This is a genomic window from Stenotrophomonas sp., from assembly GCF_059505245.1.
Genome location: NZ_JCACKF010000008.1, coordinates 1 through 48,572 on the forward strand (window position 1 = coordinate 1; position 48,572 = coordinate 48,572).

Annotated in this window: 46 protein-coding genes and 2 riboswitches; of the genes, 26 read left to right on the forward strand and 20 right to left on the reverse strand. The window is 68.2% G+C overall.

Going from position 1 to position 48,572, the window contains the following annotated elements:
- Window positions 1-134: 134 nt before the first annotated feature.
- The 4 genes from AC5JLE_RS02210 to AC5JLE_RS02225 all read right to left on the reverse strand — a co-directional run bounded on the left by AC5JLE_RS02210 (window position 135) and on the right by AC5JLE_RS02225 (window position 5,270).
- Window positions 135-698: a TlpA family protein disulfide reductase gene (locus AC5JLE_RS02210; RefSeq protein WP_053494578.1), complete on the reverse strand. Its 564-nt coding sequence runs from the start codon at window positions 696-698 to the stop codon at window positions 135-137.
- A complete protein-coding gene (locus tag AC5JLE_RS02215; protein WP_241884803.1) occupies window positions 695-3,076 on the reverse strand; it encodes a protein-disulfide reductase DsbD domain-containing protein in 2,382 nt (793 codons plus the stop codon). The genes AC5JLE_RS02210 and AC5JLE_RS02215 overlap by 4 nt, the downstream gene beginning before the upstream one ends.
- Window positions 3,073-3,411 carry a divalent-cation tolerance protein CutA gene (gene cutA, locus AC5JLE_RS02220; RefSeq protein WP_014648595.1) on the reverse strand — a complete coding sequence of 113 codons (339 nt, stop codon included), beginning with the start codon at window positions 3,409-3,411 and terminating at the stop codon, window positions 3,073-3,075. Before cutA ends, AC5JLE_RS02215 begins: the two co-directional genes overlap by 4 nt.
- Before the next feature lie 68 nt (window positions 3,412-3,479).
- Entirely contained in the window at window positions 3,480-5,270 is a 1,791-nt protein-coding gene (locus AC5JLE_RS02225) for an endonuclease (RefSeq protein ID WP_241884802.1), read from the reverse strand.
- Window positions 5,271-5,581: 311 nt separating this feature from the next.
- Between AC5JLE_RS02225 and AC5JLE_RS02230 the strand changes: the two genes are divergently transcribed.
- The 3 genes from AC5JLE_RS02230 to AC5JLE_RS02240 all read left to right on the forward strand — a co-directional run bounded on the left by AC5JLE_RS02230 (window position 5,582) and on the right by AC5JLE_RS02240 (window position 8,344).
- Window positions 5,582-5,869 carry a co-chaperone GroES gene (locus AC5JLE_RS02230; RefSeq protein ID WP_005411227.1) on the forward strand — a complete coding sequence of 96 codons (288 nt, stop codon included), beginning with the start codon at window positions 5,582-5,584 and terminating at the stop codon, window positions 5,867-5,869.
- An 81-nt stretch (window positions 5,870-5,950) separates the two neighbouring features.
- Complete coding sequence (gene groL / locus AC5JLE_RS02235) at window positions 5,951-7,600, forward strand: chaperonin GroEL (RefSeq protein WP_005411226.1); 1,650 nt, start codon at window positions 5,951-5,953, stop codon at window positions 7,598-7,600.
- Window positions 7,601-7,732: 132 nt separating this feature from the next.
- Window positions 7,733-8,344: a DUF6445 family protein gene (locus AC5JLE_RS02240; RefSeq protein ID WP_032958237.1), complete on the forward strand. Its 612-nt coding sequence runs from the start codon at window positions 7,733-7,735 to the stop codon at window positions 8,342-8,344.
- A 92-nt stretch (window positions 8,345-8,436) separates the two neighbouring features.
- On the opposite strand, the gene AC5JLE_RS02245 is transcribed toward AC5JLE_RS02240, so the two are convergent.
- A complete protein-coding gene (locus AC5JLE_RS02245) occupies window positions 8,437-9,600 on the reverse strand; it encodes a serine hydrolase domain-containing protein (RefSeq protein ID WP_241884801.1) in 1,164 nt (387 codons plus the stop codon).
- A 67-nt stretch (window positions 9,601-9,667) separates the two neighbouring features.
- On the reverse strand, window positions 9,668-10,597 hold the full coding sequence (locus AC5JLE_RS02250) for a retropepsin-like aspartic protease (protein WP_046432775.1): 930 nt from the start codon (window positions 10,595-10,597) through the stop codon (window positions 9,668-9,670).
- A 106-nt stretch (window positions 10,598-10,703) separates the two neighbouring features.
- Between AC5JLE_RS02250 and AC5JLE_RS02255 the strand changes: the two genes are divergently transcribed.
- The 7 genes from AC5JLE_RS02255 (at window position 10,704) to AC5JLE_RS02285 (ending at window position 16,156) form a co-directional block, all read left to right on the forward strand.
- The gene (locus tag AC5JLE_RS02255; protein ID WP_014648590.1) at window positions 10,704-11,411 is read left to right on the forward strand and encodes a response regulator transcription factor; all 708 of its coding nucleotides are present in this window, start codon (window positions 10,704-10,706) and stop codon (window positions 11,409-11,411) included.
- 32 nt (window positions 11,412-11,443) lie between these two features.
- A complete protein-coding gene (locus AC5JLE_RS02260) occupies window positions 11,444-12,742 on the forward strand; it encodes a sensor histidine kinase (RefSeq protein WP_241884812.1) in 1,299 nt (432 codons plus the stop codon).
- Window positions 12,743-12,814: 72 nt separating this feature from the next.
- Window positions 12,815-13,315: a MarR family winged helix-turn-helix transcriptional regulator gene (locus tag AC5JLE_RS02265; protein ID WP_032958244.1), complete on the forward strand. Its 501-nt coding sequence runs from the start codon at window positions 12,815-12,817 to the stop codon at window positions 13,313-13,315.
- Window positions 13,312-14,052: a DNA alkylation repair protein gene (locus AC5JLE_RS02270; protein WP_241884800.1), complete on the forward strand. Its 741-nt coding sequence runs from the start codon at window positions 13,312-13,314 to the stop codon at window positions 14,050-14,052. Before AC5JLE_RS02265 ends, AC5JLE_RS02270 begins: the two co-directional genes overlap by 4 nt.
- 48 nt (window positions 14,053-14,100) lie before the next feature.
- Window positions 14,101-14,439, forward strand: coding sequence for a DUF6616 family protein (locus AC5JLE_RS02275; RefSeq protein WP_046432768.1), 339 nt, complete (start codon window positions 14,101-14,103; stop codon window positions 14,437-14,439).
- Window positions 14,440-14,529: 90 nt separating this feature from the next.
- Window positions 14,530-14,787, forward strand: a complete 258-nt coding sequence (locus AC5JLE_RS02280) for a hypothetical protein (protein ID WP_014038658.1) — start codon at window positions 14,530-14,532, stop codon at window positions 14,785-14,787.
- Between the two features lie 295 nt (window positions 14,788-15,082).
- Entirely contained in the window at window positions 15,083-16,156 is a 1,074-nt protein-coding gene (locus AC5JLE_RS02285) for a 3-deoxy-7-phosphoheptulonate synthase (protein ID WP_014038657.1), read from the forward strand.
- A gap of 262 nt (window positions 16,157-16,418) precedes the next feature.
- Here the strand turns inward: AC5JLE_RS02285 and AC5JLE_RS02290 are convergent, their stop codons facing one another.
- Entirely contained in the window at window positions 16,419-17,036 is a 618-nt protein-coding gene (locus AC5JLE_RS02290; protein ID WP_005411215.1) for a trimeric intracellular cation channel family protein, read from the reverse strand.
- Window positions 17,037-17,118: 82 nt separating this feature from the next.
- Window positions 17,119-17,224: riboswitch (glycine riboswitch) on the reverse strand.
- A 13-nt stretch (window positions 17,225-17,237) separates the two neighbouring features.
- Window positions 17,238-17,327, reverse strand: a riboswitch (glycine riboswitch).
- Between the two features lie 40 nt (window positions 17,328-17,367).
- Between AC5JLE_RS02290 and AC5JLE_RS02295 the strand changes: the two genes are divergently transcribed.
- The 3 genes from AC5JLE_RS02295 to AC5JLE_RS02305 all read left to right on the forward strand — a co-directional run bounded on the left by AC5JLE_RS02295 (window position 17,368) and on the right by AC5JLE_RS02305 (window position 18,639).
- Window positions 17,368-17,643, forward strand: a complete 276-nt coding sequence (locus AC5JLE_RS02295; protein ID WP_014648583.1) for a GIY-YIG nuclease family protein — start codon at window positions 17,368-17,370, stop codon at window positions 17,641-17,643.
- Between the two features lie 144 nt (window positions 17,644-17,787).
- Window positions 17,788-18,219, forward strand: coding sequence for a nuclear transport factor 2 family protein (locus tag AC5JLE_RS02300; RefSeq protein ID WP_049439281.1), 432 nt, complete (start codon window positions 17,788-17,790; stop codon window positions 18,217-18,219).
- Window positions 18,220-18,222: 3 nt separating this feature from the next.
- Window positions 18,223-18,639: a hypothetical protein gene (locus AC5JLE_RS02305; RefSeq protein WP_050483511.1), complete on the forward strand. Its 417-nt coding sequence runs from the start codon at window positions 18,223-18,225 to the stop codon at window positions 18,637-18,639.
- 86 nt (window positions 18,640-18,725) lie between these two features.
- Here the strand turns inward: AC5JLE_RS02305 and AC5JLE_RS02310 are convergent, their stop codons facing one another.
- Window positions 18,726-20,006: an NAD(P)/FAD-dependent oxidoreductase gene (locus AC5JLE_RS02310; protein ID WP_049408665.1), complete on the reverse strand. Its 1,281-nt coding sequence runs from the start codon at window positions 20,004-20,006 to the stop codon at window positions 18,726-18,728.
- Window positions 20,007-20,129: 123 nt separating this feature from the next.
- On the opposite strand from AC5JLE_RS02310, the gene AC5JLE_RS02315 reads away from it, so the two are divergent.
- Window positions 20,130-20,909, forward strand: coding sequence for an NYN domain-containing protein (locus AC5JLE_RS02315; protein ID WP_014648580.1), 780 nt, complete (start codon window positions 20,130-20,132; stop codon window positions 20,907-20,909).
- A gap of 133 nt (window positions 20,910-21,042) precedes the next feature.
- Window positions 21,043-21,663, forward strand: coding sequence for a glutathione S-transferase family protein (locus AC5JLE_RS02320; RefSeq protein WP_049408663.1), 621 nt, complete (start codon window positions 21,043-21,045; stop codon window positions 21,661-21,663).
- Window positions 21,664-21,759: 96 nt separating this feature from the next.
- Here the strand turns inward: AC5JLE_RS02320 and AC5JLE_RS02325 are convergent, their stop codons facing one another.
- Window positions 21,760-23,937, reverse strand: coding sequence for a primosomal protein N' (locus AC5JLE_RS02325; RefSeq protein WP_496065006.1), 2,178 nt, complete (start codon window positions 23,935-23,937; stop codon window positions 21,760-21,762).
- Between the two features lie 412 nt (window positions 23,938-24,349).
- Here AC5JLE_RS02325 and AC5JLE_RS02330 point away from each other — a divergent pair, with 412 nt between their 5' ends.
- The 4 genes from AC5JLE_RS02330 (at window position 24,350) to sppA (ending at window position 29,537) form a co-directional block, all read left to right on the forward strand.
- Window positions 24,350-25,354: a hypothetical protein gene (locus tag AC5JLE_RS02330; protein ID WP_180835836.1), complete on the forward strand. Its 1,005-nt coding sequence runs from the start codon at window positions 24,350-24,352 to the stop codon at window positions 25,352-25,354.
- Entirely contained in the window at window positions 25,347-25,928 is a 582-nt protein-coding gene (locus tag AC5JLE_RS02335) for a DUF3106 domain-containing protein (protein ID WP_049408659.1), read from the forward strand. The genes AC5JLE_RS02330 and AC5JLE_RS02335 overlap by 8 nt, the downstream gene beginning before the upstream one ends.
- Window positions 25,929-26,134: 206 nt before the next feature.
- Window positions 26,135-27,499 carry an MATE family efflux transporter gene (locus AC5JLE_RS02340; protein ID WP_032958262.1) on the forward strand — a complete coding sequence of 455 codons (1,365 nt, stop codon included), beginning with the start codon at window positions 26,135-26,137 and terminating at the stop codon, window positions 27,497-27,499.
- 115 nt (window positions 27,500-27,614) lie between these two features.
- Window positions 27,615-29,537, forward strand: a complete 1,923-nt coding sequence (gene sppA / locus AC5JLE_RS02345) for a signal peptide peptidase SppA (RefSeq protein WP_032958263.1) — start codon at window positions 27,615-27,617, stop codon at window positions 29,535-29,537.
- 98 nt (window positions 29,538-29,635) lie between these two features.
- Here sppA and AC5JLE_RS02350 read toward each other — a convergent pair whose 3' ends face one another.
- Window positions 29,636-29,848, reverse strand: a complete 213-nt coding sequence (locus AC5JLE_RS02350; RefSeq protein WP_496064982.1) for a hypothetical protein — start codon at window positions 29,846-29,848, stop codon at window positions 29,636-29,638.
- 112 nt (window positions 29,849-29,960) lie between these two features.
- Here AC5JLE_RS02350 and AC5JLE_RS02355 point away from each other — a divergent pair, with 112 nt between their 5' ends.
- A complete protein-coding gene (locus AC5JLE_RS02355; RefSeq protein WP_014038643.1) occupies window positions 29,961-30,737 on the forward strand; it encodes an SDR family oxidoreductase in 777 nt (258 codons plus the stop codon).
- A 94-nt stretch (window positions 30,738-30,831) separates the two neighbouring features.
- On the opposite strand, the gene AC5JLE_RS02360 is transcribed toward AC5JLE_RS02355, so the two are convergent.
- The 9 genes from AC5JLE_RS02360 to AC5JLE_RS02400 form a co-directional block, all read right to left on the reverse strand.
- A complete protein-coding gene (locus tag AC5JLE_RS02360; RefSeq protein ID WP_032958375.1) occupies window positions 30,832-31,545 on the reverse strand; it encodes a hypothetical protein in 714 nt (237 codons plus the stop codon).
- Between the two features lie 34 nt (window positions 31,546-31,579).
- Window positions 31,580-32,269 carry a DUF4124 domain-containing protein gene (locus tag AC5JLE_RS02365; protein ID WP_241884890.1) on the reverse strand — a complete coding sequence of 230 codons (690 nt, stop codon included), beginning with the start codon at window positions 32,267-32,269 and terminating at the stop codon, window positions 31,580-31,582.
- Between the two features lie 43 nt (window positions 32,270-32,312).
- Entirely contained in the window at window positions 32,313-32,903 is a 591-nt protein-coding gene (gene tsaC / locus AC5JLE_RS02370; protein ID WP_496064983.1) for an L-threonylcarbamoyladenylate synthase type 1 TsaC, read from the reverse strand.
- Between the two features lie 128 nt (window positions 32,904-33,031).
- Window positions 33,032-35,524: a DNA topoisomerase I gene (locus AC5JLE_RS02375; protein WP_014648569.1), complete on the reverse strand. Its 2,493-nt coding sequence runs from the start codon at window positions 35,522-35,524 to the stop codon at window positions 33,032-33,034.
- Between the two features lie 193 nt (window positions 35,525-35,717).
- Window positions 35,718-36,647, reverse strand: coding sequence for an RDD family protein (locus AC5JLE_RS02380; protein ID WP_049408647.1), 930 nt, complete (start codon window positions 36,645-36,647; stop codon window positions 35,718-35,720).
- Window positions 36,648-36,696: 49 nt separating this feature from the next.
- Window positions 36,697-37,458: a pilin gene (locus tag AC5JLE_RS02385; RefSeq protein WP_197562108.1), complete on the reverse strand. Its 762-nt coding sequence runs from the start codon at window positions 37,456-37,458 to the stop codon at window positions 36,697-36,699.
- A gap of 39 nt (window positions 37,459-37,497) precedes the next feature.
- The gene (locus AC5JLE_RS02390) at window positions 37,498-37,971 is read right to left on the reverse strand and encodes a DUF494 family protein (protein WP_005419622.1); all 474 of its coding nucleotides are present in this window, start codon (window positions 37,969-37,971) and stop codon (window positions 37,498-37,500) included.
- A 43-nt stretch (window positions 37,972-38,014) separates the two neighbouring features.
- The gene (gene dprA, locus AC5JLE_RS02395) at window positions 38,015-39,142 is read right to left on the reverse strand and encodes a DNA-processing protein DprA (RefSeq protein ID WP_401733143.1); all 1,128 of its coding nucleotides are present in this window, start codon (window positions 39,140-39,142) and stop codon (window positions 38,015-38,017) included.
- Window positions 39,143-39,271: 129 nt separating this feature from the next.
- Window positions 39,272-40,402, reverse strand: coding sequence for a LysM peptidoglycan-binding domain-containing protein (locus AC5JLE_RS02400; RefSeq protein ID WP_032958270.1), 1,131 nt, complete (start codon window positions 40,400-40,402; stop codon window positions 39,272-39,274).
- Between the two features lie 126 nt (window positions 40,403-40,528).
- On the opposite strand from AC5JLE_RS02400, the gene def reads away from it, so the two are divergent.
- The 5 genes from def (at window position 40,529) to AC5JLE_RS02425 (ending at window position 46,565) form a co-directional block, all read left to right on the forward strand.
- Complete coding sequence (gene def / locus AC5JLE_RS02405) at window positions 40,529-41,041, forward strand: peptide deformylase (protein ID WP_014648564.1); 513 nt, start codon at window positions 40,529-40,531, stop codon at window positions 41,039-41,041.
- 120 nt (window positions 41,042-41,161) lie between these two features.
- Window positions 41,162-42,085, forward strand: a complete 924-nt coding sequence (fmt, locus tag AC5JLE_RS02410) for a methionyl-tRNA formyltransferase (RefSeq protein ID WP_478439805.1) — start codon at window positions 41,162-41,164, stop codon at window positions 42,083-42,085.
- Between the two features lie 3 nt (window positions 42,086-42,088).
- Window positions 42,089-43,420, forward strand: a complete 1,332-nt coding sequence (gene rsmB / locus AC5JLE_RS02415) for a 16S rRNA (cytosine(967)-C(5))-methyltransferase RsmB (RefSeq protein WP_046432737.1) — start codon at window positions 42,089-42,091, stop codon at window positions 43,418-43,420.
- Between the two features lie 23 nt (window positions 43,421-43,443).
- Window positions 43,444-45,153: an ArnT family glycosyltransferase gene (locus tag AC5JLE_RS02420; RefSeq protein WP_496064984.1), complete on the forward strand. Its 1,710-nt coding sequence runs from the start codon at window positions 43,444-43,446 to the stop codon at window positions 45,151-45,153.
- Between the two features lie 152 nt (window positions 45,154-45,305).
- Complete coding sequence (locus AC5JLE_RS02425; protein ID WP_496065007.1) at window positions 45,306-46,565, forward strand: O-antigen ligase family protein; 1,260 nt, start codon at window positions 45,306-45,308, stop codon at window positions 46,563-46,565.
- Between the two features lie 30 nt (window positions 46,566-46,595).
- Here AC5JLE_RS02425 and AC5JLE_RS02430 read toward each other — a convergent pair whose 3' ends face one another.
- Window positions 46,596-47,402, reverse strand: coding sequence for a glycosyltransferase family 2 protein (locus AC5JLE_RS02430; RefSeq protein ID WP_496064985.1), 807 nt, complete (start codon window positions 47,400-47,402; stop codon window positions 46,596-46,598).
- Between AC5JLE_RS02430 and AC5JLE_RS02435 the strand changes: the two genes are divergently transcribed.
- Entirely contained in the window at window positions 47,401-48,459 is a 1,059-nt protein-coding gene (locus tag AC5JLE_RS02435) for a CDP-glycerol glycerophosphotransferase family protein (RefSeq protein ID WP_496064986.1), read from the forward strand. The genes AC5JLE_RS02430 and AC5JLE_RS02435 overlap by 2 nt on opposite strands.
- Window positions 48,460-48,572: the final 113 nt, after the last annotated feature.

Consider the following 48,572-nt stretch of genomic DNA (forward strand, 5'->3'; position numbering starts at 1 on the left):
AGGGACGTACTTGCAGCGTCCCCGCACTCCGACACCGCCCCGCCAACCCACGGAACGCCCGCTTTGGCTTTGGCTTTGGCTGTTGCCGTTGCATTGAGCAGGGTGCAGGGCTGCAAGCCCTGCAAAAAACACCCTCACTTCACCCAGCCGTCGATCTCGCCGTGGGCGAACGGCCCCAGCTTTGCCTTCACCAGCCGCCCCTGCGCATCGAACAGCACGCTGTAGGGCAGCAGGCCCTGGGTATTGCCCAGCTGCACGCTGGCATCGCGCGGCCCCGGGGTCTCGATCACGATCGGGTAGTCCACCGGCACCCGCAGCAGGAAAGCGCGCACGTCGTCCGGGGCATCCAGCGCAATGCCCAGCACCTGCACACCGTTGTCGCCCTGGGCTTCGGCGAAGCGGGCCAGTTCGGGCATCTCTTCCACGCAGGGCGCACACCAGCTGGCCCAGACATTGATCAGCAGCGGCCGGCCGGCGAAGCGGGCGCGCAGGTCCAGCAGCTGTTCCGCCAGGTCCGGCAGGATCAGCGCCGGCAAGGGATCACCCACCTGCAGGGTAGGCTTCACGGCCGTCGCTGTGGAAGCCGTCGTTGCCGCGGCCGGTGCAGACGGGCCGGGTGAGAATCGATGCCCGGCCCACAGGCCGAGGCCGGCGGCCAGCACCGCTGTCCACAGCAGCGCTGGCCGTTGCCACTTCATCGTGCGGTGCGCAGCAGCGCTTCCTCGACCACCGCCTGGGTCAACAGGGTCGGCAGCACGGTCGGCGGCGCACCCGGGCCGTACACCACGTACAGCGGCACGCCCACGGCCTTGTGCTCTTCAAGGAACGTGGTGATCTGCGGGTCGACGTTGGTGTAGTCACCGCGCATGTACACCGCGTTGGTGCGCTTGAGCAGTTCCTTGAACTCCGGCCGCGACAGCACGGCACGTTCATTGGCCTTGCAGCTCACGCACCAGTCGGCAGTCATGTTGACGAACACCACGCGGTTGTCCGCACGCAGGCGGTCCAGCAACTGCGGCGAATACTCCACCACGTTGTCGCTGGCGGCCTGTGCGGCGCGTGCCGGCGCTGCCAGCTGGGTCACGCCCCAGGCAGGAACCAGCGCGCCGATCGCCAGCAGCACGCCGAGCAGGGTCACCGCACGCGAGCCGGTCCAGCGATTGCGCTCGAACAGCCACAGGCCGAAGGCGAACAGCAGCAGGCCACCCAGCACCAGTGCCATGCCGTCCACGCCGCGCTGTTTGCCCAGCACCCACAGCAGCCACAGCGCGGTGGCATACATCGGGAAGGCCAGCACGTGCTTGAGCGTTTCCATCCACGGGCCGGGCTTGGGCAGGCGGCGTGCCAGCGCCGGCACGAAGCCGATCAGCAGGAACGGCAGCGCCAGGCCCAGGCCGAGGAACAGGAATACGGTCATCGCCTTCAGCGGCGGGGCAATGAAGGCATAGGCGATCGCCCCGCCCATGAACGGGCCGACGCAGGCGCTGCCGACCAGGCAGGCCAGCGCACCGGTGAAGAAATCGCCGGCCGGGCCGCTGCGGCTGGCCAGCGACTGGCCGAGGTTGCCGATGCCGCCGCCCAGGGTGAACACGCCGGACAGGCTCAGGCCCACCGCGAACATGATGTAGGCCAGCGCCGCCACCACGCCCGGGTGCTGCAGCTGGAAGCCGATGCCGACGGCGTTGCCGATCGCGCGCAGGCCCACCATCAGCGCGCCGATCACCGCGAACGCGACCAGCACGCCCAGCGTGTACCAGAGGGCATGGCTGCGTGCCCGCTCAGGGCTTTCGCCACTCTGCGCCAGGCTCAGCACCTTCAGCGACAGGATCGGCAGCACGCAGGGCATCAGGTTCAGCACCAGGCCACCGGCCAGCGCCAGCAGCAGCACCCAGACGAACGAACGGTCCGGGTTCGGGGTTGTCGCCGGTGGGCGCGTGCGCAGTGCGTTGCCATCGCGCGCGTCGGCGGCGAACTCATTGCGCGCGCCCTCACTGCCGCTGGCGGCGGGAGTGGCAATGCCGTCGTTGGGGACGGTCGGCAGCAGGCGCAACGGTGCGCCGTTGGCGGATTCACGTGGCACGCCGGCGGCGGGCAGCGGGCTGATCACCTCGTTGCGCGCTGGCGCCTGGTCAATGCTGGCGGACAGCTTGCCAGCGGGAATCGACAGCTTCACCCGGCGGGTCATCGGCGGGTAGCAGATGCCGTCGGTCTGGCAGCCCTGGAAGGTCACCACCAGGGTGCTGTCGACGGCATCAGTGACAGTGCGGCGCAGCGGCAGCGGCACTTCCACCTGGTTGAAGTAGACCGAGACATCGCCGAAGTGCTCGTCGCGATGCGATTGCGCGGCTGGCCAGCGCGGCTTGCCGGCCAGCACGCCGGCGCTGCCTTCCAGCTTCAGCGAGGTGCGGTCGCGATACAGGTAATAGCCGGGCGCTGGGCTGAAGCGCAGCAGCAGGGTGTTGCCGTCACTGGCGATGGCATCGAAGCCGAACGCCTGTTCCGACGGCAGCGGCAGGGCCTGGCTGTTGTTGGCCGCGCCCGGCAGGCGCAGGCCACCGCTGTTGCCGGCACCGGCCAGCGGGTTGTTGAACGGGCTGGCCGCACCGGCACGCGCGGCAGGCACCGCCGCCGCCGCACCGGCGCCCGGCAGGGTGACCTGCACCACGCGCTTCTGCGGCGGGTAGCAGACACCGGCATCGGCGCAGCCCTGGTAACGCACTTCCAGGCTGATGGTGCCGGCCGCCTCGGACGGCGTGCCGGGCAGGGTGGCCTGCAGGCGCTCGCGATAGGTCTCGACTTCGCCGAAGAAATCGTCGTGGTGCTTGTCGCCCTTGGGCATCTGCAGCGCGCCGGCATTGAAGGCCGGGTCGGCCTTGACGCTGGTGCGGTGGCGATAAAGGTAATAGCCCGGTGCGATCTTGAACTGCAGTTGCACCTGGCCCCGTTCGGGGGCAATGGCGGTCAGCGCGAACGCCTGGTCCACCGGCAGCAGGTCCTTCTCATCCAGCGCGAAGGCCGGCAGCGAGAGCCACAACAGGGCGCACAAGGTGGCGCCGCGCGCAAACAGAGTCTTCAATCAGTGTCCTCCCGGGTCTGTGCCCGGATCCAGTCCAGATACGCCGGCAGGCCGGCCCGGGTTTCGACCGCGATGCACTCCGGGAGTTCATACGGATGCAGTGCGACGATCCGGGCAATTGCGTCATCGACGCGGCTCGCGGTGGTTTTCACCAGCAGCTGCAGTTCGGCGTCGGTGGTCACCTCGCCCTGCCAGCGGTAGGTCGACTGCGCGCCATCGAGGCGGGTCACGCATGCCGCCAGGCGCTCGCCGACCAGCGCGTGCGCGATGCGCTCGGCACTGGCCCGGTCCGGGCAGGTGGTCAACAGCAGCAGGACGGGATCGACGGTCGACATGACCGCCGAGTATAGGGCCGCCGCCGGGTCAGGGCCCGGCGGCGGCCGTGGACCGCTGCGTTGCGCGGTCAGTTGGCCAGCTGGCAGGTGGCCGGCTTGGCCGAGGTGAACAGGGCCGGGGTTGCCCACTCGGGGTGGTCGATGAACGGGTTGCGGTTGCCCTGGAAGCTGTAGATCACGTCATTGCGCGCACGCTCGGCATCATCCGGCGGATCGGACAGGTGCCAGTCGATCAGCGTGGACAGCAGGCCCATGTAGGCCGGCGAACTGCTGGTCTTGACGATTTTGCTGCGGTCGTCGGTCAGCTCCAGGTCCGGCTCGGACTGGCCGGTGGCCGCATCCTTGCCGCCCTCGTAACGGATCGCCATGTACATCACCGCACGCGCCATGTCGCCCTTGCGCTTGCCCCACACCTCGAAGGTGCCGGTGTTGCCGTCCGGCGTGCGCACCCAGTTGGAGTTGCCCGGATAGCCGCCGCTGCCGCCGCCCTGGCCGTTGTTGGCCTCGGTGGCGCGCTCGCCGCAGTTGGCGTCGCACTTGCCGAACGGCTTGTTGCCACGGTCGGCGTTCCACTGCGCGTCGGTCAGGTACAGCATGTGGGTGTCGGTATACGGCGCGTACGGCAGGCCCTTGTCACCGGTGGTGGTGGCAAAGCCCAGCGAGTTCGGCCAGGTGTGCTCGCGGTTGTACTTCAGGCCACTGCCACTGCCGGCGCGATCGGTCACCTTGGCGTAGCTGTGGTTGCGATATGCATCGAGGATCCTGCCGGAATTGTTCGGATCCTCGTCGGCGATTTCCAGAATGGTCCAGGTACTGGTGCCCGAGCCGCTGTAAGGGTAGGCGGTGTGACCCTTGATGGTGGCATGCAGCGAGCAGCGCAGCTGGCTGGGGCTGCTGGTGTTGACCTTGGAGTAGTAGCCGGCCGGCACGCCCGGGTTGCCCGGGTCCGGATTGCCGCCGGTGCTGGCCACGGTGAAGGCGATGCGGCTGTCGGCGGCCGGGTGCGCGCCCTGCAGGTCGGTGATGCGCGCGGCGCGGATGTCGAAGCGGCAGGCCTCACCGGCCACCAGCGCAGTGTTGGTGGACAGCTTCACGCTGCGGCCGCTGGCCGGGAAGGTCAACGGCACGCTGCCGGAGGTGCCGCAGCTCAGGGCGAAGGCGCCACTGGCCAGGTTCACCGTCTCGCTGAACACCACTTCCAGGTCGGCGGCGGCCGGGAAGGTGCTGCTGCCCTGCGCCGGGGTGGTGGTGGAGACCGACGGCGGTGTGTTCGGGCCCGGCGTGCCGCCGCCACTGAACGTCTGGCCGTTGTTGCAGCTGCCGAAGGTCTGCCTGGCCGACTCGGCCCAGGTGAAGTGGGTGTACTGGCTGCCGCTGCCGGTCAGCTGCAGCGAGGTGCCCGGGGCCGTGCTGTTGGTCTCGGCCACCGGGATGTTCTGGCTGGTCATGCCGGCGGCAGGGCCACCGGAGGCGGTGATGGCGCCCTCGTAGCTGAGGAACTGGACCACCTTGCCGCTGGCATCGACCAGGGCGATGCCGTCGTTGGGGCCGTTCTGGATGCCGTTGGTCGGGTAGTTGACCACGGCGATGGTCGCGCTGCCGCAGCCGGCGGCGGTGCCGGCCGGGACCGGGTTGTTGACGTAGACCGCGGCCGCCGAAGGATTGCTGCCGTTGTAGAGGTAGAGGCGGTAGCCGGACAGGTCCTCGCCCGCGGTGGCGACCACCTCGATGGCTTCGCCGACGTCACCGGCGGCGGTGCTGTCGTCGTAGTGCAGTTCGTTGATGAAAACCTCGGCCTGGGCCGGCGCGGCGGCCAGTGCCAGCAGGCAGGCGGCGGCAAGCGGGGACAGCAATCGCATCGACTACTCCTTGTGATTGGGAATGCCTGACCGAGCCTAAGGCCGATCCAGTGACACTTTGTCGTAAATGAACGTCAGATATCTGACAGTGCGACGCTTGTCACCGAAATTGTCGAGGACCGACGCCTTGGCCGAGGCGCGCGGGCGGAAAAATTTTTTCATTCCGCCCTTGAAAGGGGGCGGCGGGGCTCCATCTCTGCCCTGCTCCCGACGTTGTCGGGTTTCTTCACGTGCGGTTCTGGCACTCGCCTGGGGTGAGTGCTAACATCGCCGGACTTTTTTAGACCAATCAATCACTTAAGAGGTCTCCTATGAGCATCAAGCCGCTGCACGACCGCGTTGTGGTCAAGCCGATCGAAGCCGACGAAATCTCCGCCGGTGGCATCGTCATCCCCGACTCGGCCAAGGAAAAGTCCACCAAGGGTGAGGTCGTGGCCGTCGGCCCGGGCAAGCCGCTGGACAACGGCAACGTGCGCGCGCCGTCGCTGAAGGTCGGCGACAAGGTCATCTACGGCCAGTACGCCGGCAGCTCGTACAAGAGCGAAGGCGTCGAATACAAGGTCCTGCGCGAAGACGACGTGCTCGCCGTCATCGGCTGAGCCCCGGCGCGACCTGTTTCAACCTGATCCCAAACTCCCAGCCGCCGGGCATCGTCCGGCGCTACCAATGAGGTAAATGCAATGGCTGCCAAGGATATTCGTTTCGGTGAAGACGCCCGTTCGCGCATGGTGCGCGGCGTCAACGTTCTCGCCAATGCCGTCAAGGCCACCCTGGGCCCGAAGGGCCGCAACGTCGTGCTGGAAAAGAGCTTCGGCGCGCCGACCATCACCAAGGACGGCGTCTCCGTCGCCAAGGAGATCGAACTGGCTGACAAGTTCGAGAACATGGGCGCGCAGATGGTGAAGGAAGTTGCTTCGCGCACCAACGACGATGCCGGCGACGGCACCACCACCGCCACCGTGCTGGCCCAGGCCCTGATCCGCGAAGGCGCCAAGGCCGTTGCCGCCGGCATGAACCCGATGGACCTCAAGCGCGGTATCGACAAGGCCGTCTCGGCCGCCGTCGCCGAGCTGAAGAACATCTCCAAGCCGACCGCCGACGACAAGGCGATCGCCCAGGTCGGTACCATCTCGGCCAACTCGGACGAATCGATCGGCCAGATCATCGCTGACGCGATGAAGGAAGTCGGCAAGGAAGGCGTCATCACCGTTGAAGAAGGCTCGGGCCTGGACAACGAGCTGGACGTGGTCAAGGGCATGCAGTTCGACCGCGGCTACCTGTCGCCGTACTTCATCAACAACCAGCAGTCGCAGACCGCTGACCTGGATGACCCGTTCATCCTGCTGCACGACAAGAAGATCTCCAACGTCCGTGACCTGCTGCCGGTGCTGGAAGGCGTCGCCAAGGCCGGCAAGCCGCTGCTGATCGTGGCCGAGGAAGTTGAAGGCGAAGCGCTGGCCACCCTGGTGGTCAACACCATCCGTGGCATCGTCAAGGTCGTGGCCGTCAAGGCCCCGGGCTTCGGCGACCGTCGCAAGGCGATGCTGGAAGACATGGCCGTGCTGACCGGCGGCACCGTGATCTCCGAAGAAGTCGGCCTGTCGCTGGAGAAGGCCACCATCAAGGACCTGGGCCGCGCCAAGAAGGTGCAGGTCTCCAAGGAGAACACCACCATCATCGACGGCGTCGGCGACAAGGCCAACGTTGATGCACGCGTGGCGCAGATCAAGACCCAGATCCAGGACACCTCCTCGGATTACGACCGCGAGAAGCTGCAGGAACGCGTGGCCAAGCTGGCCGGCGGTGTTGCCGTGATCAAGGTCGGCGCCTCGACCGAAATCGAAATGAAGGAAAAGAAGGATCGCGTCGACGACGCCCTGCACGCCACCCGTGCGGCCGTTGAAGAAGGCGTGGTTCCGGGCGGCGGCGTTGCCCTGGTCCGCGCGATCACCGCGCTGGCCGGCCTGAAGGGCGCCAACGAAGACCAGAACCACGGCATCCAGATCGCCCTGCGTGCGATGGAAGCCCCGCTGCGCGAGATCGTGGCCAACGCCGGCGACGAGCCGTCGGTCATCATCAACAAGGTCAAGGAAGGCACCGGCAGCTTCGGTTACAACGCCGCCACCGGCGAGTTCGGCGACATGCTGCAGTTCGGCATCCTGGACCCGACCAAGGTGACCCGTTCGGCGCTGCAGAACGCCGCTTCGATCGCTGGCCTGATGATCACCACCGAAGCCATGGTTGCCGAAGCTCCGAAGAAGGACGAGCCGGCCATGGGTGGCGCCGGTGGCATGGGCGGCATGGGTGGCATGGGCGGCATGGACTTCTAAGTCCACGTCCCCGGCGGTCGTTGCCGACCCTGGTCGGCACGCCCTCCCGATGCAAGGAAGAACCCCGCCGCAAGGCGGGGTTTTTCGTTGCCCGGTTGCCGCCGCAGCAGCGCATCGCTACGCTCGGTGGCCATGCCTACCTCGTTCATCGTCGTCGACGACTTCCTTTCTCCTGCCGATGCGCAGGGGCTGCGCCAGGCGGCGCTGGGCCTGACCTATCCGGTGCAGGAGGGCGCATTCCCCGGCCGCAATTCGCAGCAGCGGCTGGAACTGGACGGGCTGTCCGGCGCGGTCTCGCGGCTGGTCAACGAACCGCTGCGGCCGGTCAACCCACTGCAGTCGCACGGCAAGTTCCGCCTTACCCTGGCCGGTGACACCGGCCGCGCCAAGGTGCACGCCGATCACTCGCACTGGTCGGGCATCCTCTACCTGAGTGCACCGGAGCACTGCGAGGGCGGCACCGAGTTCTTCCGCCACCGCCGTACCGGCACCGAGCGCATGGCCCTGGATGCAGCGGAGCTGGCCGCATTGGGCTATGCCAACGGCGGCGACATGCATCGTGACATCATCGAGCGCGACAGCAACGACGACAGCCAGTGGGAAATGACCATGCGCATCCCGATGCGTTTCAACCGGCTGGTGCTGCTGCGGCCCTGGTTCTGGCATACCGCCGGGCCAGCGTTCGGCGACCGCCCGGAGAATGGCCGGCTGGTGTACCTGATGTTCTTCGAGCAGGCGCGCTGAGCGGAGCAGGTATCCACGCGTGAGGTGGATCCACACGCCATGCATGGTTGCTCCCATCCCTCCGCACTCCCCGCCCAGGGATCATCGCGCCTTCATTCGACGAAGGCCTTCGCCGCGCCGTACTCCCACTGCCATGGCACGCCGGTATCACCCAGCACGAACGCCACCAGTGCCGGGAAGGTGGCCTCGGCCCGTACATCGTTGCCCAGGATCACCACGCAGCGTTTGTGCCGCTCGATGCACACCAGAGTGTTGCCGACCGCATCGTCGTGGCCGCCCTTGTAGAAGCCTGCACCCTGGGGGCCACGGAAGGTCACCACGCCCAGGCCCGCGGCCAGATCCCGGTGCTGGTGCGCAACGGGCAGCTCCGGCTGCAGCGTTGGGAACTGGCTGGCGGTGGTGATCGGCAGCTGCGGCCGCACCAGTTCCCTGCGCATTGCCGCAGACAGCCCATCGCCGCGCACATAACCGGCGGCGAAGTGGGCCATGTCGGTGATGGTGGTATCCATCGATCCTGCCGCCCGCACACGGCTGCGTTGATCGTGCGGCTCTGTATTGCCTTCGACGGTCCAGCCATCGGCCAGGTTGCCGGCGAAATCCGCGCGCCACGACATGCTGGTGCGCGTCATGCCGAAGCGATCGAACACGCGCTGCTGCATCAACGCACCCACATCCTCGCCCATTCGCCCACGTTCGATCACGAACTGCAGCAGGATCAGGCCCTCGCCGGAATAGCCGTAGCGGCTGCCGGGCTCGAAGTGGAACTTCAACCGGCCATCCGGTTCGAGAAAGCCGAAGTTGGCAAAGCCGCTGGCGTGATTCAGCAGCTTTCGCGGCGTGAGCCGGCGCCAGCGTGCATCACTCGCCAGCACGCTGTAGTCGGCGTACTTTTTCGGTTCGGGCGGGTAGTCTGGCAGCGGCACGTCCAGAGCTGTGGCGATGCTGGCATCCAGATCGATCACCCCGTCCTGCGCCAGCTGTGCGACCAGGTGGCCGAAGGCCATCTTGGTGAGCGATGCGGCATACATCACGGTGTCGGTGCGCAGCGGCTCGCCTGCGGCGTTGCGTTCACCGTAGGCGGCCACATGCACCACCTTGCCGTCATCGATCACCGCCAGCGCCATCCCGCGCGCATGGGCCGCCTGCATCAGCCGCTGTGCTTCGGCATCGATGCGAGTGGGCGAGGGCACGGGTGGCGGCGCGGCCAGTACCGCCAGCGGGAGCAGCGTCAGCAACATCAGGGTGGCACGGCACATGCGTGGAACTCCTGGTGGGGCGCACGGTGATGCTACGCCGGGCTGCCGCTGGCGTCATCGCCAGTTGTCAGCCGGCCTGCGGCCGGCGCAGGCAGATCCGTGCTGCGCCGGCACCGATGTCCACCTGGCCGCCGCGCATTGCATCGGCACCGAGGATCAGCGCCGGCCGGCCCTCCAGGCCGATCGCCTTGAACACCGGCAGTTCGCTGATGCGGACCTCCATCGACGGGTGCTGCCAGCCGCCGCCGGTCATGCCGGGCAGGGTGTACAGCCAGGTTGCCTGCTTGCCGCCGCCCAGGCCTTCGGTGCCCTTTTCACGCACCCGCACCCGCGCGTCGCTGCCGTCGGTGCGCAGCCCCAGTGCGCGGGCGGCTTCGGCGTTGAGGACGGTCTGTGCGGCACCGGTGTCGACCACGGCGATGGCGTCCACCGCGGGCGCGCCCAGTGCAAGCGTGATGAAGCCGAACTGGCGCAGGCCGCCAGTGCGGCCGGGCAGCGCATTGGGCTGGCAACCCGGTCCTTCCAGGTTCAATCCGCCGGGTGTCCACAGCGCCAGTTGATTGCGGCCGAAGTCCCAACGGGTGTCCCAGCGCCCGGTCAGATCGTTGCCGATCAAGCCGTCGATGGCTGGATCATCATCCTTCGGCAACGATGACAGATCCACGTTCATGGCTTGGGCCTGCAGCTGCCAGCTGCCCAGCTGCCAGGACGTGCTGCGCATGCGCTGCAACCGCGCCGAAGCTGCACTCGCCCCTTGCGCCTGTGATACCTCTGCATCCGCATCCTCCAGGCCATAGCGCCGCACGACGCGGGCATCGACCAGCGTTGCCCCCGCGGCACTGTCGACCACGAAGCGCAGCGGTTCGGCGCGCCCGTCCAGCGAGACGGCCACCGCCGGATGACCGCCCTGCATCCACATCGGCAGGATGTGCGCGGCGGCGTTGGAGGCGAGCGCAGGCAAGGGAGCGGCGAACAGGGGCAACAGGAAGAGGCGCAAGGGAAGACTCCGCAGTGATCGTGGGTGACCATTGGCGCACGGCGGCGTATCGCCGGAATATCGGCGTTGATACCGTCCTGATACACAGGTGCTGGATACTGTCCGAATGAGTACTCCCATCCGTGTCATCGTCGTCGACGACGATGCCAGCATCCGCGACGCCATCGCCGACCACCTGCTGCTGCACGGCTACCAGGTACGCCTGGCGGCGGATGCGGCGGCACTGGACGTGCTGCTGCAGGCCGAACGACCGGACCTGATCATCCTCGACTGGATGATGCCCGGTGAGGATGGGCTGTCGGTCTGCCGCAGGCTGCAGGCGAGGGCGATCCCGATCCTGATGCTGTCGGCGATGGGGGCTGCACCGGACCGCGTGATCGGCCTGGAGATGGGCGCGGACGACTACCTGGCCAAACCCTTTGATCCGCGTGAACTGCTGGCGCGGGTACGCGCACTGCTGCGCCGTCAGGACAAGCTGCGCACGCAGGTGGCCAGCGAGCTGCGGTTTGATGGCTGGCGATTGCTGCCCGACCAGCGTCGCCTGTTCGCACCGGACGGTGCCGAGCTGGTGCTGAGTCGTGGTGAGTTTTCCCTGTTGCTGGCGCTGGCCGAACGTCCCGGGCGGGTGCTGGGGCGTGAGCAGCTGCTGCAGTTGAGTCGCGGAGAAGCCAGTGACAGCGTGGACCGTGCCATCGACCTCGCGATCAGCCGCCTGCGCCGCAAGCTCGGGCAGGCCGCGTCCGGGGCAGAAGCCCTCGTGCAGACACTGCGCGGGGAAGGGTATCGCTTCGACGCCGAGGTACAGGTGCTGTGAGCAGCCGGTGGTCGACCACACGCTGGATCGCGATGCTGGCGCTGGCCAGCCTGCTGCTGGCAACCCTGGTCAGCGTTGCCGTGGTGGGTTGGATGCCCCGGCCCGCGCCGCCACCGATGCGGCTGGACCATGCGATGCAGGTACTGCGTGGGGAACAGGCGCCGGCGTCACTGGGATTGCGCAGGGCGACGCAGGACGCGCCCCCCCAAGGTAGCGCCAGCGACTGGCTCGCGCAGCTGGCGGCCGCGCAGATGGGCATGCCGGCCGAGGATGTACGCCTGGCATGGACGGGGCAGGGCAGGGCGCCCGATGTGCAGGTCATCGAGGGTGGCGCGGTACTGGACGCCTCCGGTCGTGCTGGCGTGCTGAAATCACAGGCCGCGCTGCTGACCGCGATGCAGTGGCCGCCGTTTGAACTGGGGATGCGCCAGGCCGACGGCCGCTGGCGGGTGGTCGGCAGCGACCATAGTGACCTGGCGGCCTGGCGCCGCCAGGTGATGCTCGCCCTGTTGGGCGGTGCGATCCTGCTGGCGCCGTTGGCGGCGTGGGCGTCGATCCGGTTGGGGCGCCCGCTGCGGCGCCTGGCCGAAGCGAGCGCACGCGTCGACCTGCAGGCCGAGTCGCCATTGCCCGACGATGGCCCACGCGAAGTGCAGATGCTGGCCGCCGCGATCAGCACCGGTCGCGAACGCCTGCGGGTCCAGGCACAGGACATGACCCATATGCTGGCGGCAGTGGCGCATGACCTGCGCACGCCCCTGACCGGCCTGCGCCTGCGCGCCGAGTTCGCTCCCGCACCACAGGCCGCCCGGATGGTGGCGGACATCGAACGCATGGACGCGATGATCGAGCAGGTGCTGGACTATGCACGCGGCGAGCTGCAGCCCTTGCAGATGCGCTCGCTGGATCTGGCTGCCCTGCTGCAGGAATGCCTGCAAGGGGCGCTGCTGCGCGGGGTCGACATTTCGCTTCAGTGCCCGGATACGCTGCCGTGGCATGGCGATGCGCTGCTGCTCCGGCGCGCGGTCGACAATCTCATCGACAACGCCGAGCGTTACGCGGGCGCCGTGGAGCTGCATGTCGCCGTGTGGGGACATGGGGTGCAGCTGGATGTGATGGATCGCGGGCCGGGTATCGCCGAAGCTGATCGTGTCCGCCTGCTGCAACCGTTCCAGCGCAGCGAAAGCTCGCGCAGTCGCGCTACCGGTGGGACCGGGCTGGGACTGGCCATGGCCGCCAACGTGGCCAGGCGTCACTCAGGCGAACTGCAGCTGCTGCACCGCGAGGGCGGCGGGCTGATCGCGCGCCTGCTGCTGGGAAAGCTCCCCTGATATCGGCTGTGGTTTACAGATGGCGGCTATCCGGTGATATGATTAGTCGCCTAACCATATTGTGTTCGTGAGATGATCGAAGCCAAGCATCAGGCCCTGCTGGAGGAATCGCAGCGACGCGGCCACGCCAACATCGCGCAACTGCGCCTGTGCTTCCAGCTGCTCTCGTTGTCCTCGTCGATCGATCGCGACTGCGCCGCGCGGCTGGCACCGCATGGGCTCAGCGAGGGCCGCTTCATCGTGCTGTTCCTGCTGCACGGGGCCGGTGGCACGCTGCCGCCGCACCTGCTGGCCGAGCGTGCCGGCGTGACCCGTGCCACCATCAGCGGCCTGCTCGATGGCCTGCAGCGTGAAGGCCTGCTGCAGCGTCGCAGCGATGACGGGGATGGCCGCCGTCTGCAGATCGTATTGACCGCACCGGGAAAGCGCTTGGCCGAGTCGTTGTTCGAGCAGCACACGCAATGGATCAGCGGCCTGTTCGACGGCCTGGATGCGGGTGAACAGCAGCAGCTGTCGCAGCTGCTGCACAAGGTCTGGCAGCACACGGACGGTGGGCGGGAATCGGCAGCATGAGCACGCCCGTTCCTGCGCAAAGGCTGCATGCACTCAACAGTGGCAGCGCTGCTGCAACCCATCTGGCCGAATGCCTGGCCGTGGATTTCACCGCGCTGCTGCAGGTGGTGGCGCCTGCCCTTGAGCCGGAATCGCTGCAATGCATGCGCGACGCCTCAGGCAAGGGCATCACCCAGCGCATGGCGCTGGCGGCGCGGTTGCTGCACGAAGCCGGACAGGGGGAGCCTGCGCGCTGGCAGGCGCATGCGTCAGACACGGTGCGTGGCTGGGCCTGCTACCTGATCGGCGGCGAAGCCGACGCGACGCTGCCGGCCAAGCTGCAGGCGATGCGGCCACTGGCTGACGACCCGCACTTCGGCGTGCGCGAATGGGCGTGGCTGGCGCTGCGTGCCGACATTGTTGCCGCACCACTGCAGGCGCTGGAGTACCTGCAACCATGGACGCATGAAGGATCGCCGTACCTGCGCCGCTTCGCCTGCGAAGCGCTGCGCCCGCGCGGCGTGTGGGCCACACATGTCGCGCTGTTCAAGCGGCAGCCGGAACTTGCAGAGGCGATGCTGGAAGCACTCGCCGACGACCCGGAGCGCTATGTGCAGGACTCGGTCGGCAACTGGCTCAATGATGCCGGCAAGACACAGCCGCAGTGGCTGCGTGCGCTGTGCGCGCGCTGGCAACAGCAGCACCCTGGTGATGCCAATGCCTACATCCGCAAACGCGCCATGCGCTCGCTCCGGTAGTGCCGGCCGCTGGCCGGCAACCCCCCAAACCTTCAAGGAAGAAGCAGCATGTCGCACACCTTCATCGAGCTCTACACCGCCACCCCCGCCTGGACCACGCTCCAGCCCGAGCAGCGGAATGCCTTCTTCGCCCGTATCGGTGCAGGCATGCAGCAGTTCGATCCAGTCCGCATCACGCTGCTGGCGATGGGCCGCATTGCCAGGGGCGTACAGCACGGCAGCGATGAGCAGTTCTATGCGGTCTGGCGCTGTGCAAGCCGCGCGGACGCCGATGCGCTGGTGGCCGGCATTGCCGCCACCGGTTGGCATCAGTACTTCGCCACCATCAACGCCGTCGGCGCAGACGATGGGATGGGGCAGCACCTTGCCGACCTGGCCGCCTTGTAGCAGCGTCTCCGGACGCGCATGGCACATGCGTCTGTCACCCGGACGCGGTAAACAGGACATTGCCCATGTCCATCCGCAGGGAAGTTGATCATGCAGAGCACGCTCCAGGTCACGCTGTTCGGCCCGCTTGGCGACAGCCCGGCATTGCAGTTGCCGGGGCGGGAAGGGCCGTCGGTGGCCATCCCGGAGGCGGCCCTGCGGCGGTTGGTCTCCGACCTCTACACCGCCCGTTCCCTGCTCAATCCCGAGCAGCTGGACGAGGCCAGGCAGGAGCTGGACCGCGTGCTGGAGCGCTGGGCCGACATCCACGAAGGCCTGCTGCTGGACGTGGAAGTGCATGGCAAATGAGCAGCTTTGCGTGGCTGCTGCCGCGTAGGCAGCGCTGGCGCGCGCCTCGCTGAACCGCACCCGCGGTTGCGGATGAAACATTTTGCACTGCGCAAAAGCTGTGCTATCAATACACCCCATGAACGCAGCCGCCACCCGCTTTTACTGGTATTACTTTCCGAAGCCACTGGCGGAGGAAGGACTGCGCTCACCCTGAAGAAAGCTTCAGACGCATTCCCGAAAGCCGCCAGCGAACCTGGCGGCTTTTTTCATGCCGCCACGCTGGGGACCCCCAACGTTCCGGAGATCTCCTGCAATGCCCCCGCACACCGACGACCTGCGCATCCGCACCATCGAACCGCTGACACCGCCTGCTCAGCTGCTGGCGATGCTGCCCTGTGACGATGAAGCCTCCGACACCGTCAGCGCCTCGCGCGCGGCCCTGCACCAGATCCTGCACGGCCGTGACGACCGCCTGGCAGTGGTGGTGGGCCCGTGCTCGATCCACGACCCGAAGGCCGCCATCGAATACGCCCAGCGCCTGAAGCCGCTGCGCGACGCGCTGGCCGGCGAACTGGAAATCGTCATGCGTGTGTACTTCGAGAAGCCGCGCACCACGGTGGGCTGGAAGGGCCTGATCAACGACCCGGACCTGGACGGCAGCTTCCGGATCGACAAGGGCCTGCGCATTGCCCGCGGCCTGCTGCGCGACATCAACAAGCTCGGCCTGCCGGCCGGTGTCGAATTCCTCGATGTGATCTCGCCGCAGTACATCGCCGACCTGGTGGCGTGGGGCGCGATCGGCGCGCGTACCACCGAAAGCCAGGTGCATCGTGAGCTGGCCTCGGGGCTGTCGTGCCCGGTCGGCTTCAAGAACGGCACCGATGGCAACGTGAAGATCGCCGCTGACGCGGTGGGTGCGGCGTCCAATCCGCATCACTTCCTGTCGGTCACCAAGCAGGGCGGCACCGCCATCGTGTCGACCACCGGCAATCCGGATTGCCATGTGATCCTGCGTGGCGGCAAGCAGCCGAACTACGACGCCGGCAGCGTCGCCGACGCCTGCCAGGTGCTGGCCAAGGCCAAGCTGCCGACGCGCCTGATGATCGACGCCAGCCACGCCAACAGCCTGAAAAACCCCGAGAACCAGCCGAAGGTGATCGAGGACATCGCTGTTCAGCTGGAAGACGGCGAACAGCGCATCGTTGGCGTGATGATCGAGAGCCATCTGGTCGGTGGCCGCCAGGAACTGGTGGAAGGCCAGCCGCTGGTCTACGGGCAGAGCATCACCGATGGCTGCATCGACTGGGACACCACCGTGACGGTGCTGGAGCGTCTGGCTGCGGCCGTGCGCGCCCGTCGCGACGTGAAGGTGTCCGAAGCAGCCTGATCGAAGCCGCCTGAGTGCGGCACGTGTGTGGATGGCGGCCAGCGCCTGCGGGGGTGCGGCCGCGATCAGGGCCGGTCGGAGTTGGAGGCCGGCCCATCTGCACCGGCGATGCGCCTGGCGCTGCGCATGAGCGACAGCGCCAGGTACATCGCCGGGGTGGTGATACCGCTTCCTGTAGCGTCGAGCCATGCCCGACCTGCGCGCGAAGCGCGTTGGTTTCCTGCAAAGAGCAGTCGAGCATGGCTCGACTTTACGAAGAGGCTCAATGCACTTCGTCGTGGTAGACGAACTTCGGCATTTCCCAGCGGTAGTGGATCGCCAGCAGGCGCAATGCGAAGCCGCCGCCAAGGCAGCACAGGATTGCGGTGGCATCGGCCACGCCCCAGTGCAGCAGCAACAGATAGGCCGCGCCGGTCAGCAGCGCGATGATCGCGTACAGCTCCTTCTGGAAGATGAGTGGCACCTCGTTGCAGAGGATGTCGCGCAGCACCCCGCCGAACGCGCCGGTCAGCATGCCGGCGATCAGCACGATCGGCATCGCATGGCCGGCTTCGCGCGCGATCGAGCAGCCGATCAGGGTGAAGGCGATCAGGCCCAGCCCGTCGAGCACGAGGAAGGTGCGGCGGAAGTGATGCATCCAGCGCGCCACCCAGGTGGCGATCAGCGCCGCGCATACGGTGAAGCCCAGGTACTCGGGGTGCTTCACCCAGCCCAGCGGGTAGTGGCCGAGCAGGATGTCGCGCAGTGAACCACCCCCGAGGGCGGTGACGCAGGCGATCATGACCACGCCGAACAGGTCCATGCGGCGGCGGCCGGCGGACAGTGCGCCGGTCATGGCTTCGGCGGAAATGGCGATCAGGTAGATGATGGACAGCAGCATGGGACAGGCTCCGGGCGCGGTGGGGCCGGCCATGCGCGACCACCGCCACTGCCTGCGCAATGACGGGATGACGATGACCGGTGCCGCTCCCGCTGTCCTTTTGCCTGAGAGTTCAGCGGCATGGGCCGCGTGCCCCTTCGGCGGATCGTCCCGGGCATGCCCGGTGACCTCTCTCCAGCTCGGCGAGTCGAATGCATGGTTGGTGGGATTCCAGCCCACCGGCCTGAGCGATCATGGGAGCCTGCGCCTTCGGCGGGCGCCAGCGCGGCGCCTCTCTCCTGCATTCGGTCGCCAGTATATCCGCTGCAGTGCAGCACGGCATAATCCAGGCATGGCCCCATCCCTCCGCCCGTGGTTCCTGTACCTGCTCGAATGCCGCGATGGCAGCTATTACGCCGGCATCAGCACCGATGTGGAGGCGCGTTTCGCCGCCCACCAGGCCGGCAAGGGCGCGCGCTACACCCGGGCCCGGCCGCCGCTGCGCGTGCTGGCCGTGCGCGAATACCCGGACCGGGCCGCCGCCTCGCGGGCCGAGTGGCAACTCAAGCAGCAGCCCCGCGAACGCAAGCTGGCCTGGCTGCAGGCAACGGATCCTGCGCTTCTGTAGAGCCGAGCCCACGCCCGGCTGTTGTTCCGTCTGCCCGATGCGGGAGCCGAGCATGGGCTCGGCTCTACAGTAGATCCACGTCATGCGTGGATGGGCCATTCGGCCCATGCGATGATCGCCCCGCGCCCAGAGCCGGAGACCCGGATGTCCACGATTGCCCTGCTGTTCGCGCTTTCCGCAGCAACGAGCCCTGCCGCCGACGCCGCCACGATCGCGGCCATCGAAGCCACCTGCCACGACTACGTCGATGGCCAGCTGGAGGCCGATCCGCAGCGCGTCGCCCGTTCGCTGCACCCGGACCTGGCCAAGCGCGCTGTGCTCGGTGATACGCCAGACGAGCGCCTGGGCCTGCGCCGGATGTCGAAGGAGGAGCTGGTCTCGCTGACGAAACAGGGCGCGCTGAAGACCCCGAAGGATCAATGGGATCGCCGCTGCACGGTGCTGGACGTGACCGGCAACGCGGCCTCGGTGCGGCTGGAAACCCCGTGGTTCGTCGACTACTTCCACATGGGGCGTTTCGACCAGCGCTGGGTCATCGTCAACGCACTGTGGTACCCGAAACCGAAGGCGCACTGAGCGATGCGTGCCGCCGGCAACGCATGGATCTCCGTCGTCGTGCTGGTCGCCGGCATCGCGCTGCTGCCTGGCCTGCTGTATCTGCTCGGGCTGGCATTGGTGGACGGTCGGCCGAAGCCGGCCGACCGCGCGCCCAGTGGCGTGGCTGCGTGCAGTGGTGAGCCACGGGCGGGATACCAGCCGATGAACCCCTGGCGCTTCACCGCCCAGTTCTTCGACAAGGACGGGATGAAGAACAAGGTGCCTGAAGTGGAGCGGGAGGCCTTCTGGATTGCCCGGCGCCACCTGTGGCGGCAACCCCAGCGCGGCATGCTGCGCTGGCATCTCAGCAGCACCGCGTTGGCGATCTGGATCACCCGGCATTGGAGTACCGCGCAGATTGCCGACACCGCGAGGAAGGAGGACTTCTGCCGGAAGTAATCCACGTCATGCGTGGATGCGGTAGCCGGCGTCGGGTCCCTTTCCGGCGGAAAGGGCTCTGACCCCAGGAAAGGCCCCGGGAAGCCCTAGCGCTTCGGCCGCCGGTCGTCCTGGTCATCACCGAAGATGATGCGCGCGCTGCGCTGGTAGCTCCAGTACGCGACCGCCCAGTTCAGCAGCACCACGATGCGGTTGCGGAAGCCGATCAGGAAGAACACGTGCGCGGCCAGCCAGAACCACCAGGCCAGCACGCCGGAGAGCTGCAGCCGGCCCAGGTGCACGATCGCGGCCATGCGGCCAATGGTGGCCAGGTTGCCGTAGTCGGCGTACTTGAACGGACCGGGCTCGGGCTTGCCGTGCAGGCGTGCACGGACCACCTCGGCCACGTACTTGCCCATCTGCTTGGCCGCGGGCGCCACGCCGGGAACCGGCTTGCCGTCGGCCTGGCTCAGTGCGGCAAGGTCGCCGGCCACGAACAGCTCCGGGTGATCAGGCAGGGTCAGGTCCGGCTGCACCTGCACGCGGCCGGCGCGGTCCAGCGGCACGTCCAGCGTGCGCGCCAGTGGTGAAGCGGCCACGCCGGCGGCCCAGACCACGGTGCGGGCCGGCACGAACTGCTCACCGAGCTTGAAGCCCTGGCTGTCGATGTCGCTCACCGGGGTACCGGTCAGCACTTCCACGCCCAGCTTTTCCAGCTGGCGGCGCGCCTTCAGCGAAAGCACTTCCGGGAACGAGGACAGCACGCGCGGCCCAGCCTCGACCAGCCGCACCTTGGCGCTGGCCGGATCGATGTGGCGGAATTCGTTGCGCAGCGTGTGGCGCGCGATCTCGGCCAGCGTGCCGGCCAGTTCGACGCCGGTGGGACCACCACCGACGATGGCGAAACTCAGCCACGCCGCCTTCTTCGCCGGGTCCGGTTCGGCCTCGGCGCGTTCGAACGCCAGCAGCAGCTTGCGGCGCAGTGCAATGGCATCGTCCAGCGTTTTCAGGCCAGGGGCATCATCGGCCCACTGGTCGTTGCCGAAGTAGGCGTGGGTAGCGCCGGTGGCCAGCAGCAGGCTGTCGTAGTCCAGCGTGCTGCCATCGGCCATGCCGATCTGCCGTGCCTGCTTGTCGATGGCGACCACTTCGCCGAGGCGGACTTCCACGTTGCGCTGGTGGCCGAGGATGTGGCGCAGCGGTGCGGCGATATCCGGCGCGGACAGGCCGGCGGTGGCCACCTGGTACAGCAGCGGCTGGAACAGGTGATGGTTGCGGCGGTCGACCAGGGTGATGCGTATGCGCTCGCGAGCCAGGGCACGGGTGGCCCAGAGACCGGCAAAACCGCCGCCGACAACGACCAGGTGGGGAACGCGCTCGCGACTCATCGACTCACTCCAGTGGGGGCATTGGGGGAAGCGCCTGGCATCTTCGCACGGCGGCCACCTGTCACGTCAGCGCCCGCGTGGATCGGCGATACTCGGGTTCAGGCAACCGCCCGCGAGGAATCCATGAGCGAACCGGAAAAGCGCATCGCCCTGTTGATCGACGCCGACAATGCGCCGGCCTCGAAGATCGACGAGGTCCTGGCCGAAGTCGCCCGCTATGGCGTGGCCAACGTGCGCCGTGCCTACGGCAACTGGAAGAGCCCGCGGTTGAAGGGCTGGGAAGCGGTGCTGCACGAGTATGCGATCCGCCCGATCCAGCAGTTCGCCTACAGCAAGGGCAAGAATGCGTCGGACATGGCGATGGTGATCGATGCCATGGACCTGCTGTACGCGCGCAACCTTGATGGCTTCGCCATCGTGTCGAGCGATGCCGATTTCACCCCGATGGTGATGCGCCTGCTGACCGACGGCGTGAAGGTGTATGGCTTCGGCGAAAAGAAGACGCCGGAACCGTTCGTCAACGCGTGCTCGAAGTTCACCTACCTGGAAGCGCTGGGCCAGACCCACGCCAGCGTGCCGGATGCCGAGCAGGCATCGAGCGAACAGGCATCGAACGAGCCCGTCGCCAATGATGATGCACGCCCGCGCAAGAGCGGGGCGGAGATGCGCAGCGACACCCGGCTGGTGAAGATGCTGCGCCGCGCGGTGTCCTCGGCCGAGGGCGAGGATGGCTGGTCGCACCTGGGGCCGGTCGGCAGCCAGATCGGCAACCAGGCCTCGTTCGATCCGCGCAACTATGGCTACGGCAAACTCAGCGATCTGCTGGCGGCGATCGGCCTGTTCGAGCTGAAGAAGGACGGCAAGTCGTCCTACGTGCGCGCGCTGCCAAAAAAGAACCGGTAGTGCCGGAAAAAGAACCGGTAGTGCCGGCCGCTGGCCGGCATGCTGTAGATGCCCGATCCCGCATCCGGCACGCACATCTCCACTCCAATCAGGCGTATCGTTGCCGCTCGCATTGCCAGCAAGGAAAACCCGCATGTTGAAGATCTGGGGCCGCCGCAATTCCAGCAACGTCCGCAAGGTGCTGTGGTGTGCCGAGGAGATCGGCCTGCCGTACGAATCCATCGAAGTCGGCGGCAGCCATGGCGGCACGCAGACGCCAGAGTACCAGGCGATGAATCCCAACGGCCTGGTGCCGGTGATCGAGGACCACGGCCTGCCGCTGTGGGAATCGAACACCATCGTGCGTTACCTGAGCGCGCGCTATGCGCTGGGCACGCTGTACGCCGAGGACCCGATGGAGCGCGCGCAGGCCGAGAAGTGGATGGACTGGAGCACCTCGCGGATGGCGCCGCTGTACAGCGACCTGGTCTGGGGCATCATGCGCACCGCGCCGGCCGACCGTGACGAAGCGCGCATCAGCGCGGCCATCGTCCGTGCCGGTGACTACCTGGCGATGGCCGATGCCACCCTGGCCACGCAGCCATGGCTGTCGGGCGGGACGTTCGCGATGGGCGACATTCCGCTCGGCTCGCTGGTGTACGCCTGGTATGAACTGCCGATCCAGCGCCCGGACATGCCGCACCTGGCCGAGTGGTATGCGCGCCTGCGTGAGCGACCGGCCTACCAGCGCGGCGTGATGTCGCCGCTGACGTGAGCGAAGGCGTCCGGGGTCAGAGCCCTTTTCTGCGAAAAGGGATCCGACCCCAGGGCATCGGGGTCGGATCCCACCCGACGGGTGGGCTCTGACCCCTCAATAAAGATCCGTTGGATCCACATCCAGCGACCAGCGCACCTTGCGTGCTTCCGGCAGCGCGTACAGCTGCGGAACCAGTTGCGAAAGCACGCCATGCAGAGGCGGCCGCTGCACCGCAGACAGCAGCAGCTGCGTGCGCTGGTAACCGGCCCGCCGTGGCATCGGCGCCGGCATCGGCCCGTAGGCCTCGACCACGTTCTGTTCGCCCAGCAGGTGCCGGGCCGCCAGCAGGAATGCATTGGCATGCTCCACCTGCTGCGCTTCGGCGCGCATCAGCGCCAGATGCGCGAAGGGCGGGAATCCGGCCGCCTGGCGCTGGTTCAACTCGGCTTGCGCGAACGGATGGTAGCCACCGCTCACCAGGGTTTCCAGCAGCGGGTGCCCGGGGTGATGGGTCTGCAGCCAGACCTCGCCCGGGTCGCGTGCACGTCCCGCGCGGCCGGCCACCTGGATCAGCTGCTGCGCCAGTTTTTCGCTGGCGCGGAAGTCGGCCGAGAACAGGCCCTCATCGATACCCACCACCACCACCAGGGTCAGCTTGGGCAGGTCGTGGCCCTTGGCCAGGATCTGTGTGCCGACCAGGATGCCGGGCTGGTCGCCCAGTTTCGCCAGCTGCTGTTCCAGCGCGTCGCGCCGTGAGGTGGTGCCGCGGTCGATGCGCACCACCGGGAAGTCGGCGAAGGCCGCAGTGAGATGTTCTTCCAGGCGTTCGGTACCGATGCCCTGCGGTTGCAGTGCCAGGCTGCCGCAGGCCGGACATGCCAGCGGCGCCGGTTGCCGCGCGCCGCAGTGGTGGCACTGCAGGCGACGACCGCCACCATGCACGGTCATCGGCGCATCGCAGCGCTGGCATGGCGCGGTCCAGCCGCAGTCGTGGCACAGCAGCACCGGTGCGTAGCCGCGGCGGTTCTTGAACACCAGCACCTGCTGGCCACGCTGCAGATGCTCCCCGATGCCGGCCAGCACATCGGCCGAGAGGCCGTCATGCAGCGGGCGCTTGCGTACATCGAGGATGCGCACGCGCGGTGGCCGCGCATCGCCGGCGCGCTGTTTCAGGCGCAGGTGGGTGTAACGCCCGGCGTAGGCGTTGTGCAGGGTTTCCAGCGAGGGCGTGGCACTGCCCAGCAACACCGGAACGCCCAGCGACTTGGCCCGGACCAGGGCGAAATCGCGCGCGTGGTAACGGATGCCGTCCTGCTGCTTGTAGCTGCCGTCGTGTTCCTCGTCGACGATCAGCAGGCCGGCCTGGGGCAGCGGCGTGAACACCGCTGAGCGGGTGCCGACGATGACGCGCGCTTCGCCGCGTGAGGCCGCTGCCCAGACGCGCGCGCGCTCGTTGTCGTTCAACCCCGAGTGCAGCGCATGCACGGCGATGCCGAGGCGGCCACGGAAGCGTGCCAGGGTCTGCGGGGTCAGGCCGATTTCCGGCACCAGCACCAGCGCCTGCCTGCCCTGCGCCAGGCAATGGATGATCGCCTGCAGGTAGACCTCGGTCTTGCCGCTGCCGGTCACGCCATCCAGCAGGAACGGCTGGAAGCCGTCGGCGGCATTGATCGCGGCCACCGCCTCGGCCTGGTCCGGGTTGAGCGTGGGACCGGGCAGTGGCTGCGCGTGTTGGGGGGCCACGCTCAGCGCAACCCGCTCGGCCAGCCCGCGCTTGGCCAGGCTGCGCGCGGCGGTGCGCCAGTCCTGCATGCGTTCGCCCAGCACGTCCTCATCCACGATGGCTTCGGCCAGCAGCTCGGCCAGTTGCCGTGGACGGCTGCCGGCGCGCAGCTTTTCACGCTGGGCGTGGCCTTCGGCTGTCAGCTGCCAGCCCCAATGGTGGGTGTCGGGCAGGGCCTCGCCATGGCGCAGCGGGCCGGGCAGGGCGGTGCTCAGCACCTCGCCCAGTGGCGCATGGGTGTAGCGCGCCAGCCATTGCAGGCTCTGCCACAGCTCCCCCTGCAGCAGCGGCTGCGGGTCGCACCAGGCCAGGGCCTGGCGCAGTCCCTGGCCGTCGTCGGTCTGGCCGTGCCCCACCACCACACCGACCAGCTCCCGGTTGCCGAACGGCACCTTCAGGCGGCAGCCGACCGCGAGCGCCGGGGCATCGCCCTCCGGCGACAGGTAGTCGAACAGGCGGGGCAGGGGGACAGGCAGGGCGACCTGCAGGGTCGGAATCGGTGAAAGCATCGGGCCAGTGTAACGGGCCATGCGCGCGCGAACGGCAGCAGCGGGAGCGGCGGGGCGGCGCCCGTTGAATCATAAATGTCACCTAAATATCGGTGTCCATTGGAGATTCAGTCTTATCCACATGTTCTGTGGATAACGTTGTGCGTTAACGGCCATCGGAAACGTAGAAGGCCGATGGCGACGGCCTCACGCTTGGGTTGGTCAAAAAATCGCCACACGACAAAAGGCAATAAGATCAATATCTTAAGTGTGAAACAATGCTGAAACAGAGTGAATTCAGCCCGAAGCCACAGTTTTCGCCGGAGGGGGCGTGGTGCTGTGCACAACCTGCAGCACGAAGCGCCTGTGGGCGCAAGTCCTACGGGCGTCGATGGCCTGCCGCTATCATGCCGGCAGACCTTTGGAGTGACCGATGACGGCTGTGCCCGCCCCTGTTTCCTCGACCGCGGCCGGCGCGCTGTCGGCGTTCCTGCGTGGCGTCGAGCGCCGTGCCCTGGTGGTCGCTGAACTGCAGTGCGGCGATGCCGCGCGCGCCGAGCAGACCCTGGTGGCGGTGATGCGCGCCTTTGCCGCAGTGGCCAGCGACCTGCCGATGGCGCAGTGGCCGACCCGCTTCTGGACCCTTCTGGGCCAGCGCCAGGCGCTGCGCGAGCCGGTGGGCGGGCAGTGGCTGCCGCCGTTGGCCGTGCTGGGCGCGATGCCGCCGCTGCCGCGCCTTGCGCTGCTGCTGCGGGTGGGGGGCAGCCTGGACGAGGGCATCGCCATGCGCGTGCTCGACCAGGACGAGGCCGGCTACCAGCACCTGCTGGCCGACGCCTGCCCGCGTGATGCCCACGGCCAGCCGGATGCCTCGGCCTGGCGCCAGTTGGCCGAACAGGTGCAGGCGCGTATCCGTGAGTTGCCGGCCGCGCGCCTGCAGCAGCTGCAGCAACCCGCCGCCGCGACCGCCCACAACGAAGCCCCGACCCCGAGCTGGCGCGCACCGCAGCGCGATGAGCGGGCGGCCGCCAATGGCAAGCGCCGTCGCACGAACGCCAAGCCACGTTGGCGCGGTCCGCTGATCCTGCTGGCGACCGTGGCGGTACTGTTGGCCGCAGCGCTGGGCTGGCGCCACTGGCAGGGGCATTCCTTCGGCAGTGATGCACCGCTGCCGGAGGGAGTGGTGGGCGAAGCCGGTCCGGTGACGGTGGAAGCCCTGCCACCCAGCAAGGTCAACGCCACGCCGGATGCGACCACGGCCCAGGCCACGGACGACGCAGCGATGCTGGCCGATCGTGACTACCCGCTGGTCGCCGATGCCGACCTGTACGCGTGGACTGCCGCGGGCGGCCCGCTGCCGGTGGATGAATCGCAATCCAGGCCGAGCCGGCCCGAGCCGGCCAGTGCCACGCTGGAAACCGCTGCTGCCGATGAATAAGTCCGTGTTCGCCAGCCTGCTGCTGGCCCTGCCTTTGTCGCTGTCTGCCGCGCCGCAATCGTTGAACGTGCCGTTGCCGCCACCGACGTCGCCGGCCACGCCGCTGGCTTCGCCAGCACCGTCGACGGCAGCACCCTCTGGCTTCGCCCAGCTCGATGCGCAGCAGCAGCGCCAGCGCCGCGCCGACTACGCCGCCTGGCGCGCGCTGCCGGAAGGAGAGCGCGAGCGCATCCGCCAGGCGGCTGCGCGATTCAATGCGCTGCCTGCGGACCAGCAGCAGCGCCTGCGCCAACAGTTCCGCGACCAGGACCAGGCGTTCCGCGACGGGTGGCGGCTGGGCCCGCAACTGGGCCTGGAATTCCCCAAGCTGCATGGCTTGTTCGGCTTCGTGCCGCCGGAACAGCGCGAGACCGCGCTGGCCGTACTGCGCCAGCTCAGCCCGGCGCAGCTGGCCCAGCTGACTCTGGTCGCGCAGCGCACGCCACCGCAGGAACGCGACGCAGTGCGCAGCGCCTTCCTCGCCGTGCCCGCCGCCGAGCGCGACAGCTGGCTCAAGCGCCAGGCCGGCCAGTAAAAAAGGGGACGGAGGGGATTAAGTCGCATCCGGCACTAGCGGGCCTGAAACGACTTAATCCCCTCCGTCCCCTTTTTGTGTGGGGCGGCTGAAACCCAGCATTCACGCCATGTCATGGGAATGCACGCGCCGCCCGCGTAAGATGGGCGCCCGCAACCCGGTGCCTGTGCCCTTCGCGCGCAACCGCAGTTCGCGTCAAGCACCTTATGTCTACTGCAACCTCCACGCCGCGCTTCAGCAAGGAAGTCGGCGCCACCGGTCTGCTCGCCCTGCCGCTTGTGCTGGGCCATGTGTCCACCGGTCTGATCTCCTTCGTCGACAACGTGATTGCCGGCCACCACGCCACGGCCACACTGGCCGCCGTCACCATCGGTACGGCGCTGCTGTGGCTGCCGATGCTGATTCCGATCGGCACCCTGATCTCGCTCACCGCCTCGGTGTCGCAGCTGCATGGCGCCGGCCGCGAGCGCGAGATCGGCCCGCTGTTCCGCCAGGCACTGTGGCTGGCCTTGGGGCTGGGCCTGATCATGTTCACCTTCCTCACCGTGGTGCCGCCGCTGCTGCCGTCGTTCGGCATCGCGCCGGACATCGTGCCGGGGGCGACCGCGTTCCTGCATGCGGTGCGCTGGGGCGGACCTGCGCTGACCCTGTACTTCTGCATGCGCTATCTCAGTGAAGGCATGCACTGGACGCTGCCGACCATGCTGCTCGGCTTCGGTGGCCTGCTGGTGCTGGCACCGATGGGCTATGTGCTGGCCAACGGCAAGCTCGGCTTCCCGGAAATGGGCGCCGAAGGCCTGGGCATCGCCTCGGCGGTGATGATGTGGCTGCAGGCAATCGCCTTCGCCACCTACCTGTGGTTCACCAAGCGCTTCGCCCATCTGCAGCTGTTCTCGCATTTCGAAGGGCCGCGCTGGAAGGCGATCTGGGACTTGCTGCGCACCGGCCTGCCGATCGGCATCACCGTGCTGATGGAGGGCGGCCTGTTCATCGTCACCGCGCTGCTGATCGGCCGCCTTGGTGCCAACGAAGCCGCTGCGCACCAGATCGCGATCAATGTCGCGCAGCTGTGCTTCATGATCCCGATGGGCGTGGCCGAGGCCACCACCGTGCGCGTCGGCCATGCGGTCGGCCGTGGTGACGGCTTCGGCGTGCGGCGTGCGGCCTGGGCCGGTTACGCGATCATCATGGGCACGCAGACGTTGTCGGCGGCGGTGCTGCTGTTCGGCCACGATGCCATCGTCGGTGTGTACACCAACGACCTGGCAGTGGCCGGCCTGGCCTCGACCCTGCTGCTGTACGCGGCCACCTTCCAGTTCCCGGACGGCATCCAGGTGCTGTCGGCCGGCGCGCTGCGCGGCCTGAAGGACACCCGCGTGCCGATGTTCATCGCCATGTTCGCGTACTGGGGCCTGGGCATGCCGCTCGGCGCCGGGCTCGGCCTGGGGCTGGGCATGGGCCCGCAGGGCATGTGGATCGGCCTGATCGTCGGCTTGACCGCCGCTGCCATCCTGATGGGCTGGCGCCTGCGCCGCAGCAGCCAGCGCATCGGGCAATCCGCGCTGTCCTGATCTTCCCGCCCGCCACGTTCACCCGTGACGGGCGATCCCCTGACTTGTGTCCGATGCTGCATCACGCGGCACCGGCTATGCTGGTACCACGGCAAGAAGCCATCCGGAGCGTTCCATGAATCAACCCGTGCCCCCGCTGCCCCCGGCGCGTCGCAACCCCGTCGCCAGTTTCTTCATCGGGCTGTGGGACGTCATGAACTTCACCCGCCGGTTGATCCTCAACCTGGTGTTCTTCGGCCTGCTGTTCCTGCTGCTGGTGATGTTCGTCATCGCCGCCGGCATGGGCGCCGGTGCCAGCAAGTCGCTGCAGGACCGCACGACGCTGGTGATCGCGCCGGAAGGCCGCCTGGTCGAGCAGTTCAGCGCCGACCCGGTCAGCCGCGCGCTGGCCAAGGCGGTGGGTGACAACGGCGCCGAGGAGATCCAGCTGCGCGATCTGCTGCGGGTGATCGAGTCGGCCAAGGAAGACAAGAAGATCGAACGCGTGGTGCTGGAGCTGGACAAGCTGCAGCCGTCCGGTTTCGCCTCGCTGCGTGAGGTGGCCGCCGCGCTGCAGGACCTGCGCGCCTCCGGCAAGCAGCTGGTGGCCTACAGCGAGAGCATGGGCCAGTCGCAGTACCTGCTGGCCGCGCAGGCCGACGAGGTCTACCTGGACCCGATGGGTTCGGTCGTGCTCGAAGGCCTCGGCCGCTACCGCCAGTACTTCCGCACCGGCCTGCAGGACAAGCTGGGCGTGGACGTGCACCTGTTCAAGGTGGGCGAGTACAAGTCCGCGGCCGAGCCGTACGTGCTCGACGCGGCGTCGCCGGCCTCCAAGGAAGCCGACCTGTTCTGGATGAACGACGTGTGGCAGCGCTACCTGGGCGACATCGCCAAGGCCCGCCGCCTGGATCCGGCACAGCTGGCCGCCGGCATCGACACCCTGCCGGAAGGCATCGCTGCCGCCGGTGGTGACCTGGCCAAGTTCGCGCTGCAGCAGAAGCTGGTGACCGCGCTGAAGACCCGCGAGGAATTCGAGGATCTGATGATCGAGCGCGGCGTGGCCGACGAGGATGCCGACGGTGGTTTCCGCAACGTCGACTTCGGCCGCTACCTGGCCCTGCTCGACGCGCGCCGCAACCCGGTGGACTCGCGTCCGCAGGTGGCCGTGGTGGTGGCCGCCGGCGAAATCAGTGGCGGTGACCTGCCGGCCGGCCGCATCGGTGGCGAGTCGACCTCGGCGCTGCTGCGTGCCGCGCGCGACGACGACAACGTGAAGTCGGTGGTGCTGCGGGTGGATTCGCCGGGCGGTGAAGTGTTCGCCTCCGAGCAGATCCGTCGTGAAGTGGTAGCCCTGCAGGCCGCTGGCAAGCCGGTCGTGGTGTCGATGGGTGATCTGGCCGCTTCCGGTGGCTACTGGATCAGCATGAACGCCGATCGCATCTATGCCGATCCGTCGACCATCACCGGTTCGATCGGCATCTTCGGCATGGTGCCGAACTTCAGCCGCGCGCTGGACAAGATCGGCGTGCACACCGACGGTGTCGGCACCACCCGCTTCGCCGGCGCCTTCGATGTCACCCGCCCGATGGACCCGGCCGTCGGCCAGGTCATCCAGACGGTGATCAACAAGGGCTACGCGGACTTCACCGGCCGTGTCGCCGACGCCCGCAAGAAGCCGGTCGAGGCCGTGGACGAGGTCGCCCGTGGCCGCGTGTGGAGCGGTGCACAGGCCAAGGAACGCGGCCTGGTCGATGCCTTCGGTGGCCTGAAGGATGCGGTGGCCGATGCGGCCAGCCGCGCCAAGCTGGGCAAGGCCGATGCCTATCGCGTGCGCTACATCGAGAAGGCAGCCACGCCGTTCGCACAGTTCGTCAGCGGTTTCGCCGGCAGCCGCGCCGGTGCCTGGATGCTGTCCGATTCGGGGATGGCGCGGATGATGCTGGCACGCACGATGCCGGAAGTGGACACTCAGTTGCGCTTCGTCGAGAACGCGGCCCGCGAGAAGGGCAATGGCGCTCCGGTGAAGGCGCTGGCGTACTGCTTCTGCGGATTCTGATCGGCAACGGTACCGAATGAAAACGCCCGGCCCTGGCCGGGCGTTTTCGTTCATGGGGTCGGATTCCTTGGCAGCACAAAGGTCTCTGACCCCACAGGTCATTGCGTCGCGTCGGCTTCGGCCTTGCGCTCACGCGCAGCGACATCATCGACGGTTTTCTGCACGTCCTTGGCGCGGTCCAGCGGGTCGTTGATCGCACGCGACATCGCTCGTGGCACCGGTGGCTTCTCCGGGTTCGGCGTGGGCGGCCGCTGGCAGGCCGCCAGCAGCAGGCTGGCCAGCAGCGACGTGGACAGGATCAGGATGCGCATGGCGGCTCTCCGCGGTGGGCGTATGGGCAAGTGTCGCATCCCCGGCCGAGCGCTGCCGTGAGCGCGTATCCTTGCGGCATCGAAACACAGCGGGCGCGGCCCCGGAGGACTCATGACCCAGCAACGGTGGCGCCTGGACGGCCAGACGGCCCTGATCACGGGTGCCAGCGCCGGTATCGGCCTGGCCATTGCGCACGAACTGGCTGGCCTCGGCGCCGACCTGATGATCGTCGGCCGCGACATCGACATGCTGGAAACGGCGCGCGACGAACTGTTGGATGTCTATCCGCAGCACCAGGTGCACGCGCTGGCGGCCGATGTCTCCGATGACGAGGACCGTCGGCAGATCCTGGACTGGGTGGAAGATCACAGCGATGGCCTGCACATCCTGGTCAACAATGCCGGTGGCAACGTCACCAAGGCGGCCACGGAATATTCCGAGGACGAATGGCGCAAGATCTTCGAGACCAACCTGTTCTCGGCCTTCGAGCTGTCGCGCTACGCGCATCCGCTGCTGGCCCGGCACGCGTCGTCGTCGATCGTCAATGTCGGCAGCGTGTCCGGGCTGACCCATGTGCGCAGTGGCGTGGTCTATGGCATGACCAAGGCGGCGATGCACCAGATGACCCGCAACCTGGCCGTCGAGTGGGCCGAGGATGGCATCCGGGTCAACGCGGTGGCGCCCTGGTACATCCGCACGCGGCGCACGTCCGGTCCGTTGTCGGACCCGGACTACTACGAGGAAGTGATCAACCGCACGCCGATGCGCCGCATTGGCGAGCCGGAGGAAGTGGCCGCAGCCGTTGGCTTCCTGTGCCTGCCGGCGGCCAGCTATGTCACCGGCGAATGCATCGCGGTGGATGGCGGCTTCCTGCGCTACGGGTTCTGATCTTCCAAAGGGTAGTGCCGGCCGCTGGCCGGCAACTGGAATCATTTGAAGATCCTGCGATTGCCGGCCAGCGGCCGGCACTACCGGGTGGCTGTCACCCCGGTATCGGGCAGTTGCTGGCCTCCAGCACGCCCTGCAGCCGTTCGCGTTCCCCACGGGCGTTGTCGCGGTTTTCCGGCGAGGCGAACCGCTCACGGCCACGTGCGTCGCGGAAGCGTTGCTGCCAGCTGCTGCAGCGCTGCGCGTCCGGCAGTTCCTCGCAGCGGTCGCGCACCACTTCGCAGCCGGCGGCATTGACCGGCGTGGCGCCGCCCAGTCCCTGCACGGTCATCAGTTCGCAGCGCCCGGGGGCGGCTTCGTATTCGTGCAGGTAGCCACCGCCCTGGCTGTCGGTGCACTGGAAGATCGGTGGCAGCGGCGGCTTCGGCGGCGCATTGCTGTCCGGCGCGGCATCGGCCTGGCGTGGCAGCGATGCACTGTCGAGTATCAGATCGCCGCCTTCGCGTTCGACCATGCCAGCTTCCATGATCGTGCGTCCTTCGCCGGGGCGACGAGGCGCGGGTGCGGGAACGGACGGCGCAGTGGCCGCGGCCGGTCCGGGCGCGGCCGGCACGGGTGCCGCTGAGGCCGGCGCCGGCGGAGCACTGGCCGGCACCCTCACCACCTGCTGCTTGCTGCCGGCAGGGCAGGGCGTGCGTTGCAGGGTAGGCACATCGCTGCTGCTGGAGGTACAACGGTAGATCACCCCGTCGTCGGCCAACGCGTTGCCGGCGAACAGGCCCAGGGCCAGCCAGATCAGGTTCTTCATGCGCACAGCGTACATGCCCAGGCAGGCATCGCGCTCAGCGTTCGCAGTCCCGCGACAGGCGCGCGTCGATGCCACGCTGTTCATTGCTGATGGCGGTGCGCTCACTCTGCAGCGCGCTGTTGTAACGGCGGTCCAGTTCCCAGCGGCGGTCACGCAGGCGCGCACAGACGTCCTGCGGCGGCAGCGCATGGCAGCTGTCACGGACCAGCACGCTGCCGGCCGGCACCTGCACGCCGACGCCCACCGCAGGCGGCCGGTAGCCTGCGCCTTCACCGATCGGCGCACCGACCGGCGTGCCGAAGCCCGGGCGCGGACCGGGATGGACCGCGCCGTGGTGCCCGTGCGGGAGCCACACGCTGGTCCACAACGGGACCCAGCGCGGATTGCCCTCGTTGCTGTCGCTGGTGTAGCGGCGACCGTCGTCGCTCACGCACTCGTACAACGGTTGTGGCGGCTGGATGTAGACGTGGCGGACTTCGCGATCGCGCATCACCGGAACCTCGCTGGGCACCGCGGGAGGGGCGTCACTGCGCACCACCCGGGGTGCCGGATCGCGCGGGCGCTGCAGGTCACGTACCTCCTGCCGGCCGCTGCTGCAGGGCCTGTCCTGCAGGGCCACGGCGCCATTGCTGGCGACGCAGCGGTAGACGCGCACGTCCTCGGCGGCCGATGCGGTCCATGGCAGCAGCAGGCACAGGCCCAGGGCGGTGCGCAGCAGGTTCATGGCGGCAGGGTGCGTGATTGTGCGTGGCAGTGCAATCGTCCGCTCAGGAGCGCAGCACGTTGCCGCTGAGCGCGTCGCGGATCGGGGTGGGCTGGGCCAGGCCGCCGGTTTCGCCATCGAGGATGCCATCGAGCAGGCGCAGCAGGCGTGGATCCAGCTCGGCACGGCTGCGTGCCGGTGATTCACCGGCCAGGTTGGCGCTGGTGGAGACGAGGGGCCCCCCCCAGGCGCGGCACAGGGCGGCGACCAGCGGGTGCGCGCTGATGCGCACGGCGATGCCGCTGTGCTCGCCGGTAATCCAGGGCTGGGCGCGCGGACCGGCCGGCAGGATCCAGGTGTTGGCACCCGGCCAGCTGGCCAGCACCGCGCGCTGTCGGGCATCGGGCAACGCCTGCAGGCGCACCCAGCCCTCCAGCTGCGACAATTCGGCGGCGACCAGGATCATGCCCTTCTCGATCGGGCGCTGCTTCAGCCGCAGCACCATGTGCACCGCCGCCTCATGCGAGGGATCACAGCCCAGGCCCCAGACCGCTTCGGTCGGATAGGCGATCACGCCGCCGGCGCGGAGCGTGGCGACAGCAGAGTCCAGGGTGAGTTCTTTCATGGCGGCGACCGGCCCGACGTGGGCCCCCATTATCCCCCTGCGGCGTGCAGAAGGGGTGGACCCTGGCCCGGTAGTGCCGGCCGCTGGCCGGCATCGGGTGCTTCTGGATGTTGCCGGCCAGCGGCCGGCACTACCCCTTATCCACGCATGGCGTGAATCTACTTCGCGGCTTTCTTGACGGCCTTCTTCGCCGGTGCCTTCTTTGCAGCGGCCTTCTTTACCACGGCCTTCTTCGCCGCCTTCTTGGCAGGCGCCTTCTTGGCTGCGGCCTTCTTCGGCGCCGCTTCCTTCTTCACGGCCGCCTTCTTGGCCGGTGCCTTCTTCGCGGCAGCCTTCTTGGCGCCGAAGCCCTTGCGCACGGGCTTGCCGGTTTCTTCCATCAGCTGCTGCACTTCGGCCAGGGTCAGCGATGCCGGCTCGCGATCCTTGGGGATCTTGCCGTTCATCCTGCCGTCGCTGATGTACGGGCCGAAGCGGCCGTTCAGCACCTGGATGTCGCTGCCCTCGAACTCCTTGATGATCCGGTTGCGCGCGATCTCTTCCTTCTCTTCGATCAGGAACACGGCGCGGGCCAGGTCGATGGTGTACGGGTCGTCTTCCTTCTTCAGCGAGGCATAGGTGCTGCCGCGCTTGGCGAACGGGCCGAAGCGGCCGATGCCGACGCTGACCGGCTCGCCGTTGTCCTCGCCCAGCGCGCGTGGCATCAGGAACAGTTCCAGCGCGTCTTCCAGCGAAATGGTGTGCATCGACTGGCCGGGGCGCAGCGAGGCGAATTTCGGCTTCTCCTCGGCGTCCTCGGCGGTGCTGCCGATGGCGGCGTAAGGCCCGAAGCGGCCGAGGCGCACGCTGACCGGCTTGCCGGTCTTCGGGTCGGTGCCGAGCTCGCGCGCGCCACTGGCCTCGGCGCGGTCCACCGATTCCTTCTTGTCTTCCACCAGCTCCTTGAACGGCTCCCAGAAGCGGGCCATCAGCGGGATCCACTCTTCTTCGCCACGCGAGACGGCGTCGAGCTCGTCTTCGAGCTTGGCGGTGAAGTCGTAGTCCACGTACTGGGTGAAGTGGCTGGACAGGAACTTGGACACCGCGCGGCCGACGTCGGACGGGCGGAAGCTGCGGCCTTCCATTTCCACGTACTTGCGGAACAGCAGGGTCTGGATGATCGAGGCGTAGGTCGACGGACGGCCGATGCCGTACTCTTCCAGCGCCTTCACCAGCGCCGCTTCGGTGTAGCGCGGCGGCGGCTGGGTGAAATGCTGCTCGGCCTGGATGCGTTCCAGCGGCACGCGGTCGCCCGGCTTCATCGCCGGCAGCTTGCGGCCTTCGTCCTCGTCTTCGGCGCTCTTGTTGTCCTTGCCTTCCTCGTACACGGCCAGGAAGCCGGGCACCACCACGGTGGTACCGCTGGCACGGAACACGTGCTCGCTGCCAGCCGACAGGTCGACGCTGACCGTATTGAGCGTGGCCGGAATCATCTGGCAGGCGACGGCGCGCTTCCAGATCAGTTCGTACAGGCGGCGCTCGTCGTCGGTCAGGAAGCGGGCGACCTGCGACGGAGTGCGCAGGGCCGAGGTCGGGCGCACCGCCTCGTGCGCTTCCTGGGCGTTCTTGGACTTGGTCTGGTAGGTGTTCGGCTGGTCGGGCAGCGAGGCGATGCCGTAATCACGGGCGATCACGTCGCGGATTTCGGCCAGCGCGTCCTGCGACAGGTTCACCGAGTCGGTACGCATGTACGAGATGAGGCCGACGGTGCCTTCGTCACCGATCGCCACGCCTTCATACAGCTTCTGCGCCACCTGCATGGTCTTGCGGGTGGTGAAACCGAGCTTGCGCGAGGCTTCCTGCTGCAGGGTGGAGGTGGTGAACGGCGGCGCCGGGCGGCGCTTGCGCTCCTTGCTGGCCACGTCGGTGACATGCAGCGAGCCCTGCGCGGCCTGCTGGATGCGCAGGCGGGCGGCTTCGGCGGTGTCGCCGTCGGTGATGGTGAACTGCTCGAATTTCTGCCCGTCCAGCTTGACCAGCTTGGCGTTGAAGTGCTGCGACGGGTGTGCGCACTCGGCGGCGATCGACCAGTACTCGCGGGCGATGAAGGCTTCGATCTCTTCCTCGCGCTCGACGATCATGCGCAGCGCCGGGCTCTGCACGCGGCCGGCGGACAGGCCGCGCTGGACCTTGCGCCACAGCACCGGCGACAGGTTGAAGCCGACCAGGTAGTCCAGCGCGCGGCGCGCCTGCTGGGCATCGACCAGGTCGCTGGCGATCGCGCGCGGCTGGCTGATCGCTTCCTTGATGGCGCGCGGGGTGATCTCGGTGAACACCACGCGCTGCATCGGCTTGTCCTTGACCAGCCCGCGTTCCTTCAGGATCTCGGCGATATGCCAGCTGATCGCTTCACCTTCGCGATCCGGGTCGGTCGCCAGCAGGATGTCGTCGGCGCCCTTGGCGGCCTTGGCGATCGCGTCGACATGTTTTTCGTTCTTGTCGATCACGTCGTAGTGCATGGCGAACCCGTTGTCCGGGTCGACCGCGCCTTCCTTCGGAATCAGGTCACGCACATGCCCATACGAGGCCAGGACGGTGTAGTCCTTGCCGAGGTATTTGTTGATCGTCTTGGCCTTGGCCGGCGATTCGACGATGAGCAGGTGCTTGGGCATGGCAGCAGTGTCTGTGGGGCGAGCCGCAGGGGAGGGGCCGCTAGGGTGGAGCAAACGGCCGCATTAGTGAAGCGGCCACGGACAAATCAATACGCTGAACGCCCGGTAGTGTGCCGGGCGTTCAGGTTTCACCTTATTAGAGGAATCACGCCCGGCCAGCCCCTGTCAAGCAGCCAGACGTGAGGATGGCCGTTCATGAGGCCATCTTGGCGATGAAGCCGACCGCGGCCACCAGCACCACCAGGCCCGCCAGCACCAGCAGGCCGGTGAGCACCAGGATCACGATGGTGACCGTGCCCAGCTCATGGCGCTGCAGGTGCGGCTGGTCGGTGTAGGCCCAGCGGTCGACCACCAGGGTGTCGCAGATCATGTCGTGCAGGCCCTGCTTGCGCTCGGTGAAGGCGGCCATCAGGAAGCCGATGCCGAGGGTGAAGCTGCTCAGCAGCATGGCCCAGTAGCGGCCGAAGGCGCGGCCCTTGGTCAGGCGATCGCCGTTGCTGCGCACGACCTTGATGCCGACCGCCATCTTGCCCAGCGTGGCGCCACCCTGCGAGGAATGGAACCAGGTGTAGTAGGCAACGCCGATGGCCATGTTGATCAGCGCGCTGGCCACCTGCGCGACGATTTCGATGGAGGTCTCGCCGCTGCCCACCGCGCCCATGCTGGCGCCAAGCACCACGCCGATGATGGCGCCGATGATGCCGCCCGGAATGGCCAGCACGAAGTAGTCGATCATGTACGCCGCTACGCGCTTCCAGAAGCCTGCGTAGACCACCTCGCCGCCGATCACCGGCTGCGGGCCACCGGCACCGGAAGCGGCCGGGGCGCTGTAGGGCGAGCTGCTGAGCGCACCCGTGCCAGGCAGCGGTGCAGTGCCGTTGTCGATGGCGGCGTAGTCGCCGCGCAGGTCGAAGCCGCCGCTGGCGGTGGCCGTGCTGGCATCGGCCAGCGTCTGCAGGCCGAGCTCATCGACCACCTGGCGCAGTGCAGCCCACTGGGCCATGCCTTCGCGCCAGACCAGGGTGTCCAGGTTCAGTTCGCCCCGCTGGAAGCGCTGGCGGATTTCCTGGACCGGCAGCGGGCCCTGGCGTTGCTGTCCTTCGGCGTAGTACCACTCGGTCATTGCATGTTCCCTGTTGGATCGTCCTTGGAGGTGCTGCCGTGCGCGTGGCTCAGCCGCGGCACGACGGCGGCAGGTACTTGTCGTCGCTTTCACCGCTGCATTCCCAGCGGCCGCTGTCGCGATCATATTCCAGCCACAGCAGGTCGCCATCGAGGCTCTTGCCGGGCACGGCCAGCGTTGCTTCGATGCCGCAGTGGCCGTTGTTGAAGCGGCCGATGTTCACCGCCGACAGGCCGGCCTGGGTGAAATCACCCGGCGCCGGGAAGCCGGCATCGTTGGCACCGGGGCAGCGGCCTTCGTCGTCGGCGAAGTGCTGCACCTGCTGTTTCAGCGGCTGCAGGGCATTGACCGCGGTGGCAACCTTGGCACGCACGGTGTAGTCGTTGTAGGCAGGCAGGGCGATCGCCGCGAGGATGGCCATGACCGGCACCAGCACCAGCAGCAGGCCGCCGCCGATGATCGCGGTCAGGGCGCAGCCGGAGAGCTTCTTTTTCGGCGGCGGCAGCACCCCGGCCGGGGTCTGCGTGGCATAGGGCGTGGACGGTGGCAGCACCGGTGGTTGCGGCGGCGGCGCAACCGGTTCCGGTTCGGGCTCCGGCTCGGGTTCCACGGCCGGCGCGGCGACGTCCAGCGCCGGCACGATCAGGCCCAGCTCATCGACCACGCTGCGCAACGGCTGCCATTGCGGCAGGCCGTCGCGCCAGACCAGGGTGTCCAGGGAGATCTGGTTGTTGCGGAACAACTCGACCAACTGTTCCGCCGGCAGCGGGCCTTGCTGCCGGTTGCCTTCTGCGTGGAACCACTCGCTCACGGGGACGCTCCTGAATGCGCTATGCCCCCAAGTGTACGGTCAGTGCAGGGGTTCTGGCTCGTCCATGAACATCTGCGTCTCCATCCAGGCGTAGGCCGCTTCGGAGCCGGGCTGGTTGAACAGCACCATCAGCACGACCCACTTCAGGTCGTCCAGGTCCAGTTCGTCCTGGTCCAGGGCCATCGCCCGGTCCAGCACCAGCTCGCGCTGGTCGGCGTCGAGGATGCCGTGCTGTTCCAGGTACAGCAGGAAGCCGCGGCATTCCACGTCCAGCTTGTCCAGCTCGGGGCCGTGGTAGATGCGCACGGGGCCATCGACCCGCGCCTGGGCCACGCTCGGCCGCTGCGCGGCCAGGGCATCGAGCCAGTCGAACGCCTTGTTGATCTCGGTGGGGCTGAAACCGGCCTGGATCAGGCCGTTCTGGAGCGAATCGCGGTCACGGATCAGGTCCGCATCTTCGCTGAAATAGTGTTCAAACAGGTACAGCAGTACATCCAGGATGCTCTCTTTCATTGCCCCTCGGCCTGCGTCGCGCGACGCTGTGGAGGTGAAGAAACTAGGGAGTTCGACAGTAGCGGCCGTGTACGCACACCACGATTCCCGCCAGTTCCATGGCCAGCAGCATGGAGGACACCTGTGACGCCGTCAATCCACAACGCGTGATCAGTGAATCCATACCGCTTGGGTTGTGGTCCAGCGCCCGCCACAAGCACTGGTAGTCAGGGTCGCCGGCCCAGCGCGCCGGCAGGAGCGCCGGCGGTGCCTGTTCAGTGGGGGTGGCCAACCGCGATTGCAAGCCCGGCAGCTGCTGGCGAAGGGCGGGGGCGAGCAGTTCCAGGACCTCCTCGGGGCGCTCGACCAGCGCCGCGCCCTCGCGGATCAGGCGATGGCAGCCGGCCGCGCGCGGGTTGAGCACCGACCCGGGCAGGGCACAGACCTCGCGGCCCGCCTCGGCGGCCAGGCGCGCGGTGATCAGCGCGCCCGAGCGCTGTGCGGCCTCGACCACCACGGTGGCCAGCGCCAGTCCGGCCACCAGCCGGTTGCGCGCAGGGAAGTGGCTGGGGCGGGCAGCCGTGCCCGGCAGGTACTCGCTGAGCACCACGCCTTCGGCGGCGATCCGCGCCTGCAGCCGGGCGTGGCTGTCCGGATAGGCCCGGTCAGGGCCGGTGCCGATCACTGCCATGGTGCAGCCGCCGGCCTCCAGCGCAGCCTGGTGCGCGGCCGCATCGATGCCTGCGGCCAGGCCGCTGGTCACCGCCAGGCCGGCCTCGACGAAGCAGCCGGCAAAACGCGCGGCCAGTGCACGCCCGCCCGGGGTGGGCGAGCGGCTGCCGACCAGCGCCACCGAAGGGCGCCAGGCCAGGCAGGGATCACCGGCCACGAACAGCGCCAGCGGCGGGTTGGGTACCTCCAGCAGTGATGGCGGAAAGGCCGGATCGGTACACGACAGCAGGTGATGGTTGTCCTGTTCCAGCCAGCGCCGGGCGGCTGTCCAGGCCCGGGTATCAACGCGTTCCAGGGCGGCGCACTGCTCCGGCGTGCAACCGTGCGCACGCCAGGTCGCAGTGCCTTGCGCGATGGCGGTTTCCGCATCGCCCGCGGCCTGCAGCAGGGCCCGTCGGGGCGCCAGTGCGCCTCCCGCCATCAACAGGCGCAGCAGCGCCTCGTATGCATGTGTGGTCATCCCCCACTATCGGCCGCACACAACAAAGGCGCCCTAGGGCGCCTTCGCATGTGGCTGTCAGGTTTTGCCGGAGGTGCCTGCCGGCCCGCGGCCGGCACTCCAGTGGTGGCCGGGGCAGTCCGGCAACCGTTACTTCGCGTCCGGGTGCAGCGCGTTGTAACCCACCTGCACCGGCTTCACGCCCTGCATCACCAGCGCGTAGCTGACGTTGTCGAAGGTGCGGAACACCATCGCATGCGCGGCATATTCATCCGGCAGCGAGACCCGGCCTGCGCCGGTGCTGAGCGAGTCGTCCATGCGCGAGGAGGTCGGGTACTTCATGCGGTGCGCTACATGGCGGCCCGGGCGCCACAGCGAGAACACGGTGCCGTTGTCCACGCCTTGGGCACGGCCGGCCGAAATCGCGATCACGTCGCGTGGGCCACCGGCGGTGAACATGTCGGTGACCGCCAGCACGCGCACGTCCACGCCCTCGACACCCGCAGCGGGTACGTGGGGCACGAACTGCAGGTCGTACGGCCGGGCTTCGACCGGCACCAGGCGGTCGCCGGCGCGCACTTCGCGGCCGCCGACGTTCTTGTCCAGCACCAGCGTGGAGGCCTCGACCTTGCCGCCGGCGATCTGGGTGATGGTGCCGGTGGCGACCTGGGCCAGTTCGTAGCCGAGCACGCCACGACGTGCGTTGGGTGCGTTGTAGGCCTTCCACAGGTTGCCGCTGCCCGGGGTGACGTCGCCGTTGGCGGTCAGGTCCTCGGTCGGCTTGGGCTGGGCGTAACGCACGGTCGGGCGTACCACGGCCCAGCGCTGGCCCACCTGGGCATCCGCCAGGCGCACGTAGACGGTGTCGCCACCGGACACGCGCAGGCGGCTGTCCTCCAGGCCGACGACGTAGGGCAGCTGCTTGACGCTGTCGACAACGCTCAGCTGCTTCAGGAACGGCTCGACCTGGGCCAGCGGAATGGCGTCGATCGGGGCCTCCTGGCGCGGACCGGCCTGGGACACGGTCACCCGGTCCAGGTAGGCCAGGCTCAGCACGTCACCTGGATAGATCAGGTGCGGGTTGGCGATCTGCGGATTGGCTTGCCAGATCTCCGGCCACAGCCAAGGCTTCTGCAGGAAACGTGCGGCGATATCCCACAACGTATCCCCTTTTCGGACCACATAGGTGTCCGGGTGCCCGCCATTCACTTCCACGGCGGTAGCATAGGCAGCCACGGTCAGCATCGCCGCGGCGACGACCGTACGAAAACGAAGCAACATAGGTGTGAAGCCCTGATTCCCCAACAGGTCCACGCACTATAGTCCAGAAACCGGGGCGCAAGGCAAGCGTTGGAGCTAGAATCTGCGACGTATGCCGGCGTGCCGGCCCCCTATCCGGAAACAGCCATGGCCCTTCTCCCCATTCTCGAGTTCCCCGATCCGCGCCTGCGTACCAAGGCTGCGTTGATCGACGCCGCCGAAGTCACCACGCCGGCCTTCCAGGAACTGATCGACAACATGTTCCTGACCATGTACGACGCCCCGGGCATCGGCCTGGCCGCCACCCAGGTGGACGTGCACAAGCGCTTCATGGTCATCGATGTCAGCGAAGAGAAGAATGAACCGCATGTGTTCATCAACCCGGAAATCGTCGCCAAGGACGGGGGCCGGGTGTACCAGGAGGGCTGCCTGTCGGTCCCGGGCATCTTCGCCGACGTGACCCGCGCTGACACCATCACCGTGAAGTACCTGGACCGCAACGGCCAGGAGCAGCAGCTGGAGGCCGGTGAAGTGCTGGCCACCTGCATCCAGCACGAGATGGACCACCTGGACGGCAAGCTGTTCATCGACTATCTGTCGCCGCTCAAGCGCGAGATGGTCCGCAAGAAGCTGGCCAAGCAGCGCAAGCACGTGGCGTGATCGCCAATCCGGGCCGCCCTCCGGGTGGCCCGTGCCTGCGCGACGCGCGCGGGCTGTACGGCGCCGGCCGACGGCGCCGTTTTCTTTCCTGCACGAATCCATCCTGCAAGTGGGGTAGCCATGAGGATTGTCTTTGCCGGTACGCCGGAATTCGCGGTGTCGTCGCTGCGCGCCGCGGCGCGCCACCACGAGGTCGTGGCCGTCTATACCCAGCCTGATCGCCCGGCCGGGCGCGGCCGTGGCCTGGCACCGTCGCCGGTCAAGCTCGAAGCCGTGGCCCGTGGCATTCCGGTCTACCAGCCCGAATCGCTGAAGGATGAAGCTGCCCAGCGGCAGCTGCGCGACCTGCAGCCGGACCTGATGGTGGTGGTCGCCTACGGCCTGATCCTGCCCAGGGCGGTACTGGCGATCCCGGCCCACGGCTGCTGGAACGTGCATGCCTCGCTGCTGCCACGCTGGCGCGGTGCCGCGCCGATCCAGCGCGCGATCCAGGCCGGTGACGCAAAGACCGGCGTGTGCCTGATGCAGATGGAAGCCGGCCTGGATACCGGCCCGGTGCTGCTGCACCAGGAGCTGCCGATCGCGGCCACCGATACCGGCGGCCAGCTGCATGACAAGCTGGCCGAACTGGGCGCACAGGTGCTGTCCGACGGCCTGGGCCTGCTGCGTGCCGGCATCAAGCCGATCGCGCGGCCGCAGCCCGAGCAGGGCGTGACCTACGCGCACAAGCTGGACAAGGCCGAAGCCCGCCTGGACTGGGCGCAGGACGCCGATGCACTGGCGCGCACCGTGCGCGCCTTCAATCCGTGGCCGATCGCCGAGGCCACGCTGGCCGGCGAGCGCGTGCGCATCCACGGCGCGGTCGCTCTTGACCTGGCCCACGGCCAGGCGCCGGGGGCGGTGCTGGCGGCCAGCCGCGATGGTATCGACATCGCCTGCGGCCAGGGCGCGCTGCGCCTGCGCACGCTGCAGCGCGAAGGCGGCAAGGCGATCACCGCCGCCGACTACCTCAATGCCCGCCGCGACCTGCACGTGGGGGCATAAGCGGTGTCGAAGCAGAATGATTTCTCCGTCGCCAAGGCGGCGCCGGGCGCGGCCACCCGCATGCTGGCCGCACGCGTACTGGCGCAGGTGTTCACCCGTGGCCGCTCGCTGAAGGCGGAACTGGCCTGGGCACTGCCCAAGCTGGCCGACAGTCGTGATCGGGCCTTGCTGGAAGCGCTGTGCTTTGCAGTCCTGCGCCGCCGCAGTACCTACGACGCTGCCTTGCAGTCGTGGATGCAGAAGCCGCTGTCGGCGCGTGATGCCGATCTGCGCACGCTGCTGATGGTGGGCTTCGCGCAGCTGGACGTGCTGGAACTGCCGGCGCATGCGGCCCTGTCGGCCACGGTCGACGCCGCCCGCGCGCTGGGCCGTGAGCGCCAGGCCGGGCTGGTCAACGCGATCCTGCGCCGCGCGCAGCGCGAGGGGTTCCCGGAGCAGCCTGCGCGTGACGCCTTTCCGGCGTGGCTGGCCGACGCCGTCGAGCGCGACTGGCCGTCCCAGGCCCAGGCGATCTTTGCTGCCAGCCTGCAGCCGGCGCCGCTGTGGCTGCGTGCCAACCGCCAGCAGGGGGGGCGTGACAAGGCGCTGGCCACGCTGGCCGAGGCCGGCATTGCTGCCGAAGCCAGCCCGCTCAGCGCCGACGCGCTGCGCCTGGTGGCGCCCATCGCGGTGAACCAGTTGCCGGGGTTCGCCGACGGTGCGCTGTCGGTGCAGGACCTGTCGGCGCAATGTGCGGCGGACGCGCTGGCACCGGCGTCCGGCGCCCGCGTTCTGGACGCCTGCGCGGCACCGGGTGGCAAGTCGGCGCACCTGCTGGAGCGTGACCCGAGCCTGCGCCTGCTGGCGCTGGATATCGATGCGCGTCGCCTGGCGCGTGCCCGCGATACCTACACCCGCACCGGTGTAGGTGAGGGCGCGCAGACCCGGGTGGCCGATGCCAGCGACCCCGGTGCGTGGTGGGATGGCACCCCGTTCGACGCCATCCTGCTGGATGCGCCGTGTTCGGCCACCGGCGTGATCCGCCGCCAGCCGGACGTGATGTTCCACCGCCGCGCCGAGGATATCGATGCGCTGGTCGGCGTGCAGGCCCGCCTGCTGGAGGCCTGCTGGTCGATGCTGCGCCCGGGCGGCGTGCTGCTGTACGCCACCTGTTCGATCCTGCGCGCCGAGAACATCGATCAGGTGCGGGCCTTCCTGAAGTGGCATCCGGACGCGGTGGCACAGCCGCTGGATGACAGATTCGGCCTGGACTGCGAGGGGATCGCGCGCCAGCGACTGCCGGGTGACAGCGATGCTGACGGTTTCTTTTACGCGCGTCTGCTAAAAACGGCCTGACCCCCGCTGACGTTGCGAGTCCCATGCTGAAATCCCGCGCGTCGCGCGAGACGTGGTTGTTCGTGGTGATGGCCCTGCTGGTGCTGGGGGCCGGGCTGGGCCTTCGTGATCCGTGGCCGTCGGACGAGCCGCGCTTCGCGCTGGTGGCCAAGCAGATGTTCGACAGCGGCCACTGGCTGTTCCCGCACCGCGGGACCGAGCTGTACTCGGACAAGCCGCCGATGCTGATGTGGTGGCAGGCCACGCTGTACAGCCTGGTCGGGCAGTGGCGCGTGGCCTTCCTGCTGCCGTCGCTGCTGGCGGCACTGGGCACGCTGTGGTGCGTGGTCGACCTGGGCCGGCGGCTGTGGACGCGGCGGGTGGGGCTGTATGCCGGCTGGGCGCTGCTGTTCGCGCTGCAGTTCACCTTCCAGGCGAAGAAGGCGCAGATCGATCCCCTGCTGCTGCTGTTCATCACCCTGGCCAACTACGGCCTGCTGCGCCACCTGCTGCTGGGGCCTGCCTGGCGCTGGTGGTGGCTGGGCTGGTTCTTCGCCGGCATCGGCGTGATCACCAAGGGCGTGGGCATGCTGGCGCTGCTGATGATCGTGCCCGCGGCAATCGCCACGGCGCTGCGGTGGCCACGGGTGGGCCTGCACGCGCGCGACGCGCGCTTCTGGCTGGCGCCGCTGGCCTTCCTGCTGGCGGTGTCGTTGTGGCTGGCGCCGATGCTGCTGGCCGGCTTTGCCACCGGCTCGGACGAATATCGCGCCTACATGGACGATATCCTGTTCCAGCAGACGGCGCGGCGCTACACCCATTCCTGGGATCACCACCAGCCCGCCTGGTACTTCCTGGCGACGATGCCGCTGATGTGGATCCCGGCATTCCTGGCCCTGCCCTGGGCGATTCCGGCCTGGCGCCGCCGGCTGCAACGCCGCGACGCGCGCTATCTGCTGCCGCTGGCCTGGTGGCTGATGGTGGTGCTGTTCTTCTCGATTCCCGCCGGCAAGCGCGACGTCTACATCCTGCCGGCGCTGCCGATGTTCTGCCTGGTGCTGGCACCGCTGTTGCCGGGGTTGCTGAAGCGACGCGATGTGCAGGCCGTGGTGGGGCTGTTCACCGGCCTGCTGTCATTGGGCCTGGCCGTGGCTGGCGTGATGGCGGTGCTGGGTGACCCGGCCTTCGAGCTGCGCCTGACCCATAGCCGCGGGCTCGCCCCCGGGGCCGTCGACGCGCTGGCGTGGACGATCCTGGCGATGGGCCTGTGGGGCGGATTGAGCCTGCTGGCCTGTGGCCGTCGCCGGCACCTTGCGCTGGTGTCGACCCTGGCGGCGGTCTGGGTGCTGTACAGCCTGGTCGGCTACCCGCTGCTGAACGATTCCAGTTCGGCCCGTGGCCTGATGCGCGCGGTCGGTACCCGCCTGGGCCCCGATGCCGAGCTGGGGCTGGTGGCCTGGAAGGAACAGCACCTGCTGCTGGCCGACCGTCCCGCAGCGACCTTCGGTTTCGAGACTGACTGGGACGAGCAGCTGGTGGCGGCCACGCGCTGGCAGCGGCTGGCGCCCGGACGCCGTTGGCTGCTGGTCCACGAGTACGCGATGCTGTCGTGCGTCGACCGCAACCGCTCCGAACTGGCCGGCGTGGCCAACCGGCGGCGCTGGTGGCTGGTGCCGGCGGCGGCGGTGACGGTGCCGTGCGTGGTCACTGCCGAGGAGCGGGAACGTGAACGGCGTTTGCAGGAACATGACTAGCCAGCACGATTTCCGCTTGTCCAGTCTGCCCAAGCGGGTCCAAAGGCAGTAAAACAGCAGGCTGGGACGGGCCGCGTTGGCCCGTCCCATTCTTCCAGCAGATTGCAGCGATACTTCCCGACGTGCCAGCTTCACCGGACAACCTGAACCTCATGGCCGGCGACCCGCTGGGCGTTCCCGTCGGTGGGCGTCACGGGGTTGCACACGGGCTGGCCCAGCTGGGGCTGTTCTGCCTGCCGGCACTGGTGCTGACCGTGCCGATCAACCTGTTGCCGTATGGCCTTCTGCTGCTGCTCAGCACCCTGCTGGCGCCGGAGCTGCTGTGGCGCGCGCGGGGCATGGCCGGCCAGCCGGTGAAAGTGCTGGTCTGGCTGATGCTGGCGGTGCTGGCGCTCGGCGTACTGTCGGTGGTGCTGTTCGAACAGGGCCTGCGTGACGTCGACAACCGTTCGCGATTCGTGGTGATCCCATGGATCGCGCTGTGGATCTGCGCGCTGCGTCCCAGCCTGCGGTGGCTCTGGTACGGCTCGTTGACCGGCCTGCTCGCCACCTTCGTGATGTCGCTGTGGCAGGTGCTGGGCGGCGCCCCGCGCGCGGAGCTGTTCACCAACGCCATCGTGCTGGCCGACATCGTGATGGTGTTGATGGTGCTGCTGGTGTTCTGCCGGCCGTCGCGGCGCTGGTCGCTGGTGATCCTCGGCATGGCCGCCGGTTGCGGCACCATCGTGCTGACCGGCAGCCGCGGTGTGTTCGCCGCCTTGCTGGCGCTGCTGGTGGTGCTGGCGCTGAGCCTGCGCTGGCGTACCGGTGCGGCGCGCCTGTCGGTGCTGGCCGGGATGCTGGCGATCGGTGCGACGCTGCTGCTGTCGGTGCCGGAGCTGCGCCACCAGGTCCGCCTGAGCGAGCTGCACAGCGACGTGCAGCGGATGGAGCTGGGCGACAGTGATTCTTCCGCCGGTGCCCGCGTCGAGCGCCTGCAGGTAGCCTGGCAGACCTTCCTCGATCATCCGCTGGTGGGTGTTGGCATCGGTCATTTCGACAGCGCGATGCAGCGCGTGCCGGTCTGCCGGGAGAACCCGGAAGAGTCGCGCTGCCACCTGGGGCATGCCCACAACGACGTGGCCGAATGGGCGGCGACCCAGGGTGTACCGGGCCTGCTGCTGTTGCTGGCGGTGTATGGCATCCCGCTGTGGTTGTTCGTGCGCCTGCATCGCCGCAGCGGACGGGCGACCTTCCGCGGGCCGGCCGCTGCCGGCGTCATGCTGGTGATCACCTACGCGTTGTGCGGGCTGACCCAGTCGATGTTCGCGCACCAGATGACGGCCAGTTTCTACGTGACCCTGGTCGGGCTGCTGACCGGCCTGTCGATCGTCGAAGGCGCGCGCCACCGGGCGATCACCGGCGGCTCGTGATGCGTCGGCGCGCCGGGCGGGCCCCGGCGATCAGGGGTTCGGCGGGTCGGCCACGGGCTGGCCGTTGCCCAGCATCCACAGCATGATGGTCTTCTGCCGCACGTAGTTGGCGCGCACGTAGGCGTAGACCAGGCCGTGCCAGCCGTCGCGGAAGCCGCCACGGAACACGAAGCCGCGCCAGAACCGCCAGGCCGGCGCCAGTACCAGCTTGCCCAGCGTGGCCCGCTTGCCGCGTGCGAACTCGTGCTCGGCCATCATCCGCGCGTACTTCTCGGTCTTGGCCAGCTGCTGCTGCAGGGAGCGGTACGGGTAATGGACCAGGTCGCCGCGCAGGGTGCCGACGCTGCCGTCGACGCTGGCCGCCTCGTGGATCTCGCGCTTGCCGCGCCAGCCGCCGCGGCGGCGGTCGAACAGGCGCATCACCCGGTCCGGGTAGGCATTGCCATGGCGCAGGAACCTGCCGAAGTACTCCGACAGGCGCGCGAAGCGATAGCCGGCATGGCCGGCGAAGCCACCGTCGCGGGCCTGTTCGCTGGCTGCGCGCAGTTCCGGGCTGATCCGCTCATCGGCGTCCAGGCACAGCACCCAGTCGTGGCTTGCCTGCTCGACGCAGTAGGCCTTCTGGCTGCGGAAGCCATCGAACGGACGCTGCAGCACGCGGGCGCCTGCGGCCTCGGCGATGGCCAGGGTGGCATCGCTGGAGTACGAGTCCACGACGATGATCTCGTCGCAGAAGGCCAGCGAGGCCAGGCAGTCGCCGATGCGGCCGGCCTCGTTGAACGCGATAATGCAGGCCGAGATGCGAGGCCGTTCGATGGGAGCGGTCGTGGAGGACATGATGGCCGGGTACCTGTTGTTTGCGACGGAGCGCTATGCGCTGCCTATTCTCGCCCCGTTGGCGCAGGCCTTGCACGCCTCCGGGCAGGAGGTGGCGGCCTGGTTCGAGGATGGCGCGGCCGCCAGCAGCCTGCCGGGCGTGCCCAACATCGGACTGAAACAGGCCCTGGCGATGCGGCCGCGTGCCGTGTTCAGCGCCGCCAACTGGGTGCCGACCTTCCTGTCCGGCGCCAAGGTACAGCTGTTCCATGGCTTCAACGTAGAGAAGCGCGACAGTGCGCGCGGCCACTTCCGGGTGCGCGGCATGTTCGACCTGTACTGCACGCAGGGGCCGGCCACCACCGCGCCGTTCCGTGAGATCGCCGCCCTGCAGGGCCATTTCGCCGTAGCCGAGACCGGCTGGCCGAAGCTCGACCCGCTGTTCCGCGACGACGGTGGCGAGAGCGCCGCGCTGCGCGCAGCGGCGGGCGGGCGCCCGGTGATCCTGTTCGGTTCGACCTTCACCGAGCGCCTGAGCGCAGCGCCCCACCTGCATGCGCAGATCGCCGCCGATATCGCTGGCGGTGAGCGCTACTGGCTGCTGACCCTGCACCCGAAGTGCCCACCGGAACTGTTCGAGCGCTACCGCGCGCTGGCCGGTGCCCATGCCCGCTTCATCGAGCCGGAGCAGGTGATGGCCGCGCAGCGCGCCGCCGATGTGCTGGTGTCGGACACCTCGTCGATCGTTTCGGAGTTCATCGTCCAGCACAAGCCGGTGGTGACCTTCCGCAACCGCGTGCCCAAGCCGCACATGATCGACTTCGGCGACCCGGCGCAGCTGCCGGCGATGCTGCAGCGCGCGCTGCATCCCGACGCCGCGCTGCAGGCGGAGATCGTGCGCTACGCCGACGCCATCCATCCGTACCGCGATGGCCTGTCCAGCGAGCGGGTGATCGCCGCCACCGAGGATTTCCTGTCCGGTGAAATGGGCGTGCTGCGGCGCAAGCCCTTCGGCAGCTGGGTGCGCGACCTGCAGATCCGCAAGGACCTGGGATATTGGGGGCCGTCGCAGCGCTGATGCCTCGCCGACCCCGCTCGCGGTAGTGGCGGGCGGGGGGGCGGGCAAAAAGCGGTGTGGGAGGTGGAGGTGCCCCGGGGGTCGAAGAACAGGCTGGAGGACAAACCAAGAGA

Coding starts and splice junctions, on each gene's coding strand:
- AC5JLE_RS02210 (WP_053494578.1), bottom strand. CDS start 698: ATGAAGTGGCAACGGCCAGCGCTGCTGTGGACAGCGGTGCTGGCCGCC.
- cutA (WP_014648595.1), bottom strand. CDS start 3,411: ATGTCGACCGTCGATCCCGTCCTGCTGCTGTTGACCACCTGCCCGGAC.
- AC5JLE_RS02225 (WP_241884802.1), bottom strand. CDS start 5,270: ATGCGATTGCTGTCCCCGCTTGCCGCCGCCTGCCTGCTGGCACTGGCC.
- AC5JLE_RS02230 (WP_005411227.1), top strand. CDS start 5,582: ATGAGCATCAAGCCGCTGCACGACCGCGTTGTGGTCAAGCCGATCGAA.
- groL (WP_005411226.1), top strand. CDS start 5,951: ATGGCTGCCAAGGATATTCGTTTCGGTGAAGACGCCCGTTCGCGCATG.
- AC5JLE_RS02240 (WP_032958237.1), top strand. CDS start 7,733: ATGCCTACCTCGTTCATCGTCGTCGACGACTTCCTTTCTCCTGCCGAT.
- AC5JLE_RS02245 (WP_241884801.1), bottom strand. CDS start 9,600: ATGTGCCGTGCCACCCTGATGTTGCTGACGCTGCTCCCGCTGGCGGTA.
- AC5JLE_RS02255 (WP_014648590.1), top strand. CDS start 10,704: ATGAGTACTCCCATCCGTGTCATCGTCGTCGACGACGATGCCAGCATC.
- AC5JLE_RS02260 (WP_241884812.1), top strand. CDS start 11,444: ATGCTGGCGCTGGCCAGCCTGCTGCTGGCAACCCTGGTCAGCGTTGCC.
- AC5JLE_RS02265 (WP_032958244.1), top strand. CDS start 12,815: ATGATCGAAGCCAAGCATCAGGCCCTGCTGGAGGAATCGCAGCGACGC.
- AC5JLE_RS02270 (WP_241884800.1), top strand. CDS start 13,312: ATGAGCACGCCCGTTCCTGCGCAAAGGCTGCATGCACTCAACAGTGGC.
- AC5JLE_RS02275 (WP_046432768.1), top strand. CDS start 14,101: ATGTCGCACACCTTCATCGAGCTCTACACCGCCACCCCCGCCTGGACC.
- AC5JLE_RS02280 (WP_014038658.1), top strand. CDS start 14,530: ATGCAGAGCACGCTCCAGGTCACGCTGTTCGGCCCGCTTGGCGACAGC.
- AC5JLE_RS02285 (WP_014038657.1), top strand. CDS start 15,083: ATGCCCCCGCACACCGACGACCTGCGCATCCGCACCATCGAACCGCTG.
- AC5JLE_RS02290 (WP_005411215.1), bottom strand. CDS start 17,036: ATGCTGCTGTCCATCATCTACCTGATCGCCATTTCCGCCGAAGCCATG.
- AC5JLE_RS02295 (WP_014648583.1), top strand. CDS start 17,368: ATGGCCCCATCCCTCCGCCCGTGGTTCCTGTACCTGCTCGAATGCCGC.
- AC5JLE_RS02300 (WP_049439281.1), top strand. CDS start 17,788: ATGTCCACGATTGCCCTGCTGTTCGCGCTTTCCGCAGCAACGAGCCCT.
- AC5JLE_RS02305 (WP_050483511.1), top strand. CDS start 18,223: ATGCGTGCCGCCGGCAACGCATGGATCTCCGTCGTCGTGCTGGTCGCC.
- AC5JLE_RS02310 (WP_049408665.1), bottom strand. CDS start 20,006: ATGAGTCGCGAGCGCGTTCCCCACCTGGTCGTTGTCGGCGGCGGTTTT.
- AC5JLE_RS02315 (WP_014648580.1), top strand. CDS start 20,130: ATGAGCGAACCGGAAAAGCGCATCGCCCTGTTGATCGACGCCGACAAT.
- AC5JLE_RS02320 (WP_049408663.1), top strand. CDS start 21,043: ATGTTGAAGATCTGGGGCCGCCGCAATTCCAGCAACGTCCGCAAGGTG.
- AC5JLE_RS02325 (WP_496065006.1), bottom strand. CDS start 23,937: ATGCTTTCACCGATTCCGACCCTGCAGGTCGCCCTGCCTGTCCCCCTG.
- AC5JLE_RS02330 (WP_180835836.1), top strand. CDS start 24,350: ATGACGGCTGTGCCCGCCCCTGTTTCCTCGACCGCGGCCGGCGCGCTG.
- AC5JLE_RS02335 (WP_049408659.1), top strand. CDS start 25,347: ATGAATAAGTCCGTGTTCGCCAGCCTGCTGCTGGCCCTGCCTTTGTCG.
- AC5JLE_RS02340 (WP_032958262.1), top strand. CDS start 26,135: ATGTCTACTGCAACCTCCACGCCGCGCTTCAGCAAGGAAGTCGGCGCC.
- sppA (WP_032958263.1), top strand. CDS start 27,615: ATGAATCAACCCGTGCCCCCGCTGCCCCCGGCGCGTCGCAACCCCGTC.
- AC5JLE_RS02350 (WP_496064982.1), bottom strand. CDS start 29,848: ATGCGCATCCTGATCCTGTCCACGTCGCTGCTGGCCAGCCTGCTGCTG.
- AC5JLE_RS02355 (WP_014038643.1), top strand. CDS start 29,961: ATGACCCAGCAACGGTGGCGCCTGGACGGCCAGACGGCCCTGATCACG.
- AC5JLE_RS02360 (WP_032958375.1), bottom strand. CDS start 31,545: ATGAAGAACCTGATCTGGCTGGCCCTGGGCCTGTTCGCCGGCAACGCG.
- AC5JLE_RS02365 (WP_241884890.1), bottom strand. CDS start 32,269: ATGAACCTGCTGCGCACCGCCCTGGGCCTGTGCCTGCTGCTGCCATGG.
- tsaC (WP_496064983.1), bottom strand. CDS start 32,903: ATGGGGGCCCACGTCGGGCCGGTCGCCGCCATGAAAGAACTCACCCTG.
- AC5JLE_RS02375 (WP_014648569.1), bottom strand. CDS start 35,524: ATGCCCAAGCACCTGCTCATCGTCGAATCGCCGGCCAAGGCCAAGACG.
- AC5JLE_RS02380 (WP_049408647.1), bottom strand. CDS start 36,647: ATGACCGAGTGGTACTACGCCGAAGGACAGCAACGCCAGGGCCCGCTG.
- AC5JLE_RS02390 (WP_005419622.1), bottom strand. CDS start 37,971: ATGAAAGAGAGCATCCTGGATGTACTGCTGTACCTGTTTGAACACTAT.
- dprA (WP_401733143.1), bottom strand. CDS start 39,142: ATGACCACACATGCATACGAGGCGCTGCTGCGCCTGTTGATGGCGGGA.
- AC5JLE_RS02400 (WP_032958270.1), bottom strand. CDS start 40,402: ATGTTGCTTCGTTTTCGTACGGTCGTCGCCGCGGCGATGCTGACCGTG.
- def (WP_014648564.1), top strand. CDS start 40,529: ATGGCCCTTCTCCCCATTCTCGAGTTCCCCGATCCGCGCCTGCGTACC.
- fmt (WP_478439805.1), top strand. CDS start 41,162: ATGAGGATTGTCTTTGCCGGTACGCCGGAATTCGCGGTGTCGTCGCTG.
- AC5JLE_RS02420 (WP_496064984.1), top strand. CDS start 43,444: ATGCTGAAATCCCGCGCGTCGCGCGAGACGTGGTTGTTCGTGGTGATG.
- AC5JLE_RS02425 (WP_496065007.1), top strand. CDS start 45,306: ATGGCCGGCGACCCGCTGGGCGTTCCCGTCGGTGGGCGTCACGGGGTT.
- AC5JLE_RS02435 (WP_496064986.1), top strand. CDS start 47,401: ATGATGGCCGGGTACCTGTTGTTTGCGACGGAGCGCTATGCGCTGCCT.
- AC5JLE_RS02430 (WP_496064985.1), bottom strand. CDS start 47,402: ATGTCCTCCACGACCGCTCCCATCGAACGGCCTCGCATCTCGGCCTGC.